The following is a 56174-nucleotide window of genomic DNA, read 5'->3' as shown; positions in this document are numbered from 1 at the left end:
GTGACCGCCCCTCCACGGGAAGTATGTGACATAGTACTGACGTGAGTCAGCCTGTTGCCTGCGATGTCGTGATCGTCGGTGCCGGAATGGTGGGCGCCGCCTGTGCCTTGTACGCGGCTTGCGAAGGTCTCGCCGTCGCCGTGGTGGACCGCGGCCCCGTGTCCGGCGGCACGACCGGAGCGGGTGAGGGGAATCTGCTCGTCTCCGACAAGGAACCCGGACCCGAACTCGACCTCGCCCTGCTCTCCGGGCGCCTGTGGGCCGACCTCGCCGAGGAGTGCGGGAAGGCGGTCGAGTACGAGGCCAAAGGGGGCGTCGTCGTGGCGTCCACCCCCGAAGGGCTGGCCGCGCTGGAGACCTTCGCGGCGGGCCAGCGGGCGGCCGGTGTGCTGGCCGAACCGGTCGCCGCCGGCCAACTGCACGACCTGGAGCCGTACTTGGCACCGGGCCTCGCGGGCGGCGTCCGCTATCCCCAGGACACCCAGGTGATGCCCGCCCTGGCGGCCGCACGCCTTCTCCGGGCATCGGGGGCCCGCCTGATGACGGGGCGCACCGTGACCGAGGTGCTGCGCGCGAGGGACGGTTCGGTCCGCGGGGTGCGCACCGACCGGGGAGACCTGCACGCACCCGCCGTGGTCAACGCGGCCGGTACCTGGGGCGGCGAAGTGGCCTCGCTCGCGGGCGTCACGCTCCCCGTCCTGCCCCGCAGGGGATTCGTCCTCGTCACCGAGCCCCTGCCGCGCCGGGTGCGCCACAAGGTGTACGCCGCGGACTACGTCGCCGACGTCGCCAGTGACTCGGCCGCGCTGCAGACCTCACCGGTGGTGGAGGGGACCGCGGCCGGGCCGGTCCTGATCGGCGCGAGCCGCGAACGGGTCGGCTTCGACCGGTCGTTCTCGCTGCCCGTCGTACGGGAGCTGGCCGCGGGTGCCACCCGGCTCTTCCCGTTCCTCGCACGGGTGCGCGCCCTGCGGACCTACCTGGGATTCCGGCCCTACCTGCCCGACCATCTGCCCGCCATCGGCCCGGACCCCAGGGCGCCCGGTCTCTTCCACGCCTGCGGGCACGAGGGGGCCGGCATCGGACTGTCCACCGGCACCGGGCAGTTGATCGCGCAGGTCCTGGCGGGTCGTGCTCCCGCCCTGGACCTCGCACCCTTCCGGCCCGACCGCTTCACCGAGGAGGCCGTGTGAACCCCCTGGACCTCGTACAGGCCGAACCCGGCGCCGCCTTCACCGTCACCCTCGACGGCCGGGCCGTCGAGGTGCTGCCCGGCCGGACCGTCGCCGCCGCGCTGTGGGCCGAGGGCATCACCTCGTGGCGCAGCACCCGTGACGCGGGCCGGCCCCGCGGTGTCTTCTGCGGCATCGGCGTCTGCTTCGACTGCCTCGTCACCGTCAACGACCGCCCCAATCAACGGGCTTGTCTCGTCACGTTGACGCCGGGCGACGCGATCCGCACACAGGAGGGCACCGGCCACGATGACTGACGGACCCCACCACCTCGCGGTGATCGGCGCGGGCCCGGCCGGTCTCGCCGCGTCCCTGGCCGCCGCGGCGCGCGGCATCCGTGTGACGCTGATCGACTCGGCCGTGGCGGCGGGCGGGCAGTTCTACCGCCGGCCCGCCGACGGTCTCGGCGCCCGGCGGCCCCGCGCGCTGCACCACGGGTGGCGCACCTGGGAACGCATGGAGCACGGGCTCGCCGCACACCTGGAAGCCGGCACGATCCGGCACTTGAGGGACCATCATGTCTGGCTCGCGGAGCGGAGCGCGGCGACGGCCGGCGCACCGACGCGATTCACCGTCCACGCACTCCTCGGCCCGCTCCAGGAGGACTCCGTCGCCGTGCGCGCCGACGCCCTGCTGCTCGCCACGGGCGGATACGAGAAGGTGCTGCCCTTCCCCGGCTGGACCCTGCCGGGAGTCGTGAGCGCGGGCGGGGCCCAGGCCATGCTCAAGGGCGGTCTCGTCGTGCCGGGCCGCAGGGCCGTCGTCGCGGGCGGCGGACCGCTGCTGCTGCCCGTGGCGACCTCCCTCGCCGCCGCCGGGGTCGAGGTCGCCGCGCTCGTGGAATCCCTCGACCCGAGAAGGCTGCCGCGTGCCGCGCGGGCGTCGGTGGCCGAGCCGGGCAAGGTCGCCGAGGCGGTCCTGTACGCGGCCCGGCTTCTGCGCCACCGCGTCCCGTTCGTCCCGCGCCACACGGTCGTGGAAGCCCATGGCGAGGGGCGGCTCGAAGCCGTCACCGTCGCCGCGCTCGGCCCCGACGGGCGGGTACGGCCCAAAAGCGGGCGCCGCATCGCGTGCGACACGCTCGCCGTCGGGCACGGGATGGTCCCGCACACCGATCTCGCCGAAGCGCTCGGCTGCCGTGTCGAGGCGGCGGGGGTCGACGTGGACGACGAGCAGCGCACCGACGTGCCCGGCGTCTGGGCCGCCGGTGAGGCGACGGGGATCGGCGGCGCCGCGCTCTCCCTGGCCGAGGGGCATCTCGCGGGCCGGTCGGTGGCCGCGCGCCTTCGGGGCATCGCGCCCGATCAGCGGTCGGCCGCCCGGGCGGTGAGGGCCCGGACGAGAGCGCGAGCGTTCGCCTCCGCGCTCGACGCCGTGTACGAACCGCCCGCCCACTGGACGGACCAGGTGACCGACGACACCGTCGTCTGCCGCTGCGAGGAGGTCACGGCCGGGCGCGTCCGTGAGGCGGTGAATGACCTCGGCGCGCGCGACGTGCGCACGGTCAAGCTGCTCACCCGTGCCGGAATGGGCTGGTGTCAGGGCCGGATCTGCGAACCCGCCGTCGCCGGACTCGCGGGCTGCGAACAGGCGCCCGTACGGCGGTTGTTGGCGCGCCCGGTACCGCTCGGCGTCCTCGCCCGCGCCGGTTCGGACGCCGACGACGGGCCACCGGGCGGGGACTCGCCTCCCGGGCCGTGATGACCCTCCCCGGCAGCCCCGGAAGGAGGCTCCCGGCACCCGGACCGCCCCCTCCCGGCACCCACCGCCCCTCCCCGCACCCACCACGCGCTCCCCGCACCACGCGCTTCCCGCCCTGCCGCGACTCACTTCGACCAACAGTGAAATGTCACATAGGAATGTCACACCCTATGGAAGGGATGAGCACCCGATGACCGACACCTCCGACAGCGGACGTCCTTGGCGTGGAGTCCTCGTCGCCACCGCGCTGCCGCTGAACGACGACCTCGGCGTCGACCACGGCCGGTACGCCGAGCACTGCGCCTGGCTCGTCGAGAACGGCTGCGACGGCGTCGTGCCGAACGGCTCCCTAGGTGAGTACCAGGTGCTCACCCTCGAGGAGCGCGCCAAGGTCGTCGAGACCGCCGTCGCCGCGATCGGCGGCTCCCGGGTGATGCCCGGCGTCGCCGCCTACGGCTCGGCGGAGGCCCGCCGCTGGGCCGAGCAGGCCAGGGACGCGGGCTGCGGCGCCGTGATGCTGCTGCCGCCCAACTCCTATCGCGCGGACGACCGTTCCGTCCTCGCCCATTACGAGGAGGTCTCCCGGGCGGGCATCCCGGTCGTCGCGTACAACAACCCGATCGACACCAAGGTCGACCTGGTGCCCGAATTCCTCGCGAAGCTGCACGCCGCCGGATTCGTCCAGGCGGTCAAGGAGTTCTCCGGTGATGTGCGCCGTGCCTACCGCATCGCCGAACTCGCTCCGGAACTCGACCTGTTGATCGGCGCCGACGACGTCCTCCTCGAACTCGCCGTGGCCGGTGCCAAGGGCTGGGTGGCCGGATACCCGAACGCGCTGCCCCGGGCGAGCGTCGAGCTCTACCGCGCGGCCGTCGCCGGTGACCTGGACACGGCGGGCAAGCTCTACCGGCTGCTGCACCCGCTGCTGCGCTGGGACTCCCAGCTCGAGTTCGTCCAGGCCATCAAGCTGTCCATGGACATCGTCGGCCGCCACGGCGGTCCGGTCCGGCCGCCGCGCGTCCCGCTGCTGCCCGAACAGGAGGCCGCCGTGCGCCGGGCGACGGACCGTGCCGTCGCCGCCGGACTCGCCTGAGCCGGCACCCTCCCACCGCGTCCGCCCACCTCACTCAGGAGTCCCATGCGCAGCAAACTCGTCCTGCACGCCGTCGACTCGCACACCGAGGGCATGCCGACCCGGGTGATCACGGGCGGGATCGGCACGGTCGCGGGCGCGACCATGAACGAGCGGCGCCTCCACTTCCGCGAGCACCGAGACGACATCAGACAGCTCCTGATGAACGAGCCGCGCGGCCACGCGGCGATGAGCGGGGCCGTCCTCCAGCCGCCCACCCGACCGGACTGCGACTACGGCGTGATCTACATCGAGGTGTCGGGCTATCTGCCGATGTGCGGACACGGCACGATCGGTGTGGCGACCGTCCTGGTGGAGACCGGCATGGTCGAGGTCGTCGAGCCGGTCACCACGATCCGGCTCGACACCCCCGCGGGTCTCGTCGTCGCCGAGGTCGCCGTGGAGGACGGCGCGGCCAAGGAGGTCACGCTCAGGAACGTGCCGTCCTTCGCCGTCGGCCTCGACCGCAAGGCCACGCTCGCCGACGGCCGCACGGTGACGTACGACCTGGCCTACGGCGGGAACTTCTACGCGATCCTGCCGCTGGAGCAGTTCGGCCTGCCCTTCGACCGCTCCCGCAAGGACGAGATCCTCGCGGCGGGACTCGCGCTCATGGACGCCGTCAACGCCGAGGGCGAGCCCGTGCACCCCGAGGACCCGTCCATCCGCGGCTGCCACCACGTCCACCTGTACGCGCCCGGCGCGACGGCCCGCTCCTCGCGGCACGCGATGGTGATCCACCCCGGCTGGTTCGACCGCTCGCCCTGCGGTACGGGCACCAGCGCGCGCATGGCCCAGCTCCACGCCCGGGGTGAACTCCCGCTGGACACCGAGTTCGTGAACGAGTCCTTCATCGGGACGCGGTTCACCGGGCGGCTGCTCGGCACCACCGAGGTCGCAGGAGTGCCCGCCGTGCTGCCCAGCTTCACGGGGCGCGCGTGGATCACCGGAACCGCCCAGTACCTGCTCGACCCCTCGGACCCGTTCCCGGCCGGGTTCGTCCTGTGAGCGGCTCCGGCTCGGGGCGTAGATACTGGTCCGAGTAGGACGTGACATGGCACAGGATTCCGGCGCGAGGGAACGACGGCGCGCCGGCCCGTACGAGGAGAGCTTGATGGCCGCCCAGCGCAGCAGCGCACCCTCAGCAGCTCCCGACCTGCCCACGCTGGGCGGCAGGCGGAGCAGCTACCGCGAGCGCGTGGCCGACGCGCTGCGCGCCGCGCTGATCGCGGGCGAGCTGCGTCCCGGCGAGGTCTACTCGGCGCCGACCCTGGCCGCCCGGTTCGGCGTCTCGGCGACGCCGGTCCGTGAGGCCATGCTCGACCTGGCCAAGGAGGGTCTGGTCGACACGGTCCCGAACAAGGGATTCCGGGTCACGGAGGTCTCCGAGAAGCAGCTCGACGAGTACACCCACATCCGCTCGCTCATCGAGATCCCCACCGTCGTACGGCTGGCCACCACGGCCGATCCCGTGTCGCTGGAGGCGCTGCGTCCGGCCGCCCGCGAGATCGTGACGGCGGCGGCCGCCGGCGACCTCATCGCCTACGTGGAGGCGGACATCCGCTTCCACCTCGGACTGCTGGCCCTCGCGGGCAACTCGCATCTGGTCGAGGTCGTCGGTGATCTGCGCAAGCGCTCACGGCTGTACGGTCTCGACGCCCTGGTCCGGGCGGGCCGGCTGGAGGCCTCGGCCCGCGAGCACCTGGAACTCCTCGACGCCCTCGTGGATCGCGACGAGCGCGCCGTGCACGCGGTGATGACGCGCCACCTGGGTCATGTCCGGGGCCTGTGGGCGGCTCCCTGAGCGATCCACGGTCAGGAACCGGCCGAAGTCTTACGCAAGCAACTTGCATTTCTTGCGCTATTCTTGCGCGCATGACGCGACGACTTGCTCAGGTGGCGAAGAAGGTCGGGGTCAGCGAGGCCACGGTCAGCCGGGTGCTCAACGGCAAGCCGGGTGTCTCCGACTCCACCCGTCAGGCGGTCCTGTCCGCCCTGGACGTGCTCGGCTACGAGCGGCCGACCCAGCTGCGCGGTGAACGCGCGCGGCTCGTCGGGCTCGTCCTGCCCGAGCTGCAGAACCCGATCTTCCCGGCCTTCGCCGAGGTGATCGGCGGAGCGCTCGCCCAGCTCGGCCTCACCCCGGTGCTGTGCACCCAGACCAAGGGCGGGGTCTCCGAGGCGGACTACGTCGATCTCCTGCTCCAGCAGCAGGTCTCCGGGGTGGTGTTCGCGGGCGGTCTGTACGCGCAGGCCGACGCGCCCCACGACCACTACCGCGAGCTCGCGGACCGCAACATTCCGGTGGTGCTGGTCAACGCGGCCATCGAGCACCTCGGCTTCCCGTGCGTCTCTTGCGACGACGCCGTGGCCGTCGAGCAGGCGTGGCGCCATCTCGACTCGCTCGGCCACGAGCGGATCGGACTCGTCCTCGGTCCCGGCGACCACATGCCCTCGGGCCGCAAGCTCGCGGCCGCGCGCGCCCTCGCCCCGCAGTTGCCGGACGCGTACGTGGCACGCGCGATGTTCTCGCTGGAGGGCGGCCAGGCCGCGGCCACCAGGCTGCTCGACCAGGGAGTCACCGGCATCATCTGCGCCAGCGACCCGCTCGCGCTCGGTGCCGTGCGGGCTGCCCGCCGCAAGGGACTCAGCGTCCCCGGCGAGATCTCCGTCGTCGGGTACGACGACTCGGCGTTCATGAACTGCACCGAACCCCCGCTGACGACGGTCCGCCAGCCCATCGAGGCCATGGGGCGCGCCGCGGTGGAACTGCTGAACGCGCAGATCGGCGGCAGCAGTGTCACCCCCGAGGAGCTTTTGTTCGAGCCGGAGCTGGTGGTGCGCGGGTCGACCGCTCAGGCGCCCCGCGGCTGAGCCCCGGGTGAGCGCCGGCCGGCGCCGGTCACCGGGTCGTCGCACCACGCGGCGGCCCGGCGCTCGTACCGGGGTCCTTGACTCCGCTACGCAACCACCTGCCGCGGAGACCCCCAGCCTCTGTCAAATAATTACAGATTCTGCGCGACATCTTGCGGACGGATGTCGTCGGTGCTTGAGTGTGCGGCGCCAGAACACGGCGGCACGCCCGCCGTGGGCCTTCCTCGCTCCAGCCCGAAGGGGTCCACCAATGAGAAGTACCGGGTTCCGCCGTACCTTCGTCATGCTCATGGCGTCCTCCGTCGCGCTCACCGCCACCGCGTGCGGTTCGAGTGACGACGACGATGCGGCCAACGGAAAGACCCGCATCACCGTCAACTGCGAGCCGCCGAAGAGCGCCAAGACCGACCGCTCGTTCTTCGACGCCGACACCGCCGCCTTCGAGAAGGCCAACCCGGACATCGACGTCGTCATGCACGACGCGTTCCCGTGTCAGGACCCCAAGACCTTCGACGCCAAGCTCGCCGGCGGCCAGATGGAGGACGTGTTCTACACGTACTTCACCGACGCCAAGCACGTCGTCGACGTCAACCAGGCCGCCGACATCACGCAGTACGTCAAGGACCTCAAGAGCTACAGCACCATCCAGCAGCAACTGCGCGACATCTACACCGTGGACGGCAAGATCTACGGCATCCCGCGCACCGGCTACTCGATGGGCCTCATCTACAACAAGGCCCTCTTCAAGAAGGCCGGCCTCGACCCCGACACTCCGCCGGCCACCTGGGAGGAGCTGCGCGCGGACGCCAAGAAGATCGCCGCGCTCGGCAACGGAACGGTCGGATACGCCGACTACAGCGCCCAGAACCAGGGCGGCTGGCACTTCACCGCAGAGCTCTACTCGCAGGGCGGCGACGTCGTCTCCGAGGACGGCAAGAAGGCGAACGTCGACACGGCCGAGGGCAAGGCGGTCCTGCAGAACCTGAAGGACATGCGCTGGAGCGACAACTCCATGGGCAGCAAGCAGCTCCTCGTCATCAACGACGTGCAGCAGATGATGGGCTCCGGCAAGCTCGGCATGTACCTCTCCGCGCCCGACAACATCCCGATCCTCGTCAAGGAGAAGGGCGGGAACTACAACGACCTCGCCCTGGCCCCGATGCCCGGCGGCAAGGGAACCCTCATCGGCGGCGACGGCTACATGTTCAACAAGAAGGCCACGCCGGCCCAGATCAAGGCGGGCCTCAAGTGGCTCGACTCCATGTTCCTGACGCCCGGCGACGGCTTCCTCGGTGACTACGCCCGAGCCAAGCAGAACAACGCGCCCGTCGGCCTGCCCGAGCCGCGTCTGTTCACCGGCGCCGCGGACGCCAAGGACCAGGAGGTCAAGAAGGCGAACGCGAACGTGCCGGTGGAGAACTACCAGGCCTTCCTCGACGGCAACCAGAGCCTGGAGATGAAGATCGAGCCCCCGCAGGCCCAGCAGATCTACTCCGTCCTCGACGCCGCCGTGTCCGCGGTCCTCACCAAGAAGGACGCCGACATCGACCAGCTCCTCAAGGACGCCTCCGGCAAGATCGACTCCATCCTGGCCCGAGGCTGACACCGTTCATGAAGACCGCATCGAAGCCCCCCGCAGTGCTCCCTCCGGCCGCCCTCGGCGCGCCGGAGGCGCCGCGGTCGGCCGGGCGCCGGACCGGGGGACCGCGGCGCCTGGCCGACCAGTTCCGCGCCTACGCCTTCCTCGCCGGGGGCCTGCTCTGTTTCGCCCTGTTCTCCTGGTACCCGGCGATCCGCGCCGTCGTGATCGCCTTCCAGAAGTACACGCCGGGCAGCGGCGGCGAGTGGGTCGGCACCGCCAACTTCACCCGGGTCTTCCACGACCCGGAGTTCACGGCCGCCTGGCGCAACACCTTCACCTTCACCCTCCTCGCCCTGCTCATCGGCTTCGCCGTCCCCTTCGTGATGGCGCTCGTCCTCAATGAACTGCGGCACGCCAAGGCGTTCTTCCGGGTCGTGGTCTACCTCCCGGTGATGATCCCGCCCGTGGTCAGCGCCCTGCTGTGGAAGTGGTTCTACGATCCCGGAGCCGGCCTCGCCAACGAGGCGCTGCGCGCCCTGCACCTGCCGACCTCGAACTGGTCCAACGGCGCCGACACCGCGCTCGTCTCCCTGGTCATCGTCGCCACCTGGGCCAACCTCGGCGGCACCGTCCTCATCTACCTCGCCGCCCTCCAGAGCATCCCCGGCGAGCTGTACGAGGCGGCCGAACTGGACGGCGCCAACCTGCTCCAGCGCATCCGGCACGTGACGATCCCGCAGACGCGCTTCATCATCCTCATGCTGATGCTGCTTCAGATCATCGCCACCATGCAGGTGTTCACCGAACCGTTCGTGATCACCGGCGGCGGCCCCGAGGACAAGACCGTCACCGTGCTCTACCTGATCTACAAGTACGCCTTCCTCTACAACGACTTCGGCGGAGCCTGCGCGCTGAGCGTCATGCTGCTCGTCCTGCTCAGCGCCTTCTCCGCCCTCTATCTGCGGCTGACCCGCTCCGAAGGGGAGGACGCGTGAGCACCCGCACCCTGATCTCTCCGCTCACCCTGGCCCGCCCCCGCGGCAGGGCCGTCTACTGGACCGTCTTCGGCGGCGTCGTCCTGCTCTTCGCGCTGGCCTTCCTCTTCCCCGTCTACTGGATGGTGACCGGCGCCATGAAGTCGCCGGACGAGGTCACGCGCACGCCGCCCACCCTGCTGCCGCAGCAGTGGCACCTCGGCGGCTACACCGACGCGTGGGACCTGATGGACCTGCCCACCCACCTGTGGAACACCGTCGTCCAGGCCACGGGCGCCTGGCTGCTGCAACTCGTCTTCTGCACCGCCGCCGCCTACGCCCTGTCCAAACTGAAGCCCGCCTTCGGCAACGTGATCCTCGGCGGCATCCTCGCCACCCTGATGGTCCCCGTGCAGGCCCTGGTGGTCCCCAAGTACCTGACCGTCGCCGATCTGCCGATCCTGCACACCAGCCTGCTCAACTCGCCGCTCGGCATCTGGCTGCCCGCCGTCGCCAACGCCTTCAACCTCTATCTCCTCAAGCGCTTCTTCGACCAGATCCCGCGCGACGTCCTGGAGGCCGCCGAGATCGACGGCGCCGGGAAGCTGCGCATCCTCTGGTCGATCGTGCTGCCGATGTCCCGTCCCGTCCTCGGAGTCGTGTCGATCTTCGCCCTGGTCGCCGTCTGGCAGGACTTCCTCTGGCCGCTGATGGTCTTCTCCGACACCGACAAGCAGCCCATCAGCGTGGCGCTCGTCCAGCTCTCGCAGAACATCCAGCTCACCGTGCTCATCGCCGCGATGGTGATCGCCAGCATCCCCATGGTCGTGATGTTCCTGGTGTTCCAGCGGCACATCATCGCCGGGATCAGCGCGGGCAGCACCAAGGGCTGACGCCCGTACCCGACCTCCTCGAACGAAAGGCAACGCGCCGTGGGACAGCCCCGCCCTGCCCGAAATCAGTCCGCGTGGTGGCGTTCCGCCGTCATCTACCAGGTGTACGTCCGCAGCTTCGCGGACGGCGACGGCGACGGCACCGGCGACCTCGCGGGCGTCCGCGCCAGACTCCCGTACCTCGCCGAACTCGGGGTGGACGCCCTGTGGTTCAACCCCTGGTACCTCTCGCCGCTGGCCGACGGCGGCTACGACGTCGCCGACTACCGCACGATCGACCCGGCCTTCGGGACGCTCGCCGAGGCCGAGAAGCTCATCGCCGAGGCCCGGGAGCTCGGCATCCGCACCCTCGTCGACATCGTGCCGAACCACGTCTCCGACCAGCACCCCTGGTTCCGGGCGGCGCTGGCCGGCGGCCCGGAGCGCGAGCTCTTCCACTTCCGCCCCGGACGCGGCGAGAGAGGCGAACTCCCCCCCAACGACTGGCCGTCCCAGTTCGCGGGCTCCACCGAACCGGTGTGGACCCGGCTGCCCGACGGCGACTGGTACCTCCACCTCTTCACCCCCCAGCAGCCCGACCTCAACTGGGGCCACCCGGCCGTGCGCCGTGAGCACGAGGAGATCCTGCGCTTCTGGTTCGAGCGGGGGGTCGCCGGCGTCCGCATCGACTCGGCGGCGCTGCTGGCCAAGGACCCGGACCTGCCCGACTTCGTCGAGGGCCGCGACCCGAACCCGTACGTCGACCGCGACGAACTCCACGACATCTACCGCTCCTGGCGAGCGGTCGCCGACGCCTACGACGGCGTCTTCGTCGGCGAGGTCTGGCTCCCCGACTCCGAGCGCTTCGCCCGCTACCTGCGCCCCGACGAACTGCACACCGCCTTCAACTTCTCCTTCCTGTCCTGCCCCTGGGACGCCGGACGGCTGCGGACCTCCATCGACGAGACGCTCGCCGAACACGCCCCCGTCGGCGCGCCCGCCACCTGGGTGCTCTGCAACCACGACGTGACGCGCACGGTCACCCGCTACGGCCGGACGGACACCGGCTTCGACTTCGCCACCAAGGCCTTCGGCACCCCCACCGACCTGGCTCTCGGCACCCGCAGGGCCCGCGCGGCGGCGCTGCTCTCACTCGCCCTGCCCGGCTCCGTTTACGTCTACCAGGGAGAGGAACTCGGTCTGCCCGAGGTGGAGTTGCCGCTCGACAGCATCCAGGACCCGATGCACTCCCGCTCCGGCGGCACCGACCCGGGCCGCGACGGCTGCCGGGTCCCGCTGCCCTGGACGGCCGGCGATCCCCACGCCGGATTCGGCGGCGAACCCTGGCTCCCGCAGCCCGCGAACTGGCCCGCGTACGCCGCCGACCGCCAGGCGGACGACCCCGGGTCCATGCTGAGCCTCTACCGTGCCGCGCTCCGCGTCCGCCGCACCGAACCGGGCTTCGGAGACGGCGCGTTCGCCTGGCTCCCGGCTCCCGAGGGTGTCCTCGCCTTCGCCCGCGCGGACGGACTGCTCTGCGTGGTCAACCTGGCCGACGGCCCGGTCGAACTCCCGGAGCACTCCCGGCTCCTCCTCCACAGCGGCCCGCTGGACGCCGACGGCTTCCTCCCGCCGGACACCGCCGCGTGGCTGCGCGCCTGAGCGGACCCGCACCGCGGAGCACCCTTCCCCCGAGCCTCACCGATCGGACGGAGGAGCGTCCTTCATGACCGGCTCCCCGCGTTTCGCCGCCTGGATCTGCTCGTACACATGGGTCCGCAACTCGGCGAAGCGCGGGGAGACCCGGGTGTGCAACTGGTCCCGCTCCTCGGGCAGGTCGATCTTCAACTGTTCCTGTACGACGGTGGGGGAGGCCGAGAGGACCAGCACCCGCTCACCCAGATAGACGGCCTCGTCGATGTCGTGGGTCACGAACAGGACGGTGATCCCGCGCTGCCGCCACAGCCGGCGCACCAGATCCTCCAGATCGGCGCGCGTCTGCGCGTCGACCGCCGCGAACGGCTCGTCCATGAGCAGCACCTCGGGCTCGTACGCCAGGGCCCGCGCGATGGCGACCCGCTGCTGCATCCCGCCGGACAACTGCCAGGGATAGGCTCTCGCCGCGTCGGCCAGGCCCACGGACTCCAGGGCGTCGTCGACCAGGTCCTTGCGTTGCCAGCGACTCAGACTCTTCTGTTTCAGGGGGAGTTCGACGTTCTCGCCGACTCTCATCCAGGGGAACAGACTGCGCCCGTACTCCTGGAACACGAACGCCATGCCCGGCGGCGGGCCGGTCACCCGCCGGCCGCCGAGCAGCACCGTGCCCGACGTCGGTGCCAGCAGACCGCCCACGCACTTCAGCAGGGTGGTCTTGCCGCAGCCCGACGGGCCGACCAGACAGACGAGTTCACCCGCGTCCACCGTGAACGTGAGATCGCGGACCGCCTCCACCCGGCGCCCCGACCCCTCGTAGACCTTCCGCAGGCCGGATACGACCAAAGACGCGTGCATGGACCGCCCTTTCGCGAGCGACGTCACGGGGACCGCCTGGAGGAGTCGCGCAGACCGTGGTACCAGCCGAGGACCCGGCGCTCGACCGCCTGGAAGACGACCGAGAGGACGAAGCCGAGCAGGCCGAGGACGAGGATCCCGGTCCACATGTCGGGGATCGCGAAGCCGCGCTGGAACTGCACGATGGTGAAGCCGAGCCCGTTGCTCGCCGCGAACATCTCGCTGATGACCATCAGGATGATGCCGATCGACAGCGCCTGGCGCAGGCCCGCGAAGATCCGCGGGCTCGCGGACGGCAGGACGACGGAGCGGATCCGCGCCGGGCCCGTGATGCCGTACGAGCGGGCCGTCTCGGACATCACCGGGTCGACGGCGCGCACGCCCTCGATCGTGTTGAGCAGGATCGGCCACACGCAGCCGCTCGCGATCACGACGATCTTCATCGTGTCCCCGATGCCCGCGAACAGCATGATGACCGGGACGAGGACGGGCGGCGGCACCGCCCGCAGGAACTCCAGGACCGGTTCGCACACCGCCCGCACCTTCCGGTACGAGCCGATCAGCGTGCCGAGGCCGATCCCCGCCACGGCCGCCGCGGCGTAGCCGGCGCACAGCCGCAGCAGGCTGGGCACCAGATCGGTGCGCAGCCGCGCGCGGGTCCAGACGTCGGGGAACGTCCTGAGGATCGTGCGCAGCGGGGGCCAGTAGACGTTGGTGCTGCCGTCCGAGGCGAGCCACCACAGGACGACCAGCAGTGCGGGGAGCGCGACGACGAACAGCGCCCGCAGCAGGAGGCCGCCCCACGGGCTCGGCCCGACGGGTCCGCGCGGTACGGCCGTCACACCGACACCTCCCCGCGCACCGACTGGTGCCAGGCCAGTGCGTAGCGCTCCACCGACCGGGCACCCACGTTGATCAGCAGCCCGAGCAGACCCGTGACCACGATCAGCGCGTACATCTCGGGCACCGCCTGCGACGCCTGGGCGACCGCGATGCGCGCGCCCAACCCCGGCGCGCCGATGACGAGTTCGGCGGTCACCGTGAGGATGAGCGCGACGGCCGCGGCGAGCCGGACGCCCGTCATGACGTACGGGAGCGCGGTCGGCCACAGCACATGACGGACCCGGGCCGCGGGGCCGAGCCCGTAGGAGCGCGCCGTCTCCTCGGCCACCGGGTCCACGTCCCGTACGCCGTACATGACCTGGACGAGGACCTGCCAGAAGGACGCGTACACGACCAGCAGGAGCACCGACCGCAGCTCGGTGCCGTAGAGGAGGACGGCGAGCGGGATCAGGGCCACGGAGGGGATGGGGCGCAGGAACTCGATCGTCGAGGCGGTCGCCTCGCGCAGATACGGCACGACCGAGACGACCACCCCGACCACGATCCCCGCCCCGACCGCGATCGCCAGCCCCAGCGCCCAGCCCGTGAGGGTGTCGCCCAGGTCCGTCCAGAAGGCGGCGTCGTCGAGCTCGTCACGGAGTGCCCCCGCGATCCGGCTGGTCGGCGGGAAGTACTGCTCCTTGACGACGCCGAGCCGCGGCACCGCCTCACCCAGGGCGAGGAAGGCCGCGAGCCCGGCGGCGCCCAGTGCGGCGTTCACGGCCCGGCCGGTGGAGCCGCCGCCACGTGCTCGCGTCCGCGTCACGGCAGCAGCTTGTCCAGATCGGGCGCCGTCTTGAAGAGGCCGTCCTGCTCGCCCAGCTTCTCCAGCGCCTCGATCGAGGCCCGGTTCGCCTCGGCCGGCCACTTCGGCAGGGTGACCTTCGCCAGCACGGCCGCGGGGATCGTGGTGTACGTGGTGACGATCTGCCGGACCTCGTCCGGGTGCGCGTCCGCGTAGGCGAGGGATTCCGCGGTGGCCTCCTGGAAGTTCTTCACCACGTCGGGGTGTTGCTGCGCGTACTGGTTCGAGGTGAAGTACATGGCGACGGTGAGGTCCGGCGCCACGTCGACCAGGGAGGAGGCGATCTCGGTCCCGCCCTGGCTCTTGACGGTGGCGAGCGCGGGCTCGACCACCATCGCCGCGTCGATCTGGCCGCTGTCGAGGGCCGCGGGCATCTGGTCGAAGGCGAGCTCGACGAACTTCACCTTGGAGGGATCGCCGCCGGACTTGCGCACCGACTCGCGCACGGCCGTCTCGTTGATGTTCTTCAGGGTGTTGACGGCGACCTTCTTGCCCTCCAGGTCCTTCGCCGACGTGATGGCGCTGCCCTTCTTGACCGTGATGGCCCCGAAGTCCGCGCCCGCCTCGCCCGTCGAGGCGACGCCGTTCGCGACCGCCTTCACGGGGACGCCGGTGGACTGGGCGATCATCAGCGAGGTCACGTTGGAGAACCCGAACTGGAACTGGCCCGACACGACACCCGGCACGATCGCCGCGCCGCCCTGCGCGAGCGTCATCGACAGGGTCAGTCCGTGCTTCTTGTAGAAGCCCTTCTTCTGGCCCAGATAGACGGGGGCGACATCGACGATGGGGATGACGCCCAGCTTGACGGTGGTGGTACCGCCGGACGAAGAGTTCTTGTCCGAGGCGCCACCGCCGTCGGACGAGCCGCAGGCCGACGCGGCGACCAGCAGGGCTCCGGCCGCGATCCCGGCGAGCAGACGACGCATGGCTCCTCCTGTGCAGACGAGAGTGTTCCGACAGGGCGTGCGCACACCGCACAATGGTGCTCAGCGCGAAGGTAGAACCCCGTCCGTGCCGGGTCAATGGCCTTGGCTGACAATATTGTTGACAGTTATCGAAGTGTGCTCCCGTCCCGGACGAGAGCACTCCGTGTGTCCCTCTGGAGGCGACGATGCCTGCAGCAGACCGAGCGCCCCATTTCGTCCGGTCCTTCGAACGCGGACTCGCCGTCATCCGCGTCTTCGGCGCCGACCGGCCGGAGATGACCCTCAGTGAGGTCGCACGCGGCAGCGACCTGACCCGCGCGGCGGCCCGCCGCTTCCTGCTGACCCTGGTCGATCTCGGATACGTCCACACGGACGGCCGTGTCTTCCGGCTCACCCCGCGCGTGCTGGAACTCGGCTACGCCTATCTCTCCGGTTTCACGCTGCCGGAGATCGCCGAGCCCCATCTGAAGCAACTGGCCGAACAGGTGGGGGAGTCGAGCTCGCTCTGCGTCCTCGACGGCGACGATATCGTGTACGTCGCCCGCGTCCCGACCCGGCGCATCATGACGGCGGCGATCACCGTCGGGACCCGCTTCCCGGCCCACGCCACCTCGGTGGGCCGGGTGATCCTCGCGCACCTCACGGACGACGAGATCGACAACCGGCTGGAGCGGGCCGATCTGCGCCCCCTGACCGGGCGCACGATCGTCTCGCCGGACCTGCTGAGGGCGGAACTGACCCGTGCCCGGCGCCAGGGATACGCCATCGTCGACCAGGAGCTGGAGGAGGGACTGCGCTCGGTCGCCGCGCCCGTGCGCGACCGGGATGGCGCCGTGGTGGCGGCCGCGAACATCCCCGTGCACGCGAGTCGCAACAGCCTCGAATCCGTCCGCCGCGACCTGCTTCCCCCTCTGCTGGACACGGTCGCGCGGATCGAGCGGGACCTGGCGGTCACAGATCCAGGACGAGCCGTCCCCCGAGACAGCGGGACACGCAGATGAGCATGGTCCCGCCCGCCTCCCGCTCCTCGTCCGTGAGCACCGAGTCCCGGTGGTCCGGGGTCCCTTCGAGCACGTCCGTCTCGCAGGTCCCGCACGTGCCCTCGGTGCAGGAGAAGAGGACCTCGACACCGGCGGCGCGGACGGTGTCGAGGACGGAGGCGCCCGGGGCGACGGTGACCGTCCGCCCCGACCGCGCAAGGACGAGCTCGAACTCCTCTTCTCCGCCTGTTCCTTGGTCCTTCGGCCGGAACCGCTCGACGCGCAGAGAGCCGGCCGGACAGCGCTCCTCCATCGCGTCCAGCAACGGCCCGGGACCGCAGCAGTAGACGAGGGTGTCACCGGAGACACCGCGGAGAACGGAGGGCAGGTCGAGCACCCCGGACTCGTCCTGGGGCGCGAGGGTGACCCGCTCCCCGTACCGCTCCAGTTCCTCGGTGAACGCCATGGAGGCGCGGGTCCGTCCGCCGTACAGCAGGGTCCACTCGGCGCCCGCCGCCTCGGCCGCGGCGAGCATCGGCAGGATCGGGGTGATGCCGATGCCGCCCGCGACGAAGAGGTAGCGCGGGGCGGGCGCGAGCGCGAAGTGGTTGCGCGGGCCCCGGACACGGACCGTGTCGCCCGCGCCCAGCCGGCCGTGCACATGGGCCGATCCGCCGCGCCCGTCCTTCTCGCGCAGCACCGCGATCCGCCATGCCCCGCGGTCCGCCGGATCACCGCACAGGGAGTACTGCCGCTCGAGTCCCGGTGTGAGCAGGACGTCGATGTGGGCGCCCGGTTCCCAGCGCGGGAGTTCGCCGCCGAGCGGATGCCGCAGGCGCAGCGCGAGCACTCCGTCGGCGACGAACTCCGTCCGCTCGACGACGAGTTCGGCGTCGTACGCGCTCTCGCCGCCCGAACCCGTCACCGCACCCGCTCCACCGGCTTGTCGCCCTCCTCGACCAGCCGGGCCAGGATGCGTCGCGCCGCGAGACCGCCGGCGTCGATGCCGATGCTCAGTTCCTGGTATCCGGCGCGCTCGGTGGCGAGGGTGCGCTGGAGGACGGTGAGAGCGTCGACGTCCTGCATGACGACGGTGTGGTTCAAGTCCCGCATGAAGGAGCTGACTTCGTCGTCCGACCGGGCGAAGTCGCGCGAGACGGCCCAGAAGTCGTACACCTTGCCCTCGGCGGACGGCGTGATGGCGTACGTGATCTCGGTGTGGAAGCCGTTCGGGTCGCTGCCGTCCGCCTCCGGCAGGACCCCGGCCGGAGCGATCCTGCTGTGCAGCAGATAGAGGCACGGCGCGTGGTACTCGATGTCCTGCCAGCGCGTGATCCGGCCCGCGATGCCCGTCGACCGCGCGTAGAACGGCGGACACGCGGCGTCGTCCATGCGCCGGGAGACCCGCACGATCCCCGCCTCCTCGTCCACCTCGGTGACGATCGGCGTCTCGGCGACCTCGGGCGTGCCGATGTAGCCGCCGTGCAGATACGTCTCGTGCGAGAGGTCGAGGAGGTTGTCGACGAGGAGTCCGTAGTCCGCGTCGATGGGCTCCATGCCGCTGACCGTCGTCCAGCGGGGCGAGTCCATGTGCGGCGCGCGCGGGACGGCTCCCGGGTCGGCGAGCGCGGGGTCGCCGATCCAGACCCAGACGAACAGGTCCTGCTCGACGACCGGGTAGGAGGCGACCCGGGCGGTGCGCGGTATCCGCTTCTGCCCCGGCACGGACACACACGCCCCGGTCGGGTCGTAGGTGAACCCGTGGTAGCCGCACACGATCCGGTCCCCGTGGAGCCGGCTCTCCGAGAGCGGGAACCGCCGGTGCACACACCGGTCGGACAGCGCGACGACCGCCCCTTCCTCCCCGGTGCGGTAGAGCACGAGCGGCTCACCGAGGACGGTCCGCCCGACGAGCTCACGCCCGATCTCGTAGGCGAAGGCGACGACGTACCACTGGTTCCTGGCGAAGGCGGTGATGTGCGGCATGGCGTTCCCGTCCCTGAGAGCGGGGCACCGTCGCCCCGCGTGCCGTGGTCGCACCCAGCGTCGTGACGCCGGCGACCGGGGGACAAGGCGGCTTCCGCCGGGCGGAAGGGCTTCTCCGGTCCCCGTCAGCTGTCCGGAACGGTTCGCCTGGCGTACCGCCGAGCTTCACGTCGGCGACAGTGGGCCCTTTCCTGACGTTCGGTGCGCTTGGAAAACTCGCTTCTCGCACGTTCCGTCGACCGCCGGCCGCAGGGCCCTTCAGGACTAGAGGTCACCCGCTCATGTCTCAAGTGAATCGGCGCCGTTTCTTCCAGATCGCGGGCGGGACGGCGGCGTCGACCGCGCTGGCCGGCAGCGTCCAGCGCGCCGCGGCCGTGCCGGCGCACCGTCGTTCGGGCACGATCCAGGACGTCGAGCACATCGTCGTCCTGATGCAGGAGAACCGTTCGTTCGATCACTACTTCGGCTCGATGAGAGGCGTCCGCGGCTTCGGCGACCCGCGTCCGGCGGCCCCGGCCGGCACCAAGCCGGTGTGGTACCAGTCGGACGGCACCAAGGACGTGCTCCCCTTCCGTCCGGAGACGGACGACCTCGGGCTCGCGTTCCTCAAGGACCTCCCGCACGGCTGGAGCGACGGGCACGCCGCGTTCAACAGGGGCAGGTACGACAAGTGGGTGCCCGCCAAGTCGGCGACGACGATGGCGTATCTGACGCGTGAGGACATCCCGTTCCACTACGCGCTGGCCGACGCGTTCACCGTCTGCGACGCGTACCACTGCTCGTTCATCGGCTCGACGGACCCCAACCGCTACTACATGTGGACGGGTTACACCGGCAACGACGGCAAGGGCGGCGGCCCGGTCCTCGGCAACGACGAGGCGGGGTACGGCTGGACGACGTACCCGGAGCGGCTGGAGGCGGCCGGGATCTCCTGGAAGGTCTACCAGGACGTCGGCGACGGGCTGGACGCGAACGGCTCCTGGGGCTGGATAGCCGACGCCTACCGGGGCAACTACGGCGACAACTCGCTGCTGTACTTCAACCAGTACCGCGACGCCCGGCCGGGCGACCCGCTGTACGACAAGGCCCGCACCGGCACCGACGCCCGCAAGGGCGAGGGCTTCTTCGACCGGCTCAGGGCCGACGTGCAGGGCGGCACGCTGCCGCAGGTCTCCTGGATCGCCGCCCCCGAGGCCTTCAGCGAGCACCCCAACTGGCCCGCGAACTACGGTGCCTGGTACATCTCCCAGGTCCTGGACGCCCTCACCTCCGACCCCGAGGTGTGGAGCCGGACGGCCCTGTTCGTCACGTACGACGAGAACGACGGCTTCTTCGACCACGTGGTGCCGCCCTTCCCGCCGCAGTCCGCGGCACAGGGCAAGTCCACGGTCGACGTCGGCCCGGACCTGTACGCGGGCGACGCGAGCCACGCGGCGGGACCCTACGGACTGGGCCAGCGGGTGCCGATGCTCGTCGTCTCGCCCTGGAGCAAGGGCGGTTACGTCTGCTCCGAGACGCTCGACCACACCTCGGTCATCCGGTTCATGGAGGCCCGGTTCGGGGTACGCGAGCCCAACATCTCGCCCTGGCGGCGCGCGGTCTGCGGCGACCTGACGGCCGCCTTCGACTTCGCCCGCAAGGACACCGCCCCGGTCACGCTGCCGAGCACCGAGGGCTACCGTCCGCCGGACGGCGACCGCCACCCCGACTATGTCCCGACCCCGCCCGCGAACCCGGCCCTGCCCCGGCAGGAGCGCGGCTCACGGCCGACCCGGCCGCTCAAGTACGCCCCCCTCGTGGACGGCTCGGCCGACACCGCCACCGGCAGGTTCACGCTGACCTTCGGTTCCGGAGCCAGGGCCGGCGCGGCCTTCCTCGTCACCTCCGGCGACCGCACCGACGGCCCCTGGACCTACACGACCGCGGCGGGCGCGACCGTCTCGGACACCTGGAACTCGGCCTACTCGGCCGGCTCGTACGACCTCACCGTGCACGGTCCGAACGGCTTCCTGCGCGTCTTCAAGGGGGCCAACCGGACGGCGGGACCGGAGGTCACCGCCCGTCACACCGGCTGCGACGTGGAACTCACCCTCGTCAACAAGGGTGCCGCCACGGCGACGCTCAGGCTCACGAACGGCTACGGCGGGCCGTCCCGGGTCCTGCGGGTCCGGGCGGGCGAGACTCTGAAGCACACGGTGGACCTGGCGGCGAGCAGGTGCTGGTACGACCTCACCGTGACCGTCGACGGACAGGCGGGCTTTCTGCGGCGATTCGCCGGACATGTCGAGAACGGCCGACCCGGTGTGAGCGACCCCGCTCTCATCACCGCCTGATGAGTCCACAACTGACCGTTGTTTTCCGGCCATGTCACGGTAGGGTGCCCCGGTGACGACGCATTCGAACACTCCTGCAGGTTGGTACCCGGACCCGAACGGGAAGCCCCAGACCCAGCGTTACTGGGACGGCTCGCAGTGGACCGACCAGGAGGCCCCGGCCTCCCAGCAGGTGCCGCACCAGGGCACGCCGCCCCAGCAGGCCTTCCCCCAGCAGGCCACCGCCCCCGACCCGCGTGTCCAGCGCCAGGTGCACCAGCAGGCCGGAGTCGCCCCGAGCGGCGTCGGCGGCGGCACGCTGTTCACCGAGCCGGTCCTGGTGGTGAACCAGAAGGCCAAGCTCATCGAGCTGACCAACGAGTACAAGGTCATGGACCAGCAGGGCAACCAGCTCGGCTCGGTCACCGAGGTCGGCCAGGGCGTGTTCCGGAAGATCCTGCGGTTCGTCTCCAGCCTCGACCAGTTCCTCACCCACCGGCTGGAGATCCGCGACGCCCACGGGCAGCCGCAGTTGCTGCTGACCCGCCCGGCGAAGATATTCAAGTCCCGCGTGATCGTGACCCGTCCGGACGGCTCGGCCGTGGGTGAGATCGTCCAGAAGAACATGATCGGCAAGATCAACTTCGCGATGAACGTGGACGGCCGGCAGGTCGGCGCGATCAAGGCGGAGAACTGGCGTGCCTGGAACTTCGCGATCGTCGACGAGTCGGAGAACGAGGTGGCCCGGATCACGAAGACCTGGGAAGGCCTCGCCAAGACGATGTTCACGAGCGCGGACAACTACGTCCTGCAGATCCACTTCCAGCTCCCCGAGCCGCTGCTGAGCCTCGTCGTCGCGACGGCGCTGACCGTCGACACGGCGCTCAAGCAGGACTCCCGCGGACTGGGCTGACAGGACACGGACGTAACCGAGGGCGGCCGCGGATCTCTCCGCGGCCGCCCTCGCGGCATGTGCCGTCCCGCTCCCCATGCCGGCGGCCGGCCCTCCACCCTCTCCCTCCCGCCGTCCGGGCCGGGGGTTGTGGCGGTGACGTCCTCCTGCAGGGACGTCAGAGGGACGTCAGATGGCCCGAGCCGGTCTGCCGGGGCAGCAACGAGGGCTCGTACGCCGCCCCGTTCGGTTCCAGCGCCAGCACCGCGGCGACCGGGTGGTCGTCGTCCACCAGGCCGTCCGGGAGGGCGACCGCGGGTCCCGTGTCCGGCTCGGGCGCCGAACGGGACAGCGTCACCACACCCCACGCGGCGACCGACGCTCCCGCGAGCGCGAGCAGCAGGCCCGCCGCACCGCCCTGGAGACGCTCGCCGAGCAGGGACAGCCCGATCGCCGCCGCGGCCAGCGGATTGGCGAGCGTCACGACGGCCAGCGGCGCGCCGAGCCCGCCCTGGTAGGCGGTCTGCGACAGCAGCAGCCCGCCCGCCGCGAAGACCGCCACCAGCAGGGCCACCACGACGACCCGCGCGCTGAGCGGCGAGCCCGAACGGTCCGTCGCGGCCACCGTCACGGTCTGGGTGAGGGCCGACGCCACGCCCGAGGCGAACCCGGAGGCCGTCGCGTGCCGCAGTCCCGGCCGGGCGCCGCGTGCCAGCACGCCGATGACCGCGGCCGTCGTGCCCGCGACGGCGAGCGCCTGCGGCAGGCTCAGCACCTCGCCCGGCGCGGTGCCGGACGCCGTGACGAGCAGTGCGGCGAGGCCGGTCAGCGTGAGCGCCGTGCCGCGCCACTCCACCGCGCTGACCCGCCGTCCGGCGAGCCGCGCGCCCAGCGGCACGGCGGCCACGAGGGTGAGCGCCCCGAGCGGCTGGACCAGGGTGAGCGTTCCGTACTTGAGGGCCGCCACGTGCAGCAGGGCGGCCGAGGCGTTCAGGGTCACCGACCACCACCAGGCACCCTGGGCCAGCAGGCGTACCGCGCCAGCCCCGGCCGACCGGGCGGCCAGCCGTTCCTGTGCGACGGCCGCGGAGGCGTAGGCCACGGAGGAGAACAGGGACAGGACGACGGCGACGAGCGTCGGGTTCATCGTCCCGCTCCCACGAGTCCGGGCAGATCGTGTACGGGGGTCCCCGCGGGTTCGTGGACCGGGTGCCGCCCCGAGGTCGTCGCCGTCCGGTGCGGCGGATGGACCACGGCGAGGGCGAGGCAGAGCAGCGCGGTCGCGACGACCGCGTCGAGCCAGTAGTGGTTCGCGGTGCCGACGATCACCAGCAGGGTGAGCAGGGGGTGCAGCAGCCACAGCGCGCGCCACCGCGACCGGGTCGCGGTGATCAGGCCGATCGCGACCATCAGCGCCCAGCCGAAGTGCAGCGAGGGCATCGCGGCGAACTGGTTCGCCAGGGCGTCGGCGGCCGGGTGCGCGCCGTACACGGTGGGCCCGTACACCTGGCCGGTGTCGATGAGACCCGTTCCGGCGAGCAGCCGCGGCGGCGCCAGCGGGAACACGAGGTGCCCGACCAGGGCGGCGCCGGTGACCAGGGCGAGGATCCTGCGGGCCCACACGTAGTGCGCGGGGCGCCGCAGATACAGCCAGACCAGGAACGCGGCGGTGGCCGGGAAGTGGACGGTCGCGTAGTAGGTGTTCGCGAGGTGCACGAGGGTGTCGCTGTCCAGCAGCGCGCCCTGCACGGCGCCCTCGCCCGGCAGGTGCAGGGTGCGCTCCCAGCCCCAGACGCGGTGCGCGTCGGCGAAGGCCTCGTCGGTCCGTCCGGTGGCCAGCAGGCGGCCGGCCTTGTAGACGACGAAGAGCCCGACGACGAGGAGCAGCTCCCGCAGCAGCGGCGGGCGCGCCACGGTGTCGTCCGGGCGCGCGGCGGCGCGCGCGGGTGCGTGCGGGCGCGGCCGCGTGCGAACGGCCGCGCCGCCCGGCGCGGCCGCGGACGGAGCCGCGTCGGGCGGCTCCGATCGTGACGCGGACTCGGATGCCGAATCCGCAGGCTCGGTTCGGGAATCCATCCCCGGCCCCCTTGCTGACGTTCTGAAGTCGTGTGTGCGCGGTGAGCCCAGGACAGGATCCACTCGGCCGTCCCGGTGGGGGAGAGGAGTGGATCCTGTCCGAGGCTCATCGATACGCCAGTGTACCGATACGACAGAGTACCGATACGCGGGTGTACCGATACGGATGCGTACCGGTACCCTTGCGTATCGATTACACTGAACGCAAGACCGCACCGGTCTATGCCGGATCGAGCGAGGAGAAGCGCCATGACGTCGCAGGCCGCGGACGGACCGGAGACGGTCGTCGCCTCGCGCCGCTCCAAGATCACGCCCGAGCGTGAGCAGGAGTTCTACGACGCCGTGCTCGAACAGATCCGGGAGTGCGGGTACGAGGCGCTCACCATGGAGGGCGTCGCCGCCAGCACCCGGTGCAGCAAGTCCACCCTCTACCGTCAGTGGAAGTCGAAGCCACAGTTCGTGGCCGCCGCGCTGCGCAACAACCGCTGCCCGCGGTTCACGGGGATCGACACCGGCTCACTCGCCGGCGACCTCCGGGCCGCGGCCGCGGCCGCGGGCGAATGGTCGGCCAGGGACAGCACGCAGCTCCTGCAGGGCCTCGGCAACGCCGTCATGCAGGACAAGGAGCTGCAGCAGGCGCTGCGCGACGCGCTCGTCGAGCCCGAGGTGGCCGAGCTGCGGCAGATGATCAACCGCGGTGTCGAGCGCGGTGAGGTCGACGCCGGGCATCCGGCGCTGGAGTTCATCCCGGCCCAGATGCTCGGGGTCCTGAGGGTGCGCCCCCTGCTGGACGGGCAGTACGCGGACGCGGCGTATCTCACACAATTCGTGGAGGCCGTCGTCCTGCCGACGCTCGGTCTCACCTGAGTCTCAGGCCGCTGTCCGTGGGATGACCGGACGTCGGCCTGTATCGCGCCGCACCGTGGGGACGGGGGCGGCGCGCACCCCCCGGCCGGGTGGGGTTCCCCTTGAGCGGAGGGGCGCTCCACCCGGCCGATCCATGTCCACGGTGTCCCGGCGCCGGGACGGAGGCGTCCCGTGCGGGCGGTCTCAGACGTTCTGGCCGTTCCCGCCGGTTCCGCTCGCCACCTTGATGCCCTTGGTGATGGTGTCGATGATCGACTGCTCCGGGGCCTTGGAGCTGATGTCGACGCCGAACCGGACGACGACCAGTGAGGCGGGGTCCGCGGGGGAGGGGAACACGAGCGACTCGACGTACCCGTCGTCGCCCTTGCTCGTCACGACCTTCCAGCGCACCAGATAGCCCTTCTCGCCGGCCACCGTGACGGCCTTCGAGGCGAGCTCCGTGTGCGACGTGATCGAACCGTAGCCCTTGCCGTACGACTCGGTGGCGTTCTTGGAGATGTCCTCCTTGGCCGCCGCCTCCGCGGTCTTCGACTTCAGCTTCTGGGCCGTCGCCGGGGCCGAGTAGGCACCGCCGCGCTGGCAGTTCTGCGAGGTGTCACCGGGGCATTTGTAGGTGTCCTTGGTGGAGACCGCGGCCGTGCCCGCGCCGCTCTGGCCGGTCCACCCGTCCGGCACCGGGATGCTGATGCCGTTGTAGACGTCCGTGGCGAAGCCGGGGTCGCTCTGCGGCCCGCCCGACTCGCCGGGAGCCGGAGTCTGGCCACCGGAACCACCGGAACCACCGGGGCCCCCTTGGCCGTCCGTGCCGCCGGAGCCGCCGGGCCCTCCGTTCGGGCCGCCCTCCCGGCCGCCGCCGGGTCCGAACGGTCCGCCCTGTCCGTCCGGCCCGCCGGAGCCGGAGGAGGCCGCGCTGCCGCCGCGTCCGCCGTCACTGGTCAGCGCGTACACGCCGCCGCCGATACCGGCGAGGACGGCGACCGCCGCCGCGACCGCTATGCCCGTGCGCAGCCCGCGCCGCGGCTTGTCCGGGGCGTACGCCGGATACGGCGCGGCCCCCGCCGGGTACGCCGGGGGACCCCAAGCCGCCGCCGACCCGACGGGGCGGACCTGGTCCGTCCATGTCCTACCGTCCCACCAGCGCTCGGTGGCGGGAGCGTCATCTGTCTGCCCGGGGTCGGGATACCAGCCGGGGGGAGTCACCTGCGTCATGGACCCACCGTATGAGTCCCGGGTGAAAGGCGGATGAGAGGGTTCCCCGAAGCCCTTCACGCCCTGGCGCGGCCATGCCAATTACCTCGCCGGATGCATGCGAACGGATGAAGAACGCCTGTGCCCGGCGCGTGCCCGCTCCCCTCCCGCCCGGGCCGGCCGCCGTGCCGCGGGGATCGGGACGCCGGAGCCCCGGACGCCGGGCGCGAAGCGCTCGGCCGGGCGCCCGCGGCACCCGTGGGCGCTGCTTCGCGAGGGCGCGGAAAAGGGAGGGCGCGCAGGTCACGGTCGCGCGCGGGGGCGCCTGTGCCGGTCCTCCTTCGAGAGGTGTGGGGCGGCACGGAACGCGCCCCCGTGTGGTGTGCGAAGGAGGAAAATTACCTTCATTTTCCCAATGATTGACTGTCCGTCACTTCCCTTCGGGGCCACGGCGTGCGCGGCGGCGTCGCCTCCGCGAGTCCGCTGTCACCCGTCCCGGCAACTGGTCCCGGGTCCCGCCTCCGTCCCGGCTTCCAGGGGGCTAGGCTCGTTGCAGTTACGTCGTTCGGGCGACCTGGGGAGGTAACGGGATGACGGAGGTACGACCCGGAGCGGTCGCCTCGGCTTCCCTGTGGGAGCGCGACGAGGAGGTCGCCACTCTCGAGGAGGCGGTCACCGCGCTGCGCGCGGAATCCGCGACCTCGGGCACCCTGCTGGTGCTCAGCGGAGAGGCGGGTCTCGGCAAGACCGCCCTCCTCGCCGAGGTGCGCAGGATCGCCGAGGGCAAGGGCTGTGCCGTGTGGTCGGCGCGCGGCGGCGAGACCGTCACGTCCGTCCCCTTCAACGTCGTACGGCAGTTGCTCCAGCCGGCGCTCGTCTCGCTGCTCCCGGAGGAGGCGCGTGAATACCTGGGGGACTGGTACGACATCGCCGGACCCGCCCTCGGCATAGCCGAACCCGGTGACCGGCAGCCCGACCCGCAGGGCGTGTGCGACGGTCTGGTCGCCGCGGTCCGCCGTCTCGCGAAGCGGGACTGGCCGCTCGTGCTGCTCATCGACGACGCGCACTGGGCCGATCAGGAGACCCTGCGCTGGCTCGCCGCGTTCGCCGAGCGCCTGGACGACCTGTCCGTCCTCGTCGTGGTGGCCCGCAGGCCCGGCGGGGTCACGGGCGAGAGCGCCCGGCTGCTCGACGCGGTGGCCGCCGCGGGCCGTACGGTCGCCACCCTGACCACGCTGACCCCGGCCGCCACCGAGGGACTGACCCGCGCCACCCTCGGCGAGCACGCCGACGCGCCCTTCTGCCGCGAGGTGTGGGCGGTCACCGGCGGCAACCCGTACGAGACCGTCGAACTGCTCGCCAAGGTCCAGGACAGCGAACTGGATCCGGTCGAGGGCTCGGCCGCCGAACTGCGCGACCTCAACCGCTCGGCCCGCGGCCGCGGACTGGTCGCCCGCCTCGAAGGCCTGGGGATCGACGCCACCCGGTTCGCCTGGGCGGCCGCCATCCTCGGCACCGGGATCTCCCTCGACCTCGCCGCCCAACTCGCCGGAATGCCGGACGAGGAGGCCTCCCGCTGCGCCGAACTGCTCGGCGCCGCGCGCATCTTGACGGCGGTCGGATCCACCAACGGCCACCGGACCGACGGCGAGCTGGAGTTCGTCCACCCGCTGATCGCGACAGCGGTCTACCGCTCGATCCCGGACGCCCTGCGCACGGCGATGCACGGTCAGGCGGCCTGGGCGGTCACCGAGTCCGGACGCGGAGCGGCGGCGGCCTCCCGCCATCTCCTCGAAGTGCATCCGGACGACGATCCCGAACTCGTCGAGCAGATGCGCGAGGCCGCCCGGGAGCACCTCGCCGTCGGCGCCCCGGACGCCGCCCGGCGCTGCCTGGAACGGGCGCTGAAGGAGCCGCCTCTGCCCGAGGTGCACGCGCGGGTGCTCTACGAACTGGGCTGCGCCACGCTCCTGACCGCGCCCGCCACGACCATCGGCCATCTGCGGGCCGCGCTGGAGCGGCCCGGACTCGAGGACACCGAGCGGGTCGACGCCGTCTTCCGGCTCTCCCAGGCACTGCTCCACAACAACCAGCTGGACGAAGCCGTCCGCACGGTCGACGCCGAGGCCGAACGGCTGGAACCGGGGCCCGCCCGGATGCGGCTCCAGGCCGTGCACTACATGTGGGAGGGCATCCACGCGGGCGAGGAGCGCGCCGGGCACTCCAGCGGACTCGCCGAACTCGTCACGACCTGCACGGGCCGCGACAACTCCGAGCGCGCGCTGCTCATACTGCGCGGCTTCGACGCGATGACCCGCGGCGAGAACGCCGAGGAGGTCGTGGAACTCTGCGACCGCGCCCTCGTCAACGGCCGCCTCGCACCCGGACTCGCCTGGACCGACACCGAGTGGGGCGTCGAACTGCTGCTCATGCTGGGCAGCGCGTACGCCTACACGGACCGGCTGGACCGGGCCGAGAGCCTGTTCAGCGAGGCCCTGCACGCCTATGTGAAGGCGGGCTGGAGCGGTGGTCATCTCTCCCTGGCCAACGCCTACCTCGGCCTCGCCCACCGTAGGCGGGGCCGTCTCGCCGACGCGGAGCACTACCAGCGCGAATCGCTGCGCCTCGCGGAGCGGGTAGGACGCGGGCTGCCGCTGTACTGGTCGGCGACCTGCGGGCTCATCGACACCCTGCTGGCCCGCGGACACGTCGACGAGGCGGCGGAGATCGCCGAGCGCTACGGCTTCGCGCCTCCGTACCCCGCCACGATCGTCCTTCCCGACACCCGCTCGGTGCGCGGCCGGCTGCTGCTCGCCGTCGGCCGCACCAAGGAGGGCGTCAACGAACTGGAGGCGGCGGAGAAGGCGGCCGCCGCCCGCGGCCACCACAACACGGTGCTGGCGCCCTGGGCCGTCGACCTCGCGCGGGCACTCGCCAACGAGGACCCGTCGCGCGCCGCCTCCCTGGCCGCTGACGCCCGCCGCCAGGCCGAGCGGTTCGGCACCGACACGGCGATCGGCGAAGCCCTGCGGTGCGCCGCAGCCCTCGAAACCGGTCAGCGCGCTGTCCGGCTGGCGGCCCAGGCGGTCACCTACCTGGAAGCCTCTCCCTGCCAGTACGAACACGCGGCGGCCCGCATCGAGTACGGCATCGCGTCCCGCTCGGTGATGGAACTGAACAAGGGCCTGACCCTGGCCCGCGCGTGCGGGGCCGACGGTCTGACGGCGAAGGCGCAGGCGGCTCTGGCGGGCCTCTAGCGAGCCGCGGCCGCCGCCCACCCAGCCGCCGTCCACCCGGCGGCCGTCCACCCGGCGGCCGTCCACCCGGCGGCCGCCCACCCGGCCGCCGCGCACGCGGCCGGGGTCAGTCCGGGGTGCCCGGCGGGGAGGCGCCGTCCTCCGCGTCGGGCTCCGCCAGGACCCGCTGGGCCACCGCGAAGGCCGCGTTGGCGGCCGGGACACCGCAGTAGACCGCCGTCTGCAGCAGCACCGCGCCGATCTCCTCCGGTGTGAGCCCGTTGCGCCGTGCCGCGCGGACGTGCATCGCCAGCTCGTCGTGGTGGCCGTGGGCCACCAGCGCGGTCAGCGTGATCATGCTGCGCTCGCGGCGGCTCAGTGTCGTGTCGGTCCAGATCTCGCCCCAGGCGTAGCGCGCGATGAAGTCCTGGAACCGGGCCGTGAACGGGGTCTGGCGGGCCTGCGCGCGGTCCACGTGCTCGTCGCCGAGAACCTGGCGGCGTACCTCCATGCCGCGCCGGGCGCCCCCCGCCGAGAAGTGCGCGCGCAGAGCCGTCAGCACGGCCTCCGGGCACTGGGCGGGCGCCAGATGCGAGGCGCCCGGGATCTCCACGAGCGTCGCGCCCGGCACCGCGTCCGCGATCTCCCGCAGATGCGCCGGCGGTGTCGCCGGATCCTCGCGCCCGGCGATCAGCAGCGTCGGTACGGTGATCGACGCCAGCTCCTCGCGGATGTCGAACGCGGCGAGGGCGTCGCAACAGGCCGCGTACGCCTCCGGGTCCGCCTCACGGTGGTCCCGGACCAGTTCCGGAACGGTGAAACCGGCGGTGAACCAGCGGGCGTCGGCGGTCGCGGCGACGGGCCCGAGACCTTCGCGGCGCACCAGCTCGGCGCGTTCCTCCCACGGCTTCGCCCCGTTGAAGTGGGCAGAGGAGCAGATGACGGCGAGGGACGAGAGCCGGTCGGGGTGGTGGACCGCCAGATGCAGGCCCACCGCGCCGCCCAGCGACACACCGGCGTACGCGAAACGCCCGATGCCCAGGGAGTCGGCCAGCTCCAGCACGAGCGCCGCCAGGTCGGCGACCGTCGCGCCCGGCCCGATCGGCGCGGAGGGAGCGCCGCCGTGCCCGGGCAGGTTCCAGCGCACCACCCGGTGGGCGGCGGACAGTTCGGGCGCGACCCCGTCCCACAGGGCGTACGAGGTCCCGAGCGAGGGCCCGAGGAGCAGCGGGGGAGCGGTCGGGGAGCCCTCGGCGCGGTGGGTGAGCAGGTTCGCGGTCAACGTCGCTCCAGAGCACGGTCGGTGAGGACTCCGGCGGAGCCCGTGTAGCGGGTCGGATCGGCCAGGTCGGCGAGATCGACACCCGGGAGGTCCTTCAGAGCGGGGTCCTCGCCGAGCACGTCCGCGAGGGGCCGCCGCTCACCGGCGGCCCGTTCGGCGGCCCGCTTCAGCACGTCCCTGGCGCGCGCCCGGCCCAGTACCGGGGCGAGTTCGGCGGCCAGCCGTTCGGAGACGATCAACCCATGGGTGAGGCCCAGGTGTTCGCGCATGGCGTCGGCGTCGACCCCTAGGTTCTCGGTCAGTTCGGCCGTGTCGCGGGCCGCTCCGCCGGTCAGCCGCAGCAGGTCGCGCAGGGGTTCCCACTCGGCGTGCCAGGCTCCGGCCGGCCGTTCGTCCTCGGCCGCCAGCGAGCCGTACAGGGTGGCCGCGAGCTGCGGAGCCCGCCGGGCGGCGGCGGCCACGAGGGTGGCCCGGACCGGGTTCGCCTTGTGCGGCATCGCGGACGAGCCGCCGCCCGACCCCTCGGCCAGTTCGGCGATCTCCGTCCGCGAGAGGGTGAGCACGTCGACGGCCGTCTTGCCGAGCGCGCCGGCCGTGAACGCCAGGGCGCCGGCCAGGTCCGCGATCGGGGTGCGCAGGGTGTGCCAGGGCAACTCCGGCTCGGCGAGGCCGAGTTCGCGGGCGTAGGCGGCGGTCAGGGCGCGGGTGTCGTCCGCGCCGAAGGCGGTGAAGGCGGCCAGGGTACCCGCCGCTCCGCCCAGTTGGGCGGGCAGCGAGGTCCGTACGGCGTGCAGCCGGTCCCGGGCGTCGAGCACGAGGGACCGCCATCCCGCCGCCTTCAGCCCGAAGGTCGTCGGCACCGCGTGCTGGGTGAGCGTGCGGCCGGGCAGGACGGTGTCCCGGTGCCGCGCCGCGAGCCGGGCGAGGTGGTGCCCGGTCCGTTCCAGGTCGTCCAGGAGCAGGTCGAGGCCGCGGGCCGCGACGAGCATGGTGGCCGAGTCCAGGATGTCCTGGCTCGTCGCGCCCCGGTGGACGTACGGGCCGAACTCGGCGGCGACGGCGGCCGTCAGGTCCGCGACCAGCGGGATCACCGGGTTGCCGCCGGCCCGGGCGCGCAGCGAGATCGAGGCGAGGTCGAAGTCGGCGGTGCCGGCCGCGAGGGTGACCGCCGTCGCGGCCCCGGCCGGGGCCAGCCCCAGGGACGCCTGGGCCCGGGTCAGGGCGGCCTCCGCGTCGAGCAGGGCCCGCAGATAGGCGGTGTCGCTCGTCGCGGCCGACACCGGGGAGCCCGCCCGGCCGGGGGCGAGCAGTCCGGTGTCGGACTCGACGGGTTCGGCAGCAGTCACTGGAACTCCAGGAAGACCGTTTCGCCTTCGCCCTGAAGGCGGATGTCGAAACGGTACGTCCGCAGGGCGCCCCCGGACGCGATCAGCGTGGCGCGCCGCTCGTCGGGGAGCGAGTCGAGCAGCCGGTCCGGGCCGTCGGCCAGATAGGCGCGGGTGAAGAGGTGGTGGGTCAGCCCGCGTGCGAAGACGCACACGCCGATGTAGGGCAGCCCGGGGTTCCCCGGCGGCAGCGTGCGCAGCGCGTAGTGGCCGTCGGCGTCGGTGGCGACCCGGCCGAAGCCGGTGAAGTCGACGCCGTTGCGGCCGAGGAAGCCGCCCGTGGACGGGTCGCGGCGCAGGGAGCCGGGCGCGCCCGTGAGCGAGCCGTCGGGCGCGGCCTGCCAGAAGTCGAGCAGGGCGTCGGGGACGGGCGCGCCCGCCCCGTCGAGCACGTGGCCGTGCAGGGTGATCGTGTCGGGGTGGCCGGGGGGCGCGATGTCGCCGCCGCCCGGGAACGGCAGCGCGTGGCCGTAGAAGGGGCCGATGGTGTGGGCGGGGGTGGGGAGCGGTCGCTCGGCCGTGCTCATCGGCCCTCCTCGATCCAGGTGGCGGAGGGACCGTCGAGGACGATGTCCCACGCGTAGCCCAGGGAGAACTCGGGCCGCGAGAGCTCGTGGTCGTACGCGGCGATCAGCCGGTCGCGGGCGGCCGGGTCCGTCACGGACCGCAGGATCGGGTCGTACGGGAACAGCGGGTCGCCCGGGAAGTACATCTGTGTCACCAGCCGCTGGGTGAACGCGGTGCCGAAGACGGAGAAGTGGATGTGCGCGGGCCGCCACGCATTGGTGTGATTGCCCCAGGGGTACGGTCCCGGCTTGACCGTGGTGAACGTGTACCGCCCCTGATCATCCGTCAGGGTCCGTCCCACGCCGGTGAAGTTGGGGTCGAGCGGGGCCGGGTGCTGCTCGCGCAGATGGGCGTACCGCCCCGCCGCGTTGGCCTGCCATATCTCGATGAGCTGACCGCGCACCGGACGGCCGTCCCGGTCGAGCAGCCGGCCGGAGACGGTGATCCGCTCGCCGATCGGCTCGCCCCGGTGGTGCCGGGTGAGGTCGTTGTCGATCTCGGTGATGTCGGTGACGCCGAAGACCGGGCCCGACAGCTCGACGGTCTCCGGGTCGCCGCCGCCCACCGCGACCGGCGGCTGCTTCGGGTGGCGGAGCCGGGAGCTGCGGTACGGGGGGTAGTCGCGCGCGGGATGGTGCCGCACGGGCGCGCCGCCGGCCACCGCCTTGTCGTAGCCGTCCTGGAGATCCTTGATCTCGGCGTCGATGTCCGACTGGGTGAGAGCCATGGTCGAGTTCCTAGCGTTCGAGGACGAGGGCGAGACCCTGGCCCACGCCGATGCAGAGGGTGGCGACACCGACCCCGCCGCCCCTGCGGGCGAGTTGGTGGGCGACGGTTCCGGCGAGCCGGGCACCGGAGGCGCCCAGCGGGTGCCCGAGAGCGATCGCGCCGCCGCGCGGGTTGAGGATCGCCGGGTCGAACTCGGGCCATTCGGCGAGGCAGCCGAGGACCTGTGCGGCGAAGGCCTCGTTCAGCTCCAGTGTCGACAGATCGTCAAATCTCCTGCCCGCCTTGGCGAGGGCGCGGTTCACGGCCTCCACGGGGGCGAGTCCGAAGTACTGGGGGTCGATCGCGGACACGCCGGTCGCCGACACCCGGGCGAGGGGTTCGCGGCCGGTGGCCCGCAGTCCCTCGGCGTCGGTCAGCAGCAGGGCGGCGGCGCCGTCGTTGAGCGGCGAGGCGTTGGCCGCGGTGACCGTGCCCCCCTCCGTACGGAAGGACGGCTTCAGCCGGGCCATGACGTCGAGGGACGCGTCGGCGCGTACGCATTCGTCGGCGTCGAACACGACCGGGTCGCCCTTGCGCCGGGGCAGCGACAGCGGGGCGATCTCGGCGTCGAACAGGCCCTCCGCCCGGGCCCGGACCGCCTTGCGGTGGCTGCCGAGGGCGAACTCGTCCTGCTGTTCGCGGGTGATCGCGTGCTTGTCGGCGATGAGTTCGGCGGACTCGCCGAGCGGGATGGTCCACTGCGGGTCCATCCGCGGATTGACCATGCGCCAGCCGAGCGTGGTGGAGTACAGCTCGGTGTGCCCGGCGGGGAACGGCCTCTCGCTCTTGGGCAGGACGTAGGGCGCGCGGGTCATCGACTCGACGCCGCCGGCCAGGACGACCGAGGCGTCGCCGACCGCGATGGCGCGGGCCGCCTGGACGACGGCTTCCAGTCCGGAGGCACACAGCCGGTTGACGGTCACGCCCGGCACGGAGGTCGGCAGCCCGGCGAGCAGGGCGGCCATCCGTCCCACGTTGCGGTTCTCCTCGCCCGCGCCGTTGGCGTTGCCGAAGTACACGTCCTCGATCCGCGCCGGGTCCAGGTCCGGTGTGCGGGCCAGGAGTTCGCGGACGGTGTGGGCCGCGAGATCGTCCGGGCGGACGGAGGCCAGCGCACCGCCGTACCTGCCGATCGGGGTCCGGACGGCATCGACGACGTAGACGTCCTTCACGACCGGATCCCTTCCGCGACACGGACCTCGGCGGCGGTCCTCGCCACGACCTCCGCGGTCGTGACGCCCGGCGCGGTCTCCACCAGGAGCAGGCCCTCGTCGGTGACGTCGAGGACGCCCAGGTCGGTGATGATCCGGTTCACACAGGCCTTCCCGGTGAGCGGCAGTTCGCACTCCCGGAGGATCTTGGGCGAGCCGTCCTTGGCGGTGTGCGTCATCACCACGATGACCGTACGGGCCCCGTGGACGAGGTCCATCGCCCCGCCGATGCCGGTGATCATCTTGCCGGGGACGGCCCAGTTGGCGAGGTCGCCGCCGGCCGACACCTGCATCGCGCCCAGCACCGCGACGTCGATGTGACCGCCGCGGATCATCCCGAAGGACAGCGCGGAGTCGAAGTAGGAGGCGCCCGGCAGGACGGTGACGGTCTCCTTGCCGGCGTTGATGAGGTCGGGGTCGACCTGGTCCTCGGCCGGGTAGGGGCCGGTGCCGAGGATGCCGTTCTCCGACTCCAGGATCACCTCCACACCCGGGGGGAGGTGATTGGGGATGAGGGTCGGCAGGCCGATGCCGAGGTTCACGTACTGGCCGTCCGTCAGTTCACGCGCGGCGCGCGCGGCCATCTCTTCCCTGGTCCAGGCCATCACTCGCCCACCGTTCCGTCCGTCGCGGGCGCCGAGACCGTCCGCTTCTCGATCATCTTGGCGTTGGCCTGCTCGGGGGTCAGGGCCACCACGCGCTGCACGAAGATGCCGGGCAGATGCACGGCGTCCGGGTCGATCCCGCCCGGCTCCACGAGCTCCTCGACCTCGGCGATCGTCACCCGGCCGGCCATCGCGGCGAGCGGGTTGAAGTTCCGCGAGGACTTGCCGAAGACGAGGTTGCCGTGCCGGTCGCCCTTGGCGGCCCGTACCAGCGCGAAGTCGGTGCGGATGCCGTGCTCCAGCACGTACTCCGTACCGTCGAACTCGCGCACCTCCTTCGGCGGGGAGGCCAGCGTGACGCCGCCGTGGCCGTCGTACCGCCACGGCAGTCCGCCCTCGGCGACCTGCGTGCCGACTCCGGCGGGTGTGTAGAAGGCGGGGATCCCGGCTCCGCCCGCGCGCAGCCGTTCGGCCAGCGTGCCCTGCGGGATCATCTCGACCTCCAGCTCGCCGGCCAGGTACTGCCGGGCGAACTCCTTGTTCGCGCCGATGTACGAGCCGGTGACACGGGCGATGCGTCCCGCGGCGAGCAGGGTCGCGAGCCCGGAGTCCATCGCCCCGCAGTTGTTGGAGACGACCCCGAGCCCCTGGACGCCCCGCTCGTGGAGAGCCGTGATCAGCACGTTCGGCACGCCGCTGAGGCCGAATCCGCCGACCGCCAGGGTCGCGCCGTCCGGTACATCGGCCACCGCCTCCAGTGCCGTGGCGACCACCTTGTCCATCCGTGAAGCCTCATCTCTCCCGACGGTCCTGCCCTCGAATTAATCAGCGCACTGATTATTTTTTCGAGGTGCTCGACACGCTGCCACCAGGACTTCGGTCCGTCAAGAGTCCAGGTGAATGCGTGATTGTGAAGGAACGGGACGGCCGACGAGGGCGGGACAGCTGTAGGGTTGGGCAGGTATCGTTCAGTGCACCAACGAATTCTTCAGCGGTGACGTCAGGAGCGCACATGGCCGCGGTGGACCTCTCCACCCACCCCGGGCACCTGGCCCGGCGACTTCAGCAGGCGCACTACCTGCTGTGGAACACGATGGTCTCCGAGGAGATCACCTCGCCCCAGTTCGCGGTCCTGAACGCGCTCGTCGCCGAGCCCGGTCTCGACCAGCGCACGGTGGGGGAGCGGGTGGGGCTCGACCGGTCCACGATCGCCGAGGTCGTCAGCCGGCTCGGGCGCCGCGCGCTGCTGGACAAGGTGCGCGACCCGGAGGACGGGCGGCGCTTCCTGCTCCGCCTCACGGACGACGGACTGCGCGTCCACCGCAAACTGACCGTGCGCGTCGCGCGCATGAACCAGGTCTTCCTGGCCCCCCTCTCCGCCGAGGAGCAGAGCCTGTTCTTCGACCTCGTCCAGCGCGTGTCGGAGGCCGCCGAGGGGCTCCGCAACCCCGCGGAACCCCTTCGCGCGCAGCACTGAGGGGCCTTTCACGCCTTGGCCAGGACCACCCACACCTGGCCCGGCGCGAAGTTCATCGGCGCGCCGTCCGGGGTGGTGAACCGGGTGCCGTCGGCCGCCTCGGGGCGCGTCCAGTTCGCGTCGAAGGCGCGGCCGTCGCGGAGCACCTGGGCCGTGCCCGAGCCCACCGACTCCGTGAACGGCGTGTTGTTGCCGAGGAAGTCGTGGTACTTGGACGTGCGCACCTTCACGTACTGGATGACCACCGTCGCCGGCGCCACCGTCCTGCCGTCGGTCGTCACCGTGGGGGTGCCGTCCATGGCCACCAGCCAGCGCCCGCGCTCGGCGGACCAGGTGAAGGTGAAGCGGGCCGACGGGAAGCGGACCGTGCGCGAGGTCTCCGGGGTGCCGCCGGGTGGTGCCGCGCCGAAGTGGAAGCCCGTGGTCAGCGCCGTGTCGCCGGGCGCGGAGTCCATCAGCCGGCGTGGACGCAGATACAGGTTGTGCGGAGCGGCCTTGCCGGAGCCCCGGTACCAGGCGTCGGGCACCTTGCCGGCCGGCTCGGGATCCAGCGGGGCGTCGTTTATCAGCGGCAGCAGCTTGTGCTGGGCACCGGAGAACGCGAGCGTCGGCTCGTGGAACTGTCTCAGCAGTTCGAGATCCGACTCGCGGGCACTGCGTACGGGCCCGACGGCGTCGGGCAGGGTGCTCGCGAAGACCGCCATCAGCCGGCTCAGACCTCCCTCCACCTGCTCGGCGTAGACCACGTCCGCCGCGTCGAGTCCCGTCTGGGGGCGGGCGTCGGGCGCGTTGTCGATCTTCACGGCGAGCACCGGACCGGCGTTCACCGTGCCGGTCGCGCTCTCGCTCTCGCTCGGAGTCCGACTCTGCGTCGGCGACCGCCCGTCGTCGGTGGCCCCGCCCCCCGAGGTGCAGCCCGACACCAGGGAGCCCGTCACCGTGACGGCCAGCAGCGCCGCCGTCCACGCGCCCCGCCGCGTCCGCACCATCTCTCGCATGCTCACCGTGCCACCTGTCCCGTGCCATTGATTTATGCGTTCATCAGTTCATCGGTGGCCGTACCCGATCGTTTCTGATTGCGCGCGGCGACTGAGCCGATCGGCTCAGCGGGACGATCCGTGCAGGTCGGAGGAGGTCGCGGAGGCGGTGGTTCCGTGCCGGTGTGTCAGTTCTGCCCGGTGTGCCCGCTCCGTGGCCCCAGGATCTCCGCCAGGTCGTAGCCGACCGGCTCCTCCAGTTGTCCGTACGTGCAGCTCTCGGCCGTGCGGTCGGGACGCCATCGGCGGAAGCGGGCCGTGTGGCGGAACCGTACGCCGTTCTCCATGTGGTCGTACGCCACCTCGGCCACCCGCTCGGGCCGGACCGGGACCCACGACAGGTCCTTCTTCGCCGACCATCTGCTCGGCGCGCCCGGCAGCCGGGCGCCCTCGTGCGCCGACTCCTGCGCCCAGGCCGCCCACGGATGCCCGGTCACGTCGTCGAGCCGCAACGGCTCCAGTTCCTCCACCAGTTCCGCCCGCCGCTTCATCGTGAACGCGGCGCTCACCCCCACGTGCTGGAGCGTGCCCCCGGTGTCGAACAGACCGAGCAGCAGCGACCCGACGACCGGCCCGCTCTTGTGGAAGCGGTAGCCGGCCACGACGACGTCCGCCGTCCGCTCGTGCTTGATCTTGTACATGGCCCGCGCGTCCGGCAGATACGCCAGCGTGAGGGGCTTCGCCATGACCCCGTCGAGCCCCGCCCCCTCGTACTGCTCGAACCACCGCTCTGCCACCGCGCGGTCCGTGGTCGCGGGCGCCAGGTGCACCGGTGCCGTCACATCGGCCAGCGCCTTCTCCAGCAGCGCGCGCCGGTCGGTCAGCGGCACGTCGAGCAGGGCGGCGTCCGCGAGGGCCAGCAGGTCGAAGGCCACGAAGGACGCGGGGGTCTTCTCGGCCAGCATCCGCACCCGTGAGTCCGCGGGGTGGATCCGCTCCGTGAGCGCGTCGAAGTCGAGCCGCCCGTCCCTGGCGATCACGATCTCCCCGTCCATCACGCAGCGCTTTGGCAACCGCTCCCGCAACGCCTCGACAAGCTCAGGAAAGTACCTGGTCAGCGGCTTGCCGGTGCGACTGCCGATCTCCAGCTCGTCCCCGTCGCGGAACACGATCGCCCGGAAGCCGTCCCACTTCGCCTCGTAGTGCATGTCCGGCGGGATCTTCGCCACGGACTTGGCGAGCATCGGCTTCACGGGTGGCATCACCGGCAGATCCATACTTCGACTGTAAGAGCCGTCCATGGTGTCCGCCTGTTGCGTCTTCCGGTCACGGGGACCCGGCTGTCCTGGGGTTTTGAGCCGGGGGTCCCGCCGGAAGCGGAGGCTTCCGGCGGGACGGCCGAGCGGGGTCAGCCGAAGTAGTCCGGCTGGGTCTGGACGTTCAGCTCGTCCAGCCGCACCCGCTTGGCGGGGTCCGTGCGCCGGTCGCTGATCTTCAGCACGTCGAGGCCCTTGGCTATGTCGTTCGAGTAGATGTGCCCGTTGTAGTAGTACGCCGACCAGGAACCGCCGATGACCAGTTCGGTGGAGGACACCGGCCCGCGCTCGAAGTAGGCGATCTCCTTCGGGTTCGAGGAGTCGGTGAAGTCCCAGACCGAGACGCCGCCCTGGTACCAGGCCTGGACCATCAGGTCCCTGCCCTTGACCGGGATCAGCGAGCCGTTGTGCGCGACGCAGTTCTCGGTGGCCGCCTGGTGGCGGGGGATCTTGTAGTAGCTGCGGAAGACCAGCTTGCGCTTGTCGCCCTTGCCGACGATGTCGTAGATGCCGTCCGCGCCGCGGTCCGGGCCGATCTCGGCGTTGCAGGTGGCCGCGCCGCCGCCCCCCAGCTCGTCGGTGAAGACGACCTTGTCCGCCTTCTGATTGAAGGTCGCCGAGTGCCAGAACGCGAAGTTGACGTTGTCCTGGACCCGGTCGATGACCCTCGGGTTCTCCGGGTCCTCGATGGAGAACAGGATGCCGTCACCCATGCAGGCGCCGGCCGCCAGGTCCTTCCCCGGCAGCACCGTGATGTCGTGGCAGCCGGTCGTCTTGGAGACGCCCGGATTGGTGGGCGAACCCGGGTTGCCGCCCCCGTCCGGGCCCTCGCCCGGGAAGAGCACGGGGAAGTTCACGACCGCCGCCCGCTCGGGGGCCTTACGGGGCACCTTGATGACGGAGATGCCGTCGTGCGGGGGTTGGCAGTCCGGGTAGGAGGCGTTCGGTGAGTACGAGGAGACGTAGACGAAGACGTTCCTGCGCTCCGGCACCAGGGTGTGGGTGTGCGAGCCGCAGGCGGTCTCGACGGCGGCGACGTACCTCGGGTTCCTCTTGTCGCTGATGTCGAAGATCTTCATGCCCTCCCAGGAGGACTTCTCGGTCGCGGGCTGCGTGGTGCTGTTGCAACTGCTGTCGCTGCGCGAGGAGTCGGTGGAGAGGAAGAGCAGGTCGCCGGAGACGGAGATGTCGTTCTGCGAGCCCGGGCAGAGCACCTGCGCGACGGTCTTCGGCGCCGCGGGGTCGGTGATGTCGAAGATGCGGAAGCCGTCGAAGTTTCCGGCGAAGGCGTACCGGCCCTGGAAGGCCAGGTCCGAGTTGATGCCCGGCAGCACGTCCTTGGGGATGTTGGTGAGGTGTTCGATGTTGCCGGAGTGGACGATCTCGTCCTGCCCGGGTATCCCGCCGTCGGCGATCGCCTCGGCCGCCCGGGTCCGCGCCTCCTGCGACACCCGGGTCTCCGCGGCCGGGCCGTCCCCGGGGTCGGGGGTGGCTGCCGCGGGAACGGCCGTCAGGAGTGCCGCGAGGAGTCCGGCACAGGCCGCGACGACACCCAGACGTCTGCGCCGCGTTCGGGGATGGTGTAACAGGGTCACTGCAACCTCCATAGTCGCCGTTCACGGGAGAACGGTTCACGGTCCTCAGCAGTCTCACCTTCATCATGCGCAGATCAAAGACACGTAATGCTTTCGCCATGAATCTCGCCGGTGATCAGTGCGAGGATCCGTGCGTGTCAGTCAGGTTCATCAACTCCCCCGCACCAGGAGGCCGTTGTGTTCGGAAGCCGGGCGTCCCTCACCACCGCGGCCGCGCTGCTCGCGCTCGCCCTCGCCGGCTGTGACGCGGACACCGACCACAGGTCCGGCGCCGGCGGCGGACCTTCGGTGATCGTCCCCGGCGCACCGGGCGAGGAGAACCGCACGCTCTCCGCCGACGAGGCGGCCGCGCAACGCGCCGAGGACGACACCCCCAACAAGGCCGACGTGTCGTACGCCCGGATGATGATCCGGCATCACGCCCAGGCCCTGAAGATGACCGGGCTCGTCCCGGACCGCGCCCGGGCGGGGGACCTCAAACGCCTCGCCCTGCGCATCTCCGCGGCCCAGGGTCCCGAGATCGAGGCCATGCGGGGCTGGCTGAAGACCCACGGCAAGACGGAGACCGGGGACACCGGGGGCCACCAGCACACCGAGATGCCCGGAATGGCGACGGACGCCCAGCTGAAGAAGTTGCGGGCGGCCCGCGGAGCGGACTTCGACGCCCTCTTCCTCACCCTGATGATCACTCACCACGAGGGAGCCATCACCATGGCCACCGACGTCAAGGCGCAGGGCAACAACCTGGGGATCGAGGAGATGGCCGACGACCTGGTGGCCCAGCAGACCAGCGAGATCACCCGCATGCGCGCGATGCGCTAGTGCTCCCTCGTCCGCTGCGGTCGCGGACCGCATGGCCCGGCCGGGAGCGCCGGCCGGCCCGGAGCAGGGCCGCACCGGTCGCCGCCCCCGCCCGGAGCGTCCGCCACTGACCCGCACGACCGGCGCACCGCCCCGGCGCCGCAAGGGAACCCGCTCCCACCCCGTCGTACGGCCCCCACCCCGGACCCCGCACGCCGGTCGGCCGAGCTCGTGCACCCGCGGGTTCCGAGGCGGACGCACCCGCACACGACGCCCGCGCCCCTGCTCGGCGCGGGCGTCCGCCCGGTGTGCGGGCCCCGCGAGCTGCGCCTACCGTGGCTCGCATGGGCGATGCGGTGGAACTCGAAGCAGCCGGCCGGAGCGTTCGTCTGTCCAGCCCGGACAAGATCTTCTTCCCGGAGCGCGGCTTCACGAAGCTGGACCTCGCCCAGTACTACCTCGCCGTCGGCGACGGCATCCTGCGCGCCCTGCGCGACCGCCCCACCACGCTGGAGCGCTACCCGGACGGGGTGACCGGCGAGTCCTTCTTCCAGAAGCGGGCCCCCAAGAACATGCCCGACTGGATCCCGCGGGCCCACATCACCTTCCCCAGCGGCCGCAGCGCCGACGAGATGTGCCCCACCGAGCCCGCCGCCGTGCTGTGGGCCGCGCAGTTCGGCACGCTCACCTTCCATCCGTGGCCCGTCCGCCGCGACGACGTCGACAGCCCCGACGAACTGCGCATCGACCTCGACCCGCAGCCCGGCACGGACTACGCCGACGCGGTGCGCGCCGCCCACGAACTGCGCGAGGTCCTGCACGAGTACGGCGGCCTGCGCGGCTGGCCCAAGACCTCCGGGGGACGCGGGCTGCACGTCTTCGTGCCCATCCAGCCGCGCTGGACGTTCACCCAGGTGCGCCGGGCCGCCATCGCCGTCGGGCGCGAACTCGAACGCCGTATGCCCGATCAGGTCACCACCGCCTGGTGGAAGGAGGAGCGGGGCGAGAAGATCTTCGTCGACTACAACCAGACCGCCCGGGACCGCACCATCGCCTCGGCCTATTCCGTACGGCCCCGCCCGCACGCCCCGGTCTCCGCACCGCTGCGCTGGGACGAGGTGCAGGACGCCAGGCCCCGGGACTTCGATCTGGCGACCATGCCGGGGCGTTTCGCCGAACTCGGCGACGTGCACGCCGACATGGACGACCACGCCTTCTCCCTGGAGGCACTGCTGGAACTCGCCAGCCGCGACGAGCACGACCACGGCCTCGGCGATCTCCCGTACCCGCCCGAGTACCCGAAGATGCCGGGCGAGCCCAAGCGGGTCCAGCCGAGCCGCGCGAAGCACGAGGACGCCGGGCCGTCGGGCACCTGACCCTCCCGGCCGAGCCGCCCCGCGATGGGGCCGGTTCGAGCCGTTCTCGAAGATCGGGGAGCACCTTCACGGAGCGGGCGGTCACGCGGCTATCCTGATCGGCATCCGCCGAGGAGGTGCCCTGAGTGACCGGGACAGCGTCGCGCCCCACGCTGGAGGCCGTGGCCGCGCGGGCCGGGGTCTCCCGGGCCACCGTGTCACGGGTCGTGAACGGTGGGGACGGAGTCCGTGAGCCGCTCGTCGAGCGGGTGCGCCGGGCCGTCGAAGAACTCGGGTACGTTCCGAACCAGGCCGCGCGCAGCCTCGTCACCCGGCGCCACGACGCGGTCGCCGTCGTGATCGCCGAGCCGGAGACCAGGGTCTTCGCCGACCCGTTCTTCGCGCTCCAACTCCGGGGGATCAGCAAGGAACTGACGGCCAACGACTCACAGCTGGTCCTGCTGCTCACGGAGGGCCGGGACGACCACGCCCGCGTCGCCCGCTACCTCGCCGGCGGCCATGTCGACGGCGCGCTCGTGTTCTCCCTGCACCTCGACGACCCGCTGCCGGGTCTCATCCACGGCGCGGGTGTGCCGACCGTGTTCGGCGGTCGGCCCGGCTGGGGCGACGGCGTCCGCGAAGCGGTCTACGTCGACTGCGACAACCGGGGCGGGGCCCGTCAGGCCGTCCGTCATCTGCTCGGGCTCGGGCGGACCCGCATCGCCCACATCACCGGAGCCCTCGACCAGACGTCCGCGGTCGACCGCCTTGACGGTTTCCGGGACGTCATGGCCGACGCCGGTCCCGAGCTCGTCGCGCAGGGCGACTTCACCCCCGCCGGCGGTGAACGCGCGATGCGCGAACTGCTGGAGCGCCGCCCCGACGTCGACGCGGTGTTCGTGGCGAACGACCTGTCGGCCCTCGGCGCCCTGCGCGTGCTGCGTGAGCAGGGACGACGGGTGCCCGAGGACGTGGCCGTGATCGGCTTCGACGACATGCTGCCGATCGCCGAACAGATGGATCCGCCGTTGACGACGGTGCGTCAGGAGATAGAGGAGATGGGCCGGTTGATGGCCCGTCTGCTGATCCGCGGACTGGAGAGCGGTCCGGGCACGGAGCCCCCGGCACCCGATCCCACCGGAGTGGTCCTGCCGACGACGATCGTGCGACGGGCATCGGCCTAGCACCGCCGGTGCCGGTGCCGGTGTCGCGTCGGGTCCCGTGCCCGGGGGGCGTCAGTTCTGTTGCGGTGCGCTCTTGATCACCGCGAAGCGGGCCCCGTACGGATCGGTGAGCTTGGCCATGCGGCCGACGCCCTCCATGTCCGTGGCCGGCATCCGCACCGCACCGCCGAGCTGCTCGGTCCTGGCGACCACGGCGTCCGTGTCGGGAACCTCGATGTACGGCAGCCAGTACGCGCCGGTCTTGGCCTCGACCGGGTCGTCCGCGAGCGGCACCAGGCCGCCGAACATGTCCTCCTCCTCGGTCTCCGCCGGATTGATACAGGTGTAGGTCCCGCCCGGGAACTCGGCCGCCGACGTGTGCCACCCGAAGACGGAGTTGTAGAAGGCGGCGGCCGCCGCGATGTCCGGCGTACAGAGCTCCACCCAGCACAGGGAACCCGGGTCGCCCGCCATTCCCAGGCCCTTGGTACGGCCGGGCTGCCAGATGCCGAAGGTCACGCCCGCCTGATCGGCCAGCATGGCCATGTGCCCCTCGCCCATCACGTCCATCGGCGGCATGAGTACCGTGCCCTTGTGCTGCTCGACCGTCTTGGCGGTGGCTTCGGCGTCCGAGGTCTGGAAGTAGACGTTCCAGGACGGCGGGCCCTGCTCGGGGGTGACCTGCATGCCCCCGGCCACCGTCCTGCCGTCCACCTGGAAGAAGCCGTAGCCACCGGCGTCCGGCCCCGCGGACTGGAACCGCCAGCCGAAGAGGCCGCCGTAGAAGGCGATGGCACCCTCGATGTCGGCCGTGCCGACATCCAGCCAGTTCGGGGAGCCGTTGACGAATCGGGTGGTGAGCATGATTGCCCTCCTTTGAGGGGTCCCGTTGCCTTTGGTGCCGAGTCTTCCACCGCCCACCGACAATCGCCCCGGAGACGCGCAAACCGCCCGCGGGGGCGTCACCCGTCACTCCGGGTGGCCGCAAGTATCCGTATCGTCGCCGCGTTCTCCCGCGCGCCGCCGTGCCAGGGACCGTTCCGCGGGGCCATCATCGAGGCCGCCGGACGCCTTGGTACACCGCGTTGATCCCGCGTTGATCGAACGTTTTTCGCCGCGGGGCACGCTCGTGCCATGTACTCGGTAACCATCACTCCGTCCGACCTCGCCTGGCAGGAGCAGGCGTTGTGCGCGCAGACGGGGGCGGACTTCTTCTTTCCCGAGCCGGGCAGCTCGGTGCGCGAGGCCAAGCGCATCTGCGGCATGTGCGCGATGCGTCCGGCATGCCTCGAATACGCGCTCAGCAACGACGAACGCTTCGGCGTGTGGGGCGGACTCTCCGAGAAGGAGCGTCTGGGCCTGCGGCGCGCCCTGGAGTGACGCGGGGCGTCACGACGGCCAGGGACCGGACCGGCCCGGATCGCCGTGTCCCGTGTGCGGGTGGGGGGCCCGCCGGGGCACGGCGGGCGCGGGCGCACCGGCGGGACCTGAACTCCGCCGGGGCGCCCGCGCCCGTTCACGGTCACGCGCCTCGCGCGTGCGCGGTCCGGGTCAGGCGGTGGCGCGGGCCGCCATCCGCGCCTTGCGGGCGGCGAGTTTCGCGTCGAACTTCGAGGCCTCGGCGTCCAGGCCGCCCATGAAGTAGCCGAGCTCCTCCTGGGCCTTCAGGCCCTCGGGGCCGAGGCCGCCGATCTCCAGCACCTTGAGATGACGCAGCACGGGCTGGAGCACGTCGTCGTGGTGGATGCGCAGGTTGTAGACCTCGCCGATGGCCATCTGCGCGGCCATGCGCTCGAAGCCGGGCATGCCGTGACCGGGCATCCGGAAGTTGACGACGACGTCACGGACGGCCTGCATGGTCAGGTCGGGGGCGAGCTCGAACGCGGCCTTCAGGAGGTTGCGGTAGAAGACCATGTGCAGGTTCTCGTCGGTCGCGATGCGCGCCAGCATGCGGTCGCAGACCGGGTCGCCCGACTGGTGGCCCGTGTTGCGGTGCGAGATGCGGGTCGCCAGCTCCTGGAAGGCGACGTACGCGACCGAGTGCAGCATCGAGTGGCGGTTGTCCGACTCGAAGCCCTCGCTCATGTGCTGCATACGGAAGGCTTCGAGCTTGTCCGGGTCCACCGCGCGCGAGGCGAGCAGGTAGTCGCGCATCACGATGCCGTGCCGGCCCTCCTCCGCCGTCCATCGGTGCACCCAGGTGCCCCAGGCGCCGTCGCGGCCGAACAGGGACGCGATCTCGTGGTGGTAGCTCGGGAGGTTGTCCTCGGTGAGGAGGTTGACGACGAGCGCGATCCGGCCGATCTCGGTGACCTTGGACTGCTCCTTCTCCCAGGCCTCGCCGTCCTCGAACTGCCCCGGGAAGTTGCGGGCGTCGCTGAAGGGCACGTACTCGTGCGGCATCCAGTCCTTGGCCACCTTCAGGTGCCGGTTGAGCTCCGTCTCGACGACTTCCTCCAGCGCGTACAGCAGCCGGGCGTCGGTCCAGGCGGCCGCCGGGCTGCCGAGGTCGGGGGAAGTGATCGTCACTGGTGCTCCAGGGAGGGACGGGTTCAACGAGCGGAATTCCAACCTACGGCATCGTAGGCTACGTCTCCGTAGGTTACGACTCCGTAGGTTAAGGAGCCCGTAAAGATCGCTGATCAGGGGCGTTGTGGGCGAGAGCGCCCCGCTCTCCGGCCCATGCCGGAGAGGCCCGGGGCGTCGAGGTGCTGGGCCGTACGGATGACGCGCTCACTCGTTCAGCCGTACAGCCCCCGAAGCCTCACCGAGAGACAGGTCACGCACCCTTCGAGCTTCTCGAACTCGCCGATGTCCACCACGACCGGTTCGTGGCCGAGGTCGGCGAGCAGCTCCGCGGTCTTCGGGGCGGACGCGGCCATCAGCAGCTTGCCGCCGCCCAGGAGCACCACGTGCGCCCCGGACTCCTCGGGCACGGCGAGGAAGCGCGGGAACAGCGAGGGGGTGTCCACCAGCGGTTCGTGCCCGATCACCGTCCCGTCGGGCAGTGCCGTGACCGCCGACTTCAGATGCAGCACCTTGCTGACGGGGACGGCGACGACCCGCGCCCCCAGCGGTTCGAAGACGGCGCGGAGCTGCTGGACCCCGGCCGCGTTCGTCCGGCCGCCGCGGCCCACGTAGATCGTGTCGCCCACCTTCAGGACGTCGCCGCCGTCGAGGGTGCCCGGATCCCAGATCCAGTTCACCGAGCAGCCGAGGCGCGCCACGGCCTCCTCCACCCCCGGCGTCTCGCCCCGGCGGGACTCGGCGCCGGGCCGGGCGATGAGCGCGACATTGCGGAAGACGACGACGGCGTCCTCGACGAACACCGCGTCCGGGCAGTCCTCGGCCGGGTCCACCTCCACGGTCTCCCAGCCGTGCGTCCGCAGCGCCTCGGTGTAGGCCTCCCACTGTTCGACCGCGAGATCGACGTCCACCGCCGTGCGTTCCACATGCGTCACCAGCCCCTCGGCGAGGCGGGGGCCGGGCCGGCGGACGAGCGCTTTCTGACTGGGCACGGGCGGGTCTCCGAATCGGCAGGGGGTGTCGAACGCACCATCATGCAGCGCGGTCCGCGCACGCAGAAGACCCCCGGACGGACACCGGGGGCCGCCCACCCCCGACGCTAGGCGGCCCCCGCCTTCCGCACTATGAGGAATACCCGACAGTTTCCGGAGCGATTTCTTTCAGTTCTCCTCCTTCCAGCAGCAGCTGTCGCGTGATGCCGATCGACTCCAGGAACGGCATGTCGTGGCTGGCGACGATCAGTGCCCCCTCGTACGACTCCAGGGCCGTGGTGAGCTGGCGGACGCTCGCGATGTCGAGGTTGTTCGTCGGCTCGTCGAGCATCAGGAGCTGCGGGGCGGGATCGGCCAGCATCAGGGCCGCGAGCGCCGCGCGGAAGCGTTCGCCGCCGGAGAGCGTCGCCGCCTGCTGGTCGGCCTTCGCCCCCTTGAACAGGAAGCGGGCGAGACGGGCCCGGATCCGGTTGGTGGTGGCGAGGGGTGCGTACCGGGCCACGTTCTCGGCGACCGTCAGCTCGTCGTCCAGGACGTCGAGCCGCTGCGGCAGGAAGCGCAGCGGCACATGGGCGTGCGCCTCGCCGGACACGGCCTCCAGCTCCCCGGCGATCGTGCGCAGGAAGGTCGTCTTGCCCGACCCGTTGCGCCCGATGAGGGCCACGCGCTCGGGTCCGCGAAGATCGAGGATCCCGTTCACCCGTGTGCCGTGCTTCAGCTCCAGCCGGTCGAGCGTGAGGACGTTGCGCCCCGGCGGCACCGCCGTGTACGGCAGGTCGATCCGGATCACGTCGTCGTCCCGTACGGCCTCCACCGCCTCGTCGAGGCGCTCCTTCGCCTCGCTGAGCCTGCCCTCGTGCAGGATCCGGTGCTTGCCCGCGGACTCCTGGGCCGACCGTTTGCGCGCCCCCATCACGATCTTCGGTTCGCGCTTCTGGTCGTTCATCTTCTGGCCGTACCGCCTGCGCCGGGCCAACTTGACCTGGGCGTCGACCAGTTCGCGTTTCTGCTTCTTCAGATCGGACTCGGCGACACGCACCATGCGCTCCGCCGCCTCCTGTTCGGCGGCCAGCGCCTCCTCGTACGCGGAGAAGTTCCCGCCGTACCAGCCGACCTCGCCGGAGTGCAGATCGGCGATCTGGTCGGCCAGGTCGAGGAGTTCGCGGTCGTGACTGACCACGATCATGACCCCGGACCAGGCCTCCACGGCCGCGTACAGCCGCCGCCGCGCGTACAGGTCGAGGTTGTTGGTGGGTTCGTCGAGCAGGAGGATGTCGGGCCGGCGCAGCAGGAGCGCGGCCAGCCGCAGCAGCACCGACTCGCCGCCGGACACCTCGCCGATGGTGCGGTCCAGGTCGATGCGCCCGAGGCCGAGCTCGCCGAGGGTGGCGCGGGCCCGCTCCTCGACGTCCCAGTCGTCGCCGACGACGTCGAAGTGCTCCGCGGACGCGTCGCCCGCCTCGATCGCGTGCAGGGCGGCGCGGACCGCGCGGATGCCGAGCGCCTCGTCGACCCGCAGCCCGGTGTCGAGGGTGACGTTCTGCGGCAGATGGCCGACCTCGCCCGCGAGCCGGACGGTGCCGTCGGCCGGGGTGAGATCTCCGGCGATCAGCTTCAACAGGGTTGATTTGCCGGATCCGTTGACGCCGACGAGTCCGGTGATGCCGGGTCCGAAGGCGACCTGGAGACCGTCGAAGACCTCGGTGCCGTCCGGCCAGGCGAAGGACAGGGAGGTGCAGGTGACGGAAGTGGGGAACGTTGACATGAGGGCCTCGCGATTGCTGGATGCGGTCGGGGGTACGCGTACGGGACACCGCGAGGCGACGACGATCCAGTTCGGAGGAGAGCGGGAAGAACAGGCTCCGCACCCTGGGACGGCTCGAACGCCGAGGTCGCACGCTGCGCACACGCGGGTCCCACGGGACCGGCTGTGTGACGCGGTGTCTCCGACCTCAGACGAGCAACGTCCTTCTCCATTCGACGGCAACAGAACCGCTTCCCACCGTAGGGACGGTCCTGAGGGCTGTCAAAGGATTAACGCGCCACCGCCCACCGCCCACCGACGAACCGAGGAGACCCCGTGCCGAACGGCCCGCTCTCGTTGCCCGCCCGGCTCTACCTCCTGGCGTGGGACACCACGAAGGGGAGGCTCACCGGCTCCACCCACCTCCACCACCTGGTGCGCGCCGGCGCCCTCACCGAACTCGCCCAGCGCGGGCTGCTCTTCGACGACGACGGCATCGTCACCCCCGTCGACGCCGACTCCCGGACCGGGGACGTGGTTCTCGACGGGCTCCTGGAGCTCGTGTCGGAGTCCCTGCCCCGTGGATGGAAGCAGTGGGTCACCTGCCGGGCCCGGGTCACCCTGGACGCGGTCCGCGCCCAGCTCGCCGCCGAGGGATACCTGCGGGCGCAGCGCAAGCGGGTCTTCGGGATCTTCCCGTCCGTCGAGTACGAACTGGACCGGGTACCCGTGGTGGACGCCCTGCGCGCGGACGCCCGGGAGGTGCTGGAGGGACCGGTGCCGGTCGCCGACGTCGGTGACCGCGAGGCGGCCCTCGTCGCCCTGGCCACCGCGGCCGAGCTGCGCACCTTCGCGTCGTCCAAGGAGCGCAGGCTCCACCGGGTCCGTATCGACCAGCTCACCGAACGCGGGGGCGCGGCGGCTCCCGCGCTGAGGAAGGTCATCCAGGACGTCCGTACGGCGGTGGTCGTGGCGGCCACGACGGCCGCCTCCACGACCGCGGCCACGACCGCGACCACGTCGACCTGACCGCGGCCACGACCGCGTCGACCTGACCGCGGCCGGGACCGGGCCGAAGCCCATGACTTCCGGGCAGTGCGACCCGGCGACGTGTACGTACGGGCACGGCCACGCCGGACCGACCGCGGCGACGACCGGGTCGAACCGGGCGTGGTCATGTCCGGGTCGGGCCACGCCGGACCGGACGCCCACCCCCCACGTACCGGACGCCCGCCCCCCACGTACCGGACGCCCGCCCGCCCAGGTACCGGACGCCCGCCCCCCACGTACCGGACGCCCGGCCCCACGTACGTGTCGGATTCCTGCCAGCTCCCCTCGTGCCGACCGTGCTTGGGTTGTCCCCATGACCGACATCGAGCGACTCCGCGACTCCGCCCACGCCTTCCGCGCCCTGCACGTGCCCGGCCGGCCCCTCGTCCTGGCGAACGCCTGGGACGCGGTGACCGCGCGGATCGTCGAGGACGCGGGTGCCGCGGCGGTGGCCACCACCAGCGCCGGCCTCGCCTGGGCACGGGGCGTGGCGGACGGGGACCGGCTGGAGCGGGAGGACGCGCTCGCGGCCGTCGCGCGGATCACCGCCGTGGTCCGGGTGCCGGTCAGCGCGGACATCGAGAGCGGGTACGCGTCCGACGCCACGGGCCTGGGGGACACCGTCCGCGCGGTGCTCGCGGCGGGCGCGGTGGGCGTGAACATCGAGGACGCCCTCTACGGGGAGGGGGCCGGGCCGCTGCGACCGGTGGCGGAGCAGGCGGAGCGCGTCGCGGCGGTCCGCGCGGCCGCCGACGCGGCGGGGGTGCCCCTGTTCGTCAACGCGCGCATCGACACGTATCTGCGGGGCGCGGGCGGGCTGGAGGAGACCCTGGAGCGGGCCGCCGCCTTCCTGGCCGCGGGGGCCGACGGCGTCTTCGTCCCCGGAACCGTCGATCCGGCGACCGTGAAGGCGCTCGTCGAAGGCATCGAGGGCCCCCTGAACATCCTGGTGGGCCCCGGGGCGCCGTCCGTGGGGGAGCTGGCCGGACTCGGCGTGGCCCGGATCAGCGCGGGGTCGAGCATCGCGGCGGCCGCGCACGGCCTGGTCCGGCGTGCCGCGCGGGAGCTGCTGGGCACGGGAACCTGCGAGAGCCTGACCGGCGGGTTCGACTACGCCGGCCTCAACGCCCTGATGGGACGCACCGGCTGACGCCACCCGCGCCGCTTCAGCAGGTGCCCCGCATGAGCTCCTCCAGGTCGTGATCCAGGTCGACCTGGAGGTGTTCGAGACCGACCGGCACCAGGTCGGTGGTCTGCTGGAGGAACGTCCGCACCTCGCCCGAGCGCACGTGGATCACGGCGGTGCCCTCGGGGGCGTGGAACTCCAGGACGGTGCGGTCGAAGCCGTACGGCCGCACGCGCACGTCGCCGTCCCCCACCGCGTCCTCCAGACCGGACACGAGCAGTTCCCGTGCGAAGGTCCAGCAGACCTCCACGCCTTCGAGCGTGGCGGGGGCCGGGAAGGTCATGCGGACGGCGAACGGGTCGGTCCGGTCGTAGTGCAGCGTGGCCGGAATGCTCGGCATCCGCGGCGCGGCGGCGACGAGGCGGGCCTCTACGGGCTGCTCGATGACGGTGGACAACGCCTTGCTCCCTTGTGACGGCTGAACGAACTCCGGGCGGATGAAGCCGGTCAATTGAAGAGACGGAAGAATGACCCGGCGCGTGCACCTCTGACCCGAGTGACCTCTGTCACCGAGGTCATGCCCCGGGAGATCCACTCTCTCCGATCGTGGTGATCCTTTTCGGAGATCGCGGTGATCCGTTTTCCGTTCCGCACTCGCCCGACACCGTTGAGGACACCCGGGCGGCCCCCGAGGTTCCCGCCGGAGGCCATCTGGACTCGATCGGGGGAGTGCACTAGCTTCGCCCGCCATGAGGGCCATGGGGAAGACGGGACGCACGGGCCGGACGAGCGCGACGGGTTCGGCGGCCGCGGCACTCGCCGCGGTGCTCGTGATGGCGGCACCCGCGGTGGCGGCGCCGGTACGGGTGCAGGACACGGCGCGGACGGCGGACTGGGTGCTCAAGGACACCGGTACGGACGTGCGTCTGCGCGGACTGTCGGCCGTCAGCAGGGACACCGCCTGGGTGGCCGGTTCGAAGGGCACCGTGCTGCGCACCACCGACGGCGGAGCGCGCTGGCGGAACGTGTCGCCGCCCGGCGCCGCGGACCTGGAGTTCCGCGACATCGAGGCGTTCGACGCGCGGCGTGCCGTGGTCCTGGCCATCGGCGAGGGCGAGGCGTCCCGGGTCTACCGGACCGAGGACGGCGGCGCCACGTGGACCGAGTCCTTCCGCAACACCGACACCCGCGCCTTCTACGACTGCCTCACGTTCCTCGACCGGCGGCACGGTCTGGCGATGAGCGACCCGGTGGACGGCAGGTTCCGCATCCTGTCGACCAGCGACGGCGGCCGCTCCTGGAAGGTGCTGCCCGGGGACGGGATGCCCGCAGCGCAGGAGGGCGAGGCGGGCTTCGCCGCGAGCGGCCAGTGCCTGACCGGCTCCGGGCCCCGCGACGTGTGGCTGGCCACGGGAGGCGGCGCACGCGCGCGCGTGCTGCACTCCGCGGACCGGGGACTGACCTGGACCGCCGGCGACAGCCCGGTCCCCGCGGGAGACCCGGCGCGCGGCGTCTTCGCGCTCGCCTTCCGCGACCGCGACCACGGGATCGCGGTGGGCGGCGACTACCGCGCCGACCAGCCCTCACCGCGGGCCGCGGCGGTCACCCGCGACGGCGGCCGCACCTGGACCACCGCGGACCGGCCCCCGCCCGCCTACCGCTCGGGCGTCACCTGGCTGCCGCACAGCCGCACCGCCGCCCTCGCGGTCGGTCCCACCGGCACCGACCTGACCACGGACGGCGGCCGGACCTGGCGCACCCTCGACACCGGCTCGTACGACACCGTGGACTGCACCCCGGACCTGGGCTGCTGGGCCTCCGGCGAGAAGGGACGCGTCGCCCGGCTGGAGCGCTGAGGCGCGGGGACCTCAGCCGAGGGTGTCGCGATAACGCTCCAGGCCCGGCGCCGTCTTCGTCGCCACGAACTCGGTGACGCGGTAGGCGCACACGCCCGCGGCGACGAACGGGTCGCCCGCGACGATCTCCTCGATGCGCGCCCGGCTCTCCGCGACGGCCAGGATCACCCCGCCGTCGCGGGGGTTCTTGCGACCCGAGGCGAGGAAGGTCCCTGCCGCGTACTGCTCGTCGAGCCAGGCGACATGGGCCTCCAGAACGGCATCGACGGCATCGAGCGGCGCGGTGTAGGACAACTCCAGTACGAACATGATCGCGACCCTACGCCCGCCGTCCGCCGCCCGGGCCCGGCCGGGTGAGGGGCGGCACGTAGGCTCGTCCGCATCATGACGATCGTGAGCATTCCCGCGGGCTGGCCCGTCACCGAGGAACAAGCGCGTGCCGTACAGGACGAGTTGCGCGCGCGGGTGGTGCTCGACGAGCCGGGCCCGCCGCCCGGCACGGGGCACGTGACGGGTGTCGACGTGGCCTACGACGACGAACTGGACGTCGTCACGGCGGCCGCCGTCGTCCTCGACGCGGCGACCCACGAGGTCGTGGCGGAGGCCACCGCCGTCGGCAGGGTCTCCTTCCCCTACGTCCCCGGACTGCTCGCGTTCCGCGAGATCCCGACCGTCATGGCCGCGCTCGACGCCCTGCCGCTCCCGCCCGGCCTGGTCGTCTGCGACGGGTACGGGCTCGCCCACCCCCGCCGTTTCGGCCTCGCGAGCCACCTCGGCGTCCTCACCGGCCTCCCCACGATCGGGGTCGCCAAGAACCCGTTCACCTTCTCCTACGAGGAGCCGGGCGTCCGGCGCGGCAGCGCCTCACCGCTGCTCGCGGGCAGCGACGAGGTGGGCCGCGCGCTGCGCACCCGGGACGGGATCAAGCCGGTGTTCGTGTCCGTCGGCCACCGCGTGGACCTCGGCAACGCCTGCGCCCACACCCTCGCGCTCACCCCTCGGTACCGCCTGCCGGAATCCACCCGCCGGGCGGACTCCCTGTGCCGCCTGGCCCTCCGGCGGGCGACTTCCTGACACCGCCCACCGTCCCCCCGTCGCGGAGGTGAGTACGGCCGCTGAGTACCCGTACGGATGTACGGCCGTGCCGCGACCGGCAGGCTGGTCCGCATGACGACGCACCGGGCATCGAACCCCTCCGCCGGACCCGCGCGGCCCGACGGGCGCGCGGTGACGGCCGTGCTGCTCCTCGCCGTTCCGGCCGGCCTCGCCTGGATCGGCGGGATGATCTACACGGTGGTGGTCTGGGCGTCGTGAGGGTCCCCCGCCCTGACGACCACGCCCGGACGCAGGGTTCGCCGCGTCCGGCCGCGTGGTCGGGAGGCAGGGCCCGTCCCTCGCGCGTGCCGGGCGGCGCCGCACATCCGGACGCCGGACGCCGGGGAGGGGCGACTTCGCGGACGGGACCTAGCGCACCGCCGCCACCCGGAAGGTGATCCCCGCCGCGCTCAGCCGTTCCAGCAGCGCGTCGCCCATGGCCACCACCGGGGTGACCTGACCGGACGTCTTCGGCAGGTCGTCCAGGGCCAGCGCCAGGGCGGACTCCGCGAGCATCTTCGCGGTCTCGCCGTAGCCCGGGTCGCCGCCCGAGACCTCGGTGAACACGCGCCGGCCGCCGCCCTCGCCCACGAAACGCACCGAGAACCAGCTCTTCGCACGGCGCTCGGCGCTCGGCCCCTCGCCCGGCTTGATCCGGTCGGACAGCCAGCGGCGCGCGGGCGGAAGCTGGGCGGCGGCGAAGAGCGCGCTCACCCCGGCGACCCCGCCCAGGGCGATGGGCAGGCGCTCGACGGCCGCGTAGTGGCGGTAGCGGAAGTCCGGCCCGTACCGCGCCAGGGCCCGCGCCGAACGCTGCACCACCTGGGCGTCGATCGTGGGCAGCGGCAGCGCCCACGCCCCGACCTCCTTGGCGAACCGCGGCGCGCCCAGCGGCGCCTCGACCCGTCGCCCCATCAGGCGCGGTTCGTGGTGCCTGCGTTCCCGGGCCGCGGCCAGCATGTGCCGGCCGCGCGCGAACTGGCCCAGCGCGGAGGCGAACGTACCGCCCGAGAACATCGCCCGGGAGCGTACGAATCCCTCCACCCGCAGCGGCACGTCCTCCGGGAGCTGCTGGACCGTGAACCAGGCGCCCAGGTCGTGCGGGATCGAGTCGAAGCCGCAGGCGTGCACGAGCCGTGCGCCCGTCTCCCGCGCGCGTGCGTCGTGCCGGACGTACATCAGGTCCACGAACTCGGGCTCGCCGGTCAGGTCCAGATAGTCGGTCCCGGCGTCCGCGCAGGCGGCCACCAGGTCCTCCCCGTAGGTGATGTAGGGCCCCACGGTCGAGGCCACCACGCGCGCCTGCCGGGCGAGCTCGCGCACCGAGTCCGGGTCCGTGACGTCCGCCCGCAGGACACCGGGCGCGCCGCCGAGCCGCTCCCGCAGCCGTTCCAGCTTCTCGGTGCTGCGTCCGGCGATCGCCCACCGCAGCCCCTCGGGTGCGTGGGCGGCCAGGTATTCCGCGGTGAGCTCCCCGACGAACCCCGTGGCTCCGAAGAGCACGATGTCGTACGCGCGGTCCGGCTCGTTCATCCTGCTCATGACACCCTCCACCACTGTGGGCTGCGCTCGAACGTGCGGCCCGCGCCACGTCGCGCGCGAAGCGCCGTTGTCGGTGGCTGAGGCTAGCGTGAGGTACGAACAGTCGGACGACGAGGTCGCACGAAGAGGCCGGAGGCAGCCGTGACCGTGTCGCAAAACGCGCTGAAAAAGTGGCAGAAGGTGCGTGGATTCGCGCTCGGTCTGCCCGGCGCCTCGGAGGAGTTCCCCTGGGGCGAGACCGTCGCGAAGGTCAACAAGAAGGTCTTCGTCTTCCTCGGTCTCGACGACGGCAGTTACCCGCTCGGCGTCACGGTCAAGCTCAAGGACGAGGCGGCACACGCCCACGCGCTCACCTCGCCGGGCGCTGAGCCCGCCGGGTACGGCCTGGGCAGGGCCGGCTGGGTGCGCGTACCCCTGGAGGAGCGGGGAGCCCCGGCGGCGGAGCTGCTGTGCGACTGGGTCGAGGAGAGTTACCGCGTGATAGCACCCAAAAGACTGATCTCCGAGCTGGACCGACGCTGATCCCGGCGCCGCCCGGCGGTGCCCGCGCTCAGGGCCGGCGGTGCCCGCGATCCGCGCCGGAGTGACGGTGGCGCCGGTCCCGGGGAGGGTCCCGAACCCGGAATGAGACTAAGCGCTTGCTCGCCAGGGGCTTGCCCGGAGTGGAACACGTTCTTAACATCACTGATGTCACATCAGTGGTGTCACAG

53 protein-coding genes are annotated in these 56174 nt (G+C 71.9%); 27 read left to right on the top strand and 26 right to left on the bottom strand.

Features of this window, described 5'->3' with window-relative positions:
* Positions 1-41 precede the first annotated feature (41 nt).
* The 11 genes from ACFYYF_RS04860 to ACFYYF_RS04810 all read left to right on the top strand — a co-directional run bounded on the left by ACFYYF_RS04860 (position 42) and on the right by ACFYYF_RS04810 (position 12029).
* The gene (locus ACFYYF_RS04860; protein WP_388771437.1) at positions 42-1193 is read left to right on the top strand and encodes an NAD(P)/FAD-dependent oxidoreductase; all 1152 of its coding nucleotides are present in this window, start codon (positions 42-44) and stop codon (positions 1191-1193) included.
* A complete protein-coding gene (locus tag ACFYYF_RS04855) occupies positions 1190-1489 on the top strand; it encodes a (2Fe-2S)-binding protein (RefSeq protein ID WP_388771435.1) in 300 nt (99 codons plus the stop codon). Before ACFYYF_RS04860 ends, ACFYYF_RS04855 begins: the two co-directional genes overlap by 4 nt.
* Entirely contained in the window at positions 1482-2933 is a 1452-nt protein-coding gene (locus ACFYYF_RS04850; RefSeq protein ID WP_388771432.1) for an FAD-dependent oxidoreductase, read from the top strand. The genes ACFYYF_RS04855 and ACFYYF_RS04850 overlap by 8 nt, the downstream gene beginning before the upstream one ends.
* 190 nt (positions 2934-3123) lie before the next feature.
* Positions 3124-4026 (top strand): dihydrodipicolinate synthase family protein, encoded by a 903-nt coding sequence (locus ACFYYF_RS04845; RefSeq protein WP_388771429.1) that lies wholly within the window; start codon positions 3124-3126, stop codon positions 4024-4026.
* A 45-nt stretch (positions 4027-4071) separates the two neighbouring features.
* A complete protein-coding gene (locus ACFYYF_RS04840; protein WP_388771427.1) occupies positions 4072-5073 on the top strand; it encodes a proline racemase family protein in 1002 nt (333 codons plus the stop codon).
* A gap of 106 nt (positions 5074-5179) precedes the next feature.
* The gene (locus ACFYYF_RS04835; RefSeq protein WP_388771589.1) at positions 5180-5869 is read left to right on the top strand and encodes a GntR family transcriptional regulator; all 690 of its coding nucleotides are present in this window, start codon (positions 5180-5182) and stop codon (positions 5867-5869) included.
* Positions 5870-5940: 71 nt separating this feature from the next.
* Entirely contained in the window at positions 5941-6939 is a 999-nt protein-coding gene (locus ACFYYF_RS04830) for a LacI family DNA-binding transcriptional regulator (RefSeq protein WP_388771424.1), read from the top strand.
* Positions 6940-7189: 250 nt separating this feature from the next.
* Positions 7190-8542 carry an ABC transporter substrate-binding protein gene (locus ACFYYF_RS04825; protein ID WP_388771422.1) on the top strand — a complete coding sequence of 451 codons (1353 nt, stop codon included), beginning with the start codon at positions 7190-7192 and terminating at the stop codon, positions 8540-8542.
* Between the two features lie 8 nt (positions 8543-8550).
* Positions 8551-9516: a carbohydrate ABC transporter permease gene (locus ACFYYF_RS04820; RefSeq protein WP_388771420.1), complete on the top strand. Its 966-nt coding sequence runs from the start codon at positions 8551-8553 to the stop codon at positions 9514-9516.
* Entirely contained in the window at positions 9513-10388 is an 876-nt protein-coding gene (locus ACFYYF_RS04815; protein WP_361687249.1) for a carbohydrate ABC transporter permease, read from the top strand. Before ACFYYF_RS04820 ends, ACFYYF_RS04815 begins: the two co-directional genes overlap by 4 nt.
* Before the next feature lie 39 nt (positions 10389-10427).
* On the top strand, positions 10428-12029 hold the full coding sequence (locus tag ACFYYF_RS04810; protein ID WP_388771417.1) for a glycoside hydrolase family 13 protein: 1602 nt from the start codon (positions 10428-10430) through the stop codon (positions 12027-12029).
* Between the two features lie 36 nt (positions 12030-12065).
* Here ACFYYF_RS04810 and ACFYYF_RS04805 read toward each other — a convergent pair whose 3' ends face one another.
* From ACFYYF_RS04805 to ACFYYF_RS04790, 4 genes are read right to left on the bottom strand one after another with little or no spacing between them, the layout of a single operon-like run.
* The gene (locus ACFYYF_RS04805) at positions 12066-12878 is read right to left on the bottom strand and encodes an ABC transporter ATP-binding protein (RefSeq protein WP_388771415.1); all 813 of its coding nucleotides are present in this window, start codon (positions 12876-12878) and stop codon (positions 12066-12068) included.
* 23 nt (positions 12879-12901) lie between these two features.
* Positions 12902-13720: an ABC transporter permease gene (locus ACFYYF_RS04800; protein ID WP_388771413.1), complete on the bottom strand. Its 819-nt coding sequence runs from the start codon at positions 13718-13720 to the stop codon at positions 12902-12904.
* A complete protein-coding gene (locus ACFYYF_RS04795; RefSeq protein WP_388771411.1) occupies positions 13717-14526 on the bottom strand; it encodes an ABC transporter permease in 810 nt (269 codons plus the stop codon). The genes ACFYYF_RS04800 and ACFYYF_RS04795 overlap by 4 nt, the downstream gene beginning before the upstream one ends.
* Positions 14523-15494 (bottom strand): ABC transporter substrate-binding protein, encoded by a 972-nt coding sequence (locus tag ACFYYF_RS04790; protein ID WP_388771409.1) that lies wholly within the window; start codon positions 15492-15494, stop codon positions 14523-14525. Before ACFYYF_RS04790 ends, ACFYYF_RS04795 begins: the two co-directional genes overlap by 4 nt.
* A gap of 185 nt (positions 15495-15679) precedes the next feature.
* Between ACFYYF_RS04790 and ACFYYF_RS04785 the strand changes: the two genes are divergently transcribed.
* The gene (locus ACFYYF_RS04785) at positions 15680-16495 is read left to right on the top strand and encodes an IclR family transcriptional regulator C-terminal domain-containing protein (RefSeq protein WP_388771406.1); all 816 of its coding nucleotides are present in this window, start codon (positions 15680-15682) and stop codon (positions 16493-16495) included.
* Here ACFYYF_RS04785 and ACFYYF_RS04780 read toward each other — a convergent pair.
* Entirely contained in the window at positions 16446-17399 is a 954-nt protein-coding gene (locus tag ACFYYF_RS04780; protein WP_388771403.1) for a PDR/VanB family oxidoreductase, read from the bottom strand. The two genes, ACFYYF_RS04785 and ACFYYF_RS04780, sit on opposite strands and share 50 nt — an antisense overlap.
* On the bottom strand, positions 17396-18460 hold the full coding sequence (locus ACFYYF_RS04775) for a Rieske 2Fe-2S domain-containing protein (RefSeq protein WP_388771401.1): 1065 nt from the start codon (positions 18458-18460) through the stop codon (positions 17396-17398). The genes ACFYYF_RS04780 and ACFYYF_RS04775 overlap by 4 nt, the downstream gene beginning before the upstream one ends.
* Before the next feature lie 281 nt (positions 18461-18741).
* On the opposite strand from ACFYYF_RS04775, the gene ACFYYF_RS04770 reads away from it, so the two are divergent.
* Positions 18742-20793 (top strand): phosphocholine-specific phospholipase C, encoded by a 2052-nt coding sequence (locus ACFYYF_RS04770; protein ID WP_388771399.1) that lies wholly within the window; start codon positions 18742-18744, stop codon positions 20791-20793.
* 52 nt (positions 20794-20845) lie between these two features.
* A complete protein-coding gene (locus ACFYYF_RS04765) occupies positions 20846-21685 on the top strand; it encodes a phospholipid scramblase-related protein (protein ID WP_361687219.1) in 840 nt (279 codons plus the stop codon).
* Between the two features lie 157 nt (positions 21686-21842).
* Here ACFYYF_RS04765 and ACFYYF_RS04760 read toward each other — a convergent pair whose 3' ends face one another.
* Both ACFYYF_RS04760 and ACFYYF_RS04755 read right to left on the bottom strand, forming a co-directional pair.
* Positions 21843-22811 (bottom strand): hypothetical protein, encoded by a 969-nt coding sequence (locus ACFYYF_RS04760; protein WP_388771397.1) that lies wholly within the window; start codon positions 22809-22811, stop codon positions 21843-21845.
* Positions 22808-23578, bottom strand: a complete 771-nt coding sequence (locus ACFYYF_RS04755; protein WP_388771395.1) for a phosphatase PAP2 family protein — start codon at positions 23576-23578, stop codon at positions 22808-22810. Before ACFYYF_RS04755 ends, ACFYYF_RS04760 begins: the two co-directional genes overlap by 4 nt.
* Before the next feature lie 411 nt (positions 23579-23989).
* Between ACFYYF_RS04755 and ACFYYF_RS04750 the strand changes: the two genes are divergently transcribed.
* Complete coding sequence (locus ACFYYF_RS04750) at positions 23990-24607, top strand: TetR/AcrR family transcriptional regulator (RefSeq protein ID WP_361687210.1); 618 nt, start codon at positions 23990-23992, stop codon at positions 24605-24607.
* 183 nt (positions 24608-24790) lie between these two features.
* Here the strand turns inward: ACFYYF_RS04750 and ACFYYF_RS04745 are convergent, their stop codons facing one another.
* On the bottom strand, positions 24791-25816 hold the full coding sequence (locus ACFYYF_RS04745) for a DUF2510 domain-containing protein (RefSeq protein WP_388771391.1): 1026 nt from the start codon (positions 25814-25816) through the stop codon (positions 24791-24793).
* A 569-nt stretch (positions 25817-26385) separates the two neighbouring features.
* Between ACFYYF_RS04745 and ACFYYF_RS04740 the strand changes: the two genes are divergently transcribed.
* Positions 26386-29052: an ATP-binding protein gene (locus ACFYYF_RS04740; protein ID WP_388771389.1), complete on the top strand. Its 2667-nt coding sequence runs from the start codon at positions 26386-26388 to the stop codon at positions 29050-29052.
* Between the two features lie 106 nt (positions 29053-29158).
* Here the strand turns inward: ACFYYF_RS04740 and pcaD are convergent, their stop codons facing one another.
* From pcaD to ACFYYF_RS04705, 7 genes are read right to left on the bottom strand one after another with little or no spacing between them, the layout of a single operon-like run.
* The gene (pcaD, locus tag ACFYYF_RS04735) at positions 29159-30313 is read right to left on the bottom strand and encodes a 3-oxoadipate enol-lactonase (RefSeq protein WP_388771387.1); all 1155 of its coding nucleotides are present in this window, start codon (positions 30311-30313) and stop codon (positions 29159-29161) included.
* On the bottom strand, positions 30310-31659 hold the full coding sequence (gene pcaB / locus ACFYYF_RS04730; RefSeq protein WP_388771384.1) for a 3-carboxy-cis,cis-muconate cycloisomerase: 1350 nt from the start codon (positions 31657-31659) through the stop codon (positions 30310-30312). Before pcaB ends, pcaD begins: the two co-directional genes overlap by 4 nt.
* Positions 31656-32225, bottom strand: coding sequence for a protocatechuate 3,4-dioxygenase subunit alpha (gene pcaG / locus ACFYYF_RS04725; RefSeq protein WP_388771381.1), 570 nt, complete (start codon positions 32223-32225; stop codon positions 31656-31658). The genes pcaB and pcaG overlap by 4 nt, the downstream gene beginning before the upstream one ends.
* Entirely contained in the window at positions 32222-32992 is a 771-nt protein-coding gene (gene pcaH / locus ACFYYF_RS04720; RefSeq protein ID WP_388771378.1) for a protocatechuate 3,4-dioxygenase subunit beta, read from the bottom strand. Before pcaH ends, pcaG begins: the two co-directional genes overlap by 4 nt.
* Before the next feature lie 10 nt (positions 32993-33002).
* Positions 33003-34205 carry a thiolase family protein gene (locus ACFYYF_RS04715; RefSeq protein WP_388771376.1) on the bottom strand — a complete coding sequence of 401 codons (1203 nt, stop codon included), beginning with the start codon at positions 34203-34205 and terminating at the stop codon, positions 33003-33005.
* On the bottom strand, positions 34202-34849 hold the full coding sequence (locus ACFYYF_RS04710) for a CoA transferase subunit B (RefSeq protein ID WP_361687187.1): 648 nt from the start codon (positions 34847-34849) through the stop codon (positions 34202-34204). The genes ACFYYF_RS04715 and ACFYYF_RS04710 overlap by 4 nt, the downstream gene beginning before the upstream one ends.
* Positions 34849-35631 carry a CoA transferase subunit A gene (locus ACFYYF_RS04705; RefSeq protein WP_365485592.1) on the bottom strand — a complete coding sequence of 261 codons (783 nt, stop codon included), beginning with the start codon at positions 35629-35631 and terminating at the stop codon, positions 34849-34851. Before ACFYYF_RS04705 ends, ACFYYF_RS04710 begins: the two co-directional genes overlap by 1 nt.
* 230 nt (positions 35632-35861) lie before the next feature.
* Here ACFYYF_RS04705 and ACFYYF_RS04700 point away from each other — a divergent pair, with 230 nt between their 5' ends.
* A complete protein-coding gene (locus tag ACFYYF_RS04700) occupies positions 35862-36326 on the top strand; it encodes a MarR family winged helix-turn-helix transcriptional regulator (protein WP_388771374.1) in 465 nt (154 codons plus the stop codon).
* 8 nt (positions 36327-36334) lie between these two features.
* Here the strand turns inward: ACFYYF_RS04700 and ACFYYF_RS04695 are convergent, their stop codons facing one another.
* The 3 genes from ACFYYF_RS04695 to ACFYYF_RS04685 all read right to left on the bottom strand — a co-directional run bounded on the left by ACFYYF_RS04695 (position 36335) and on the right by ACFYYF_RS04685 (position 40214).
* The gene (locus ACFYYF_RS04695) at positions 36335-37324 is read right to left on the bottom strand and encodes a DUF3048 domain-containing protein (RefSeq protein WP_388771586.1); all 990 of its coding nucleotides are present in this window, start codon (positions 37322-37324) and stop codon (positions 36335-36337) included.
* Between the two features lie 167 nt (positions 37325-37491).
* Positions 37492-38580 carry an ATP-dependent DNA ligase gene (locus ACFYYF_RS04690; protein ID WP_388771371.1) on the bottom strand — a complete coding sequence of 363 codons (1089 nt, stop codon included), beginning with the start codon at positions 38578-38580 and terminating at the stop codon, positions 37492-37494.
* A gap of 131 nt (positions 38581-38711) precedes the next feature.
* Positions 38712-40214, bottom strand: a complete 1503-nt coding sequence (locus tag ACFYYF_RS04685) for an LVIVD repeat-containing protein (protein WP_388771369.1) — start codon at positions 40212-40214, stop codon at positions 38712-38714.
* 177 nt (positions 40215-40391) lie between these two features.
* Here ACFYYF_RS04685 and ACFYYF_RS04680 point away from each other — a divergent pair, with 177 nt between their 5' ends.
* The 3 genes from ACFYYF_RS04680 (at position 40392) to ACFYYF_RS04670 (ending at position 43554) form a co-directional block, all read left to right on the top strand.
* The gene (locus ACFYYF_RS04680; RefSeq protein WP_388771367.1) at positions 40392-41036 is read left to right on the top strand and encodes a DUF305 domain-containing protein; all 645 of its coding nucleotides are present in this window, start codon (positions 40392-40394) and stop codon (positions 41034-41036) included.
* 323 nt (positions 41037-41359) lie between these two features.
* A complete protein-coding gene (ligD, locus tag ACFYYF_RS04675; RefSeq protein WP_388771364.1) occupies positions 41360-42391 on the top strand; it encodes a non-homologous end-joining DNA ligase in 1032 nt (343 codons plus the stop codon).
* A gap of 125 nt (positions 42392-42516) precedes the next feature.
* Positions 42517-43554, top strand: a complete 1038-nt coding sequence (locus tag ACFYYF_RS04670) for a LacI family DNA-binding transcriptional regulator (protein ID WP_388771361.1) — start codon at positions 42517-42519, stop codon at positions 43552-43554.
* 51 nt (positions 43555-43605) lie between these two features.
* On the opposite strand, the gene ACFYYF_RS04665 is transcribed toward ACFYYF_RS04670, so the two are convergent.
* On the bottom strand, positions 43606-44397 hold the full coding sequence (locus ACFYYF_RS04665) for a VOC family protein (RefSeq protein WP_388771359.1): 792 nt from the start codon (positions 44395-44397) through the stop codon (positions 43606-43608).
* Between the two features lie 270 nt (positions 44398-44667).
* Between ACFYYF_RS04665 and ACFYYF_RS04660 the strand changes: the two genes are divergently transcribed.
* Positions 44668-44913 (top strand): WhiB family transcriptional regulator, encoded by a 246-nt coding sequence (locus tag ACFYYF_RS04660; protein ID WP_355768218.1) that lies wholly within the window; start codon positions 44668-44670, stop codon positions 44911-44913.
* Between the two features lie 171 nt (positions 44914-45084).
* Here ACFYYF_RS04660 and ACFYYF_RS04655 read toward each other — a convergent pair whose 3' ends face one another.
* The 3 genes from ACFYYF_RS04655 to ACFYYF_RS04645 all read right to left on the bottom strand — a co-directional run bounded on the left by ACFYYF_RS04655 (position 45085) and on the right by ACFYYF_RS04645 (position 48816).
* Positions 45085-46062, bottom strand: coding sequence for an acyl-ACP desaturase (locus ACFYYF_RS04655; protein WP_365493176.1), 978 nt, complete (start codon positions 46060-46062; stop codon positions 45085-45087).
* A 212-nt stretch (positions 46063-46274) separates the two neighbouring features.
* A complete protein-coding gene (gene ddaH, locus ACFYYF_RS04650; RefSeq protein WP_388771357.1) occupies positions 46275-47051 on the bottom strand; it encodes a dimethylargininase in 777 nt (258 codons plus the stop codon).
* 130 nt (positions 47052-47181) lie between these two features.
* Positions 47182-48816, bottom strand: a complete 1635-nt coding sequence (locus ACFYYF_RS04645) for an ABC-F family ATP-binding cassette domain-containing protein (protein WP_388771354.1) — start codon at positions 48814-48816, stop codon at positions 47182-47184.
* 315 nt (positions 48817-49131) lie between these two features.
* Between ACFYYF_RS04645 and ACFYYF_RS04640 the strand changes: the two genes are divergently transcribed.
* Together ACFYYF_RS04640 and ACFYYF_RS04635 are read left to right on the top strand one after the other, a co-directional pair.
* A complete protein-coding gene (locus ACFYYF_RS04640) occupies positions 49132-49824 on the top strand; it encodes a GPP34 family phosphoprotein (RefSeq protein ID WP_388771353.1) in 693 nt (230 codons plus the stop codon).
* A gap of 334 nt (positions 49825-50158) precedes the next feature.
* Positions 50159-50995, top strand: coding sequence for an isocitrate lyase/phosphoenolpyruvate mutase family protein (locus tag ACFYYF_RS04635; RefSeq protein WP_388771350.1), 837 nt, complete (start codon positions 50159-50161; stop codon positions 50993-50995).
* 16 nt (positions 50996-51011) lie between these two features.
* Here the strand turns inward: ACFYYF_RS04635 and ACFYYF_RS04630 are convergent, their stop codons facing one another.
* The gene (locus tag ACFYYF_RS04630) at positions 51012-51428 is read right to left on the bottom strand and encodes an SsgA family sporulation/cell division regulator (RefSeq protein WP_361687144.1); all 417 of its coding nucleotides are present in this window, start codon (positions 51426-51428) and stop codon (positions 51012-51014) included.
* Between the two features lie 301 nt (positions 51429-51729).
* Between ACFYYF_RS04630 and ACFYYF_RS04625 the strand changes: the two genes are divergently transcribed.
* On the top strand, positions 51730-52827 hold the full coding sequence (locus ACFYYF_RS04625; RefSeq protein ID WP_388771583.1) for a WD40/YVTN/BNR-like repeat-containing protein: 1098 nt from the start codon (positions 51730-51732) through the stop codon (positions 52825-52827).
* Positions 52828-52839: 12 nt separating this feature from the next.
* On the opposite strand, the gene ACFYYF_RS04620 is transcribed toward ACFYYF_RS04625, so the two are convergent.
* Positions 52840-53136, bottom strand: a complete 297-nt coding sequence (locus ACFYYF_RS04620) for a YciI family protein (protein WP_388771348.1) — start codon at positions 53134-53136, stop codon at positions 52840-52842.
* A 75-nt stretch (positions 53137-53211) separates the two neighbouring features.
* Between ACFYYF_RS04620 and ACFYYF_RS04615 the strand changes: the two genes are divergently transcribed.
* Both ACFYYF_RS04615 and mmpA read left to right on the top strand, forming a co-directional pair.
* On the top strand, positions 53212-53901 hold the full coding sequence (locus ACFYYF_RS04615; protein ID WP_388771345.1) for an endonuclease V: 690 nt from the start codon (positions 53212-53214) through the stop codon (positions 53899-53901).
* Between the two features lie 93 nt (positions 53902-53994).
* Entirely contained in the window at positions 53995-54141 is a 147-nt protein-coding gene (mmpA, locus tag ACFYYF_RS04610; RefSeq protein ID WP_388771342.1) for a morphogenic membrane protein MmpA, read from the top strand.
* 150 nt (positions 54142-54291) lie between these two features.
* Here the strand turns inward: mmpA and ACFYYF_RS04605 are convergent, their stop codons facing one another.
* Positions 54292-55464, bottom strand: coding sequence for a saccharopine dehydrogenase family protein (locus ACFYYF_RS04605; protein WP_388771339.1), 1173 nt, complete (start codon positions 55462-55464; stop codon positions 54292-54294).
* A 141-nt stretch (positions 55465-55605) separates the two neighbouring features.
* Between ACFYYF_RS04605 and ACFYYF_RS04600 the strand changes: the two genes are divergently transcribed.
* Entirely contained in the window at positions 55606-55986 is a 381-nt protein-coding gene (locus ACFYYF_RS04600; protein WP_388771337.1) for an MmcQ/YjbR family DNA-binding protein, read from the top strand.
* Positions 55987-56174 lie beyond the last annotated feature (188 nt).

The sequence above is a fragment of the Streptomyces sp. NPDC001914 genome, assembly GCF_042891215.1.
Lineage (GTDB): Bacteria > Actinomycetota > Actinomycetes > Streptomycetales > Streptomycetaceae > Streptomyces.
The sequence above is the reverse complement of the archived record's forward strand: the minus strand, read 5'-3'. Positions and strand labels throughout refer to the sequence as shown.

What these genes read in the sequence shown, in the direction of transcription:
- ACFYYF_RS04770 (WP_388771399.1), top strand. Translation starts at nt 18,742, where the DNA reads ATGTCTCAAGTGAATCGGCGCCGTTTCTTCCAGATCGCGGGCGGGACG.
- ACFYYF_RS04825 (WP_388771422.1), top strand. Translation starts at nt 7,190, where the DNA reads ATGAGAAGTACCGGGTTCCGCCGTACCTTCGTCATGCTCATGGCGTCC.
- ACFYYF_RS04820 (WP_388771420.1), top strand. Translation starts at nt 8,551, where the DNA reads ATGAAGACCGCATCGAAGCCCCCCGCAGTGCTCCCTCCGGCCGCCCTC.
- ACFYYF_RS04790 (WP_388771409.1), bottom strand. Translation starts at nt 15,494, where the DNA reads ATGCGTCGTCTGCTCGCCGGGATCGCGGCCGGAGCCCTGCTGGTCGCC.
- ACFYYF_RS04605 (WP_388771339.1), bottom strand. Translation starts at nt 55,464, where the DNA reads ATGAGCAGGATGAACGAGCCGGACCGCGCGTACGACATCGTGCTCTTC.
- ACFYYF_RS04805 (WP_388771415.1), bottom strand. Translation starts at nt 12,878, where the DNA reads ATGCACGCGTCTTTGGTCGTATCCGGCCTGCGGAAGGTCTACGAGGGG.
- ACFYYF_RS04785 (WP_388771406.1), top strand. Translation starts at nt 15,680, where the DNA reads ATGCCTGCAGCAGACCGAGCGCCCCATTTCGTCCGGTCCTTCGAACGC.
- ACFYYF_RS04615 (WP_388771345.1), top strand. Translation starts at nt 53,212, where the DNA reads ATGACGATCGTGAGCATTCCCGCGGGCTGGCCCGTCACCGAGGAACAA.
- pcaH (WP_388771378.1), bottom strand. Translation starts at nt 32,992, where the DNA reads ATGGCTCTCACCCAGTCGGACATCGACGCCGAGATCAAGGATCTCCAG.
- ACFYYF_RS04745 (WP_388771391.1), bottom strand. Translation starts at nt 25,816, where the DNA reads ATGACGCAGGTGACTCCCCCCGGCTGGTATCCCGACCCCGGGCAGACA.
- ACFYYF_RS04850 (WP_388771432.1), top strand. Translation starts at nt 1,482, where the DNA reads ATGACTGACGGACCCCACCACCTCGCGGTGATCGGCGCGGGCCCGGCC.
- ACFYYF_RS04700 (WP_388771374.1), top strand. Translation starts at nt 35,862, where the DNA reads ATGGCCGCGGTGGACCTCTCCACCCACCCCGGGCACCTGGCCCGGCGA.
- ACFYYF_RS04750 (WP_361687210.1), top strand. Translation starts at nt 23,990, where the DNA reads ATGACGTCGCAGGCCGCGGACGGACCGGAGACGGTCGTCGCCTCGCGC.
- ACFYYF_RS04645 (WP_388771354.1), bottom strand. Translation starts at nt 48,816, where the DNA reads ATGTCAACGTTCCCCACTTCCGTCACCTGCACCTCCCTGTCCTTCGCC.
- ACFYYF_RS04775 (WP_388771401.1), bottom strand. Translation starts at nt 18,460, where the DNA reads ATGCCGCACATCACCGCCTTCGCCAGGAACCAGTGGTACGTCGTCGCC.
- ACFYYF_RS04845 (WP_388771429.1), top strand. Translation starts at nt 3,124, where the DNA reads ATGACCGACACCTCCGACAGCGGACGTCCTTGGCGTGGAGTCCTCGTC.
- ACFYYF_RS04840 (WP_388771427.1), top strand. Translation starts at nt 4,072, where the DNA reads ATGCGCAGCAAACTCGTCCTGCACGCCGTCGACTCGCACACCGAGGGC.
- ACFYYF_RS04665 (WP_388771359.1), bottom strand. Translation starts at nt 44,397, where the DNA reads ATGCTCACCACCCGATTCGTCAACGGCTCCCCGAACTGGCTGGATGTC.
- ACFYYF_RS04760 (WP_388771397.1), bottom strand. Translation starts at nt 22,811, where the DNA reads ATGAACCCGACGCTCGTCGCCGTCGTCCTGTCCCTGTTCTCCTCCGTG.
- pcaG (WP_388771381.1), bottom strand. Translation starts at nt 32,225, where the DNA reads ATGAGCACGGCCGAGCGACCGCTCCCCACCCCCGCCCACACCATCGGC.
- ACFYYF_RS04660 (WP_355768218.1), top strand. Translation starts at nt 44,668, where the DNA reads ATGTACTCGGTAACCATCACTCCGTCCGACCTCGCCTGGCAGGAGCAG.
- ACFYYF_RS04740 (WP_388771389.1), top strand. Translation starts at nt 26,386, where the DNA reads ATGACGGAGGTACGACCCGGAGCGGTCGCCTCGGCTTCCCTGTGGGAG.
- ACFYYF_RS04830 (WP_388771424.1), top strand. Translation starts at nt 5,941, where the DNA reads ATGACGCGACGACTTGCTCAGGTGGCGAAGAAGGTCGGGGTCAGCGAG.
- ACFYYF_RS04690 (WP_388771371.1), bottom strand. Translation starts at nt 38,580, where the DNA reads ATGGATCTGCCGGTGATGCCACCCGTGAAGCCGATGCTCGCCAAGTCC.
- ligD (WP_388771364.1), top strand. Translation starts at nt 41,360, where the DNA reads ATGGGCGATGCGGTGGAACTCGAAGCAGCCGGCCGGAGCGTTCGTCTG.
- ACFYYF_RS04835 (WP_388771589.1), top strand. Translation starts at nt 5,180, where the DNA reads ATGGCCGCCCAGCGCAGCAGCGCACCCTCAGCAGCTCCCGACCTGCCC.
- ACFYYF_RS04705 (WP_365485592.1), bottom strand. Translation starts at nt 35,631, where the DNA reads ATGGACAAGGTGGTCGCCACGGCACTGGAGGCGGTGGCCGATGTACCG.
- ACFYYF_RS04695 (WP_388771586.1), bottom strand. Translation starts at nt 37,324, where the DNA reads ATGCGAGAGATGGTGCGGACGCGGCGGGGCGCGTGGACGGCGGCGCTG.
- ACFYYF_RS04635 (WP_388771350.1), top strand. Translation starts at nt 50,159, where the DNA reads ATGACCGACATCGAGCGACTCCGCGACTCCGCCCACGCCTTCCGCGCC.
- ACFYYF_RS04625 (WP_388771583.1), top strand. Translation starts at nt 51,730, where the DNA reads ATGGGGAAGACGGGACGCACGGGCCGGACGAGCGCGACGGGTTCGGCG.
- mmpA (WP_388771342.1), top strand. Translation starts at nt 53,995, where the DNA reads ATGACGACGCACCGGGCATCGAACCCCTCCGCCGGACCCGCGCGGCCC.
- ACFYYF_RS04620 (WP_388771348.1), bottom strand. Translation starts at nt 53,136, where the DNA reads ATGTTCGTACTGGAGTTGTCCTACACCGCGCCGCTCGATGCCGTCGAT.
- ACFYYF_RS04710 (WP_361687187.1), bottom strand. Translation starts at nt 34,849, where the DNA reads ATGGCCTGGACCAGGGAAGAGATGGCCGCGCGCGCCGCGCGTGAACTG.